The organism is Pelomonas sp. Root1237 (assembly GCF_001425055.1).
GTDB lineage: Bacteria > Pseudomonadota > Gammaproteobacteria > Burkholderiales > Burkholderiaceae_C > Pelomonas.
Genome location: NZ_LMDK01000004.1, coordinates 1 through 57671 on the forward strand (window position 1 = coordinate 1; position 57671 = coordinate 57671).

The 57671-nt window shown below is 66.9% G+C and carries 48 protein-coding genes (1 of these 48 running past the window's edge); 33 read left to right on the top strand and 15 right to left on the bottom strand.

Going from position 1 to position 57671, the window contains the following annotated elements:
• Window positions 1-82: 82 nt before the first annotated feature.
• The 24 genes from ASC91_RS30860 to ASC91_RS05610 form a co-directional block, all read left to right on the top strand.
• A partial coding sequence (locus ASC91_RS30860) for a TIM-barrel domain-containing protein (RefSeq protein WP_394326312.1) occupies window positions 83-948 on the top strand: 866 nt, incomplete at its 3' end.
• A gap of 30 nt (window positions 949-978) precedes the next feature.
• Entirely contained in the window at window positions 979-1716 is a 738-nt protein-coding gene (locus ASC91_RS30865; RefSeq protein WP_056193502.1) for a TIM-barrel domain-containing protein, read from the top strand.
• Between the two features lie 38 nt (window positions 1717-1754).
• A complete protein-coding gene (locus ASC91_RS29955; protein ID WP_056193504.1) occupies window positions 1755-2072 on the top strand; it encodes a hypothetical protein in 318 nt (105 codons plus the stop codon).
• A 67-nt stretch (window positions 2073-2139) separates the two neighbouring features.
• Window positions 2140-2265 carry a hypothetical protein gene (locus tag ASC91_RS30610; RefSeq protein WP_268795236.1) on the top strand — a complete coding sequence of 42 codons (126 nt, stop codon included), beginning with the start codon at window positions 2140-2142 and terminating at the stop codon, window positions 2263-2265.
• Window positions 2262-2639 carry a glycoside hydrolase family 9 protein gene (locus tag ASC91_RS29960; protein WP_200955225.1) on the top strand — a complete coding sequence of 126 codons (378 nt, stop codon included), beginning with the start codon at window positions 2262-2264 and terminating at the stop codon, window positions 2637-2639. The genes ASC91_RS30610 and ASC91_RS29960 overlap by 4 nt, the downstream gene beginning before the upstream one ends.
• A gap of 21 nt (window positions 2640-2660) precedes the next feature.
• Entirely contained in the window at window positions 2661-4196 is a 1536-nt protein-coding gene (locus tag ASC91_RS05525) for a hypothetical protein (protein ID WP_157281195.1), read from the top strand.
• Window positions 4193-5506, top strand: coding sequence for an MFS transporter (locus tag ASC91_RS05530; RefSeq protein WP_082532456.1), 1314 nt, complete (start codon window positions 4193-4195; stop codon window positions 5504-5506). Before ASC91_RS05525 ends, ASC91_RS05530 begins: the two co-directional genes overlap by 4 nt.
• Window positions 5506-6252, top strand: coding sequence for a polysaccharide deacetylase family protein (locus tag ASC91_RS05535; protein ID WP_056193509.1), 747 nt, complete (start codon window positions 5506-5508; stop codon window positions 6250-6252). Before ASC91_RS05530 ends, ASC91_RS05535 begins: the two co-directional genes overlap by 1 nt.
• A gap of 21 nt (window positions 6253-6273) precedes the next feature.
• The gene (locus tag ASC91_RS05540; RefSeq protein ID WP_056193512.1) at window positions 6274-7434 is read left to right on the top strand and encodes an alpha/beta hydrolase; all 1161 of its coding nucleotides are present in this window, start codon (window positions 6274-6276) and stop codon (window positions 7432-7434) included.
• Between the two features lie 122 nt (window positions 7435-7556).
• Window positions 7557-9887, top strand: coding sequence for a bifunctional salicylyl-CoA 5-hydroxylase/oxidoreductase (locus ASC91_RS05545; RefSeq protein WP_056193514.1), 2331 nt, complete (start codon window positions 7557-7559; stop codon window positions 9885-9887).
• A complete protein-coding gene (locus ASC91_RS05550) occupies window positions 9884-10618 on the top strand; it encodes an SDR family NAD(P)-dependent oxidoreductase (RefSeq protein WP_056193515.1) in 735 nt (244 codons plus the stop codon). The genes ASC91_RS05545 and ASC91_RS05550 overlap by 4 nt, the downstream gene beginning before the upstream one ends.
• A complete protein-coding gene (locus ASC91_RS05555) occupies window positions 10618-11103 on the top strand; it encodes a MarR family winged helix-turn-helix transcriptional regulator (protein WP_056193517.1) in 486 nt (161 codons plus the stop codon). Before ASC91_RS05550 ends, ASC91_RS05555 begins: the two co-directional genes overlap by 1 nt.
• Window positions 11100-11939, top strand: a complete 840-nt coding sequence (locus ASC91_RS05560; protein WP_056193519.1) for an enoyl-CoA hydratase family protein — start codon at window positions 11100-11102, stop codon at window positions 11937-11939. Before ASC91_RS05555 ends, ASC91_RS05560 begins: the two co-directional genes overlap by 4 nt.
• Window position 11940: 1 nt before the next feature.
• Window positions 11941-13080 (top strand): acyl-CoA dehydrogenase family protein, encoded by a 1140-nt coding sequence (locus tag ASC91_RS05565; RefSeq protein WP_056193521.1) that lies wholly within the window; start codon window positions 11941-11943, stop codon window positions 13078-13080.
• Between the two features lie 7 nt (window positions 13081-13087).
• Window positions 13088-14686, top strand: coding sequence for a benzoate-CoA ligase family protein (locus ASC91_RS05570; RefSeq protein ID WP_056193523.1), 1599 nt, complete (start codon window positions 13088-13090; stop codon window positions 14684-14686).
• A gap of 30 nt (window positions 14687-14716) precedes the next feature.
• Window positions 14717-15883 carry an ABC transporter substrate-binding protein gene (locus ASC91_RS05575; protein WP_157281197.1) on the top strand — a complete coding sequence of 389 codons (1167 nt, stop codon included), beginning with the start codon at window positions 14717-14719 and terminating at the stop codon, window positions 15881-15883.
• 229 nt (window positions 15884-16112) lie between these two features.
• Complete coding sequence (locus ASC91_RS29265; RefSeq protein ID WP_157281199.1) at window positions 16113-16475, top strand: hypothetical protein; 363 nt, start codon at window positions 16113-16115, stop codon at window positions 16473-16475.
• 17 nt (window positions 16476-16492) lie between these two features.
• Complete coding sequence (locus tag ASC91_RS05580; protein ID WP_056193528.1) at window positions 16493-17413, top strand: branched-chain amino acid ABC transporter permease; 921 nt, start codon at window positions 16493-16495, stop codon at window positions 17411-17413.
• A complete protein-coding gene (locus ASC91_RS05585) occupies window positions 17406-18356 on the top strand; it encodes a branched-chain amino acid ABC transporter permease (protein ID WP_056193531.1) in 951 nt (316 codons plus the stop codon). The genes ASC91_RS05580 and ASC91_RS05585 overlap by 8 nt, the downstream gene beginning before the upstream one ends.
• Window positions 18316-19101 (top strand): ABC transporter ATP-binding protein, encoded by a 786-nt coding sequence (locus ASC91_RS05590; protein WP_056193533.1) that lies wholly within the window; start codon window positions 18316-18318, stop codon window positions 19099-19101. Before ASC91_RS05585 ends, ASC91_RS05590 begins: the two co-directional genes overlap by 41 nt.
• Window positions 19098-19808, top strand: a complete 711-nt coding sequence (locus tag ASC91_RS05595) for an ABC transporter ATP-binding protein (protein WP_394326311.1) — start codon at window positions 19098-19100, stop codon at window positions 19806-19808. Before ASC91_RS05590 ends, ASC91_RS05595 begins: the two co-directional genes overlap by 4 nt.
• A 2-nt stretch (window positions 19809-19810) precedes the next feature.
• Entirely contained in the window at window positions 19811-20245 is a 435-nt protein-coding gene (locus tag ASC91_RS05600) for a thioesterase family protein (protein ID WP_056193536.1), read from the top strand.
• Window positions 20242-20667, top strand: coding sequence for a RidA family protein (locus tag ASC91_RS05605; RefSeq protein WP_056193539.1), 426 nt, complete (start codon window positions 20242-20244; stop codon window positions 20665-20667). Before ASC91_RS05600 ends, ASC91_RS05605 begins: the two co-directional genes overlap by 4 nt.
• 57 nt (window positions 20668-20724) lie before the next feature.
• A complete protein-coding gene (locus ASC91_RS05610) occupies window positions 20725-21912 on the top strand; it encodes a Fic family protein (protein WP_056193542.1) in 1188 nt (395 codons plus the stop codon).
• Between the two features lie 70 nt (window positions 21913-21982).
• On the opposite strand, the gene ASC91_RS05615 is transcribed toward ASC91_RS05610, so the two are convergent.
• Genes ASC91_RS05615 through ASC91_RS05640 form a run of 6 tightly spaced genes read right to left on the bottom strand, consistent with a single transcriptional unit; the run spans window position 21983 to window position 27874 of the window.
• Window positions 21983-22675 carry a hypothetical protein gene (locus ASC91_RS05615; protein ID WP_056193545.1) on the bottom strand — a complete coding sequence of 231 codons (693 nt, stop codon included), beginning with the start codon at window positions 22673-22675 and terminating at the stop codon, window positions 21983-21985.
• Between the two features lie 8 nt (window positions 22676-22683).
• Complete coding sequence (locus ASC91_RS05620; RefSeq protein WP_056193548.1) at window positions 22684-23490, bottom strand: DeoR/GlpR family DNA-binding transcription regulator; 807 nt, start codon at window positions 23488-23490, stop codon at window positions 22684-22686.
• A 44-nt stretch (window positions 23491-23534) separates the two neighbouring features.
• Window positions 23535-24500 (bottom strand): N-acetylglucosamine kinase, encoded by a 966-nt coding sequence (locus tag ASC91_RS05625; RefSeq protein WP_056193551.1) that lies wholly within the window; start codon window positions 24498-24500, stop codon window positions 23535-23537.
• A 5-nt stretch (window positions 24501-24505) separates the two neighbouring features.
• The gene (locus tag ASC91_RS05630; RefSeq protein ID WP_056193554.1) at window positions 24506-25675 is read right to left on the bottom strand and encodes an SIS domain-containing protein; all 1170 of its coding nucleotides are present in this window, start codon (window positions 25673-25675) and stop codon (window positions 24506-24508) included.
• A 4-nt stretch (window positions 25676-25679) separates the two neighbouring features.
• Window positions 25680-26963 carry a D-tagatose-bisphosphate aldolase, class II, non-catalytic subunit gene (locus tag ASC91_RS05635; RefSeq protein WP_056193557.1) on the bottom strand — a complete coding sequence of 428 codons (1284 nt, stop codon included), beginning with the start codon at window positions 26961-26963 and terminating at the stop codon, window positions 25680-25682.
• Window positions 26960-27874 carry an EamA family transporter gene (locus ASC91_RS05640; RefSeq protein WP_056193560.1) on the bottom strand — a complete coding sequence of 305 codons (915 nt, stop codon included), beginning with the start codon at window positions 27872-27874 and terminating at the stop codon, window positions 26960-26962. Before ASC91_RS05640 ends, ASC91_RS05635 begins: the two co-directional genes overlap by 4 nt.
• A gap of 385 nt (window positions 27875-28259) precedes the next feature.
• Here ASC91_RS05640 and ASC91_RS05645 point away from each other — a divergent pair, with 385 nt between their 5' ends.
• The 7 genes from ASC91_RS05645 (at window position 28260) to ASC91_RS05675 (ending at window position 40593) form a co-directional block, all read left to right on the top strand.
• On the top strand, window positions 28260-31091 hold the full coding sequence (locus ASC91_RS05645; RefSeq protein ID WP_056193563.1) for a TonB-dependent receptor: 2832 nt from the start codon (window positions 28260-28262) through the stop codon (window positions 31089-31091).
• Window positions 31091-32185: an amidohydrolase family protein gene (locus ASC91_RS05650; protein WP_056193566.1), complete on the top strand. Its 1095-nt coding sequence runs from the start codon at window positions 31091-31093 to the stop codon at window positions 32183-32185. The genes ASC91_RS05645 and ASC91_RS05650 overlap by 1 nt, the downstream gene beginning before the upstream one ends.
• Window positions 32182-34866, top strand: a complete 2685-nt coding sequence (locus ASC91_RS05655) for an alpha-galactosidase (protein ID WP_082532458.1) — start codon at window positions 32182-32184, stop codon at window positions 34864-34866. The genes ASC91_RS05650 and ASC91_RS05655 overlap by 4 nt, the downstream gene beginning before the upstream one ends.
• Window positions 34863-36767 carry an NPCBM/NEW2 domain-containing protein gene (locus ASC91_RS05660; protein ID WP_056193569.1) on the top strand — a complete coding sequence of 635 codons (1905 nt, stop codon included), beginning with the start codon at window positions 34863-34865 and terminating at the stop codon, window positions 36765-36767. Before ASC91_RS05655 ends, ASC91_RS05660 begins: the two co-directional genes overlap by 4 nt.
• 123 nt (window positions 36768-36890) lie before the next feature.
• Window positions 36891-38822 (top strand): DUF4832 domain-containing protein, encoded by a 1932-nt coding sequence (locus ASC91_RS05665; protein WP_082532459.1) that lies wholly within the window; start codon window positions 36891-36893, stop codon window positions 38820-38822.
• A 23-nt stretch (window positions 38823-38845) separates the two neighbouring features.
• Entirely contained in the window at window positions 38846-39718 is an 873-nt protein-coding gene (locus ASC91_RS05670; RefSeq protein ID WP_056193575.1) for a spherulation-specific family 4 protein, read from the top strand.
• Window positions 39719-39732: 14 nt separating this feature from the next.
• The gene (locus ASC91_RS05675; protein WP_056193578.1) at window positions 39733-40593 is read left to right on the top strand and encodes a spherulation-specific family 4 protein; all 861 of its coding nucleotides are present in this window, start codon (window positions 39733-39735) and stop codon (window positions 40591-40593) included.
• A gap of 42 nt (window positions 40594-40635) precedes the next feature.
• Here ASC91_RS05675 and fusA read toward each other — a convergent pair whose 3' ends face one another.
• Window positions 40636-42651, bottom strand: coding sequence for an elongation factor G (gene fusA / locus ASC91_RS05680; protein ID WP_056193581.1), 2016 nt, complete (start codon window positions 42649-42651; stop codon window positions 40636-40638).
• Window positions 42652-43495: 844 nt separating this feature from the next.
• The gene (locus ASC91_RS05685; RefSeq protein ID WP_056193584.1) at window positions 43496-44392 is read right to left on the bottom strand and encodes a helix-turn-helix transcriptional regulator; all 897 of its coding nucleotides are present in this window, start codon (window positions 44390-44392) and stop codon (window positions 43496-43498) included.
• Between the two features lie 143 nt (window positions 44393-44535).
• Here ASC91_RS05685 and ASC91_RS05690 point away from each other — a divergent pair, with 143 nt between their 5' ends.
• Window positions 44536-44961, top strand: a complete 426-nt coding sequence (locus ASC91_RS05690; RefSeq protein WP_056193587.1) for an ester cyclase — start codon at window positions 44536-44538, stop codon at window positions 44959-44961.
• A gap of 644 nt (window positions 44962-45605) precedes the next feature.
• Window positions 45606-46601, top strand: a complete 996-nt coding sequence (locus tag ASC91_RS05695; protein ID WP_056193590.1) for a hypothetical protein — start codon at window positions 45606-45608, stop codon at window positions 46599-46601.
• Window positions 46602-47089: 488 nt separating this feature from the next.
• On the opposite strand, the gene ASC91_RS05700 is transcribed toward ASC91_RS05695, so the two are convergent.
• The 7 genes from ASC91_RS05700 to ASC91_RS05730 all read right to left on the bottom strand — a co-directional run.
• Window positions 47090-48634 (bottom strand): tryptophan halogenase family protein, encoded by a 1545-nt coding sequence (locus ASC91_RS05700; protein ID WP_200955227.1) that lies wholly within the window; start codon window positions 48632-48634, stop codon window positions 47090-47092.
• Window positions 48631-49638 (bottom strand): cupin-like domain-containing protein, encoded by a 1008-nt coding sequence (locus tag ASC91_RS05705; RefSeq protein WP_056193593.1) that lies wholly within the window; start codon window positions 49636-49638, stop codon window positions 48631-48633. The genes ASC91_RS05700 and ASC91_RS05705 overlap by 4 nt, the downstream gene beginning before the upstream one ends.
• A 2-nt stretch (window positions 49639-49640) precedes the next feature.
• Window positions 49641-50360 carry a SapC family protein gene (locus ASC91_RS05710; protein WP_056193596.1) on the bottom strand — a complete coding sequence of 240 codons (720 nt, stop codon included), beginning with the start codon at window positions 50358-50360 and terminating at the stop codon, window positions 49641-49643.
• Window positions 50357-51889 (bottom strand): tryptophan halogenase family protein, encoded by a 1533-nt coding sequence (locus ASC91_RS05715; protein ID WP_056193600.1) that lies wholly within the window; start codon window positions 51887-51889, stop codon window positions 50357-50359. The genes ASC91_RS05710 and ASC91_RS05715 overlap by 4 nt, the downstream gene beginning before the upstream one ends.
• A gap of 186 nt (window positions 51890-52075) precedes the next feature.
• Window positions 52076-55102, bottom strand: a complete 3027-nt coding sequence (locus ASC91_RS05720; RefSeq protein ID WP_056193603.1) for a TonB-dependent receptor — start codon at window positions 55100-55102, stop codon at window positions 52076-52078.
• Between the two features lie 561 nt (window positions 55103-55663).
• Complete coding sequence (locus tag ASC91_RS05725) at window positions 55664-56710, bottom strand: LacI family DNA-binding transcriptional regulator (protein WP_056193606.1); 1047 nt, start codon at window positions 56708-56710, stop codon at window positions 55664-55666.
• Window positions 56711-56800: 90 nt separating this feature from the next.
• A protein-coding gene (locus ASC91_RS05730; protein WP_082532461.1) for a carbohydrate-binding protein crosses the window boundary here: on the bottom strand, window positions 56801-57671 show its 3' portion. The gene runs 545 nt beyond the window's last position; the window shows 871 of its 1416 coding nt (coding positions 546-1416); the start codon falls outside the window, past its right edge; its stop codon occupies window positions 56801-56803.

A 57671-nucleotide genomic window follows, 5' to 3' on the forward strand; every position in this document is an offset into this window, starting at 1 on the left:
CCTGACCAACCGCGGCTACGGCGTGCTCGTCAACGAGGCCGGCCCGGTGTCCTTCGAGGTCGGCTCGGAGAAGGTCGCCCGCGTGCAGTTCAGCCGCGAGGGCGAGAGCCTGGACTACTGCGTCATTGCCGGCCCCACGCCCAAGGACGTCGTCGGCCGACTGACAGCGCTGACAGGCCGCGCMCCGCTGCCCCCGGCCTGGAGCTTCGGCCTGTGGATGACGACCTCGTTCACCACGCAATAYGACGAGGCCACCGCCACCCACTTCATCGACGAGATGGCGCGCCGCGAGCTGCCGCTGKCGGTGTTYCACTTCGACTGCTTCTGGATGCGCGAGTTCCAGTGGTGCGACTTCGCCTGGGACCCGCGCGGCTTTCCCGAGCCCGAGGCCATGCTGGCGCGCCTGCACGCCAAGGGCCTGAAGATCAGCCTCTGGATCAACCCGTATGTGGCGCAGAAGTCGCCGCTGTTYGCTGAAGGCGTSAAGCACGGCTACTTCATCAAGAGAACCAACGGGCTGACCTTCCAGACCGACCAGTGGCARCCCGGCATGGCCATCGTGGACTTCACGAACCCGGCCGCCAAGGCCTGGTACCAGGGCCACCTGAAGCGCCTGATCGCGCAAGGTGCGGACTGCTTCAAGACCGACTTCGGCGAGCGCATCCCSAGCGAAGGCGTGACCTACTTCGACGGCTCCGACCCCGTCGAGATGCACAACCTGTACGCGCTGCAATACAACCAGGCCGTCTTCGAGCTGCTSGAAGAAGTGCAGGGCAGCGACGCCATCGTCTTCGCCCGCTCCACCTACGCCTCGGGCCAGCGCTTCCCGGTGCACTGGGGGGGTGACTGCTGGAGCACGTTTGAATCCATGGCCGAGAGCCTCAGGGGCGGCCTGTCGCTCACAAGTTGCGGCTTCGCCTTCTGGAGCCAYGACATCGGCGGCTTCGANCCTTCCAGACCGACCAGTGGCARCCCGGCATGGCCATCGTGGACTTCACGAACCCGGCCGCCAAGGCCTGGTACCAGGGCCACCTGAAGCGCCTGATCGCGCAAGGTGCGGACTGCTTCAAGACCGACTTCGGCGAGCGCATCCCCAGCGAAGGCGTGACCTACTTCGACGGCTCCGACCCCGTCGAGATGCACAACCTGTACGCGCTGCAATACAACCAGGCCGTCTTCGAGCTGCTCGAAGAAGTGCAGGGCAGCGACGCCATCGTCTTCGCCCGCTCCACCTATGCCTCCGGCCAGCGCTTCCCGGTGCACTGGGGGGGCGACTGCTGGAGCACGTTTGAGTCGATGGCCGAGAGCCTCAGGGGCGGCCTGTCGCTCACAAGTTGCGGCTTCGCCTTCTGGAGCCAYGACATCGGCGGCTTCGARGGCAACCCGCCGCCGGCCGTCTACAAGCGCTGGATCCAGTTCGGSCTGATGTCCTCGCACAGCCGCCTGCACGGCAGCAGCAGCTACCGGGTGCCATGGCTCGTGGACGAAGAGAGCTGCGACGTGCTGCGCGCATTCACGCGGCTCAAGCACCAGCTCATGCCGTATCTGTACGCCAAGGCGCAYGAGGCGACSCAGACCGGCGTGCCGCTGATGCGCGCCATGCTGATGGAGCACCCGCAGGACCCGGCCTGCGCGACGCTGGACCGGCAGTACCAGCTCGGCGAGAGCCTGCTGGTGGCGCCGGTGTTCACGAAGGGACGTGGACGCATCTGCTGAGCGGCGAGAAGCGCGAAGGCGGCCGCTGGCATCGCGAGGTGCATGGCTTCCTGTCGATGCCGCTCTATGCGGCACCGAACAGCGTCATCGCCTGGGGTGCCGAGACCGAGAAGCCGGCCTACGACTACACCCGCGGCACGGTGCTGCGCGTGTTCGAGCTGGATGACGGCGCCAGCGCGGCCTTCACGGTCGTGGGCGCGGACGGCAGCATTGCGGCGCGTGGCACGGTGAGCCGAAAGGGCGGGCAGTACACGGCCCAGGTCACCGAGGGCGCGCTGCGGGACTGGGCGCTGGAGGTGGACGGGCGGCGCAGTGCTGTGCAGGCTGAAGGCGCCTCGCTGAGCTGGACGGCCTGACCGGTTTCTGGCCCTCGAGCCGGTGGACGCTCAGGCGTCCACCGGTTCATTGCTTGATGGAGTGACGATGGCTGTGCGTCGTGTTCGAGACCTGCTGCTGATCGCCCGCACGCCTTCACGCGTCTACGCCAAAGGCGTGACACTGAACGTCAACGGCGCTGCCGACTGCATCAACTGGATCGTCTCACCATGAGTCCCCATCTCCGCTGCTTCGTCGCGACCGGCCTGCTGGCCAGCGGCCTTGCGCGGGCCTGGGGCGATGTCAAGGGCTTGGCATGGGTAACCCTAGCCCAGCACCGCATGCGCCTGAGTCAAAATGACAGCGTTGTCGTTCAAACCCGTGTGATGGAGCTTGCTGATGAACTGGTTGCCCGCTGGCGGGGCTCGGCCTACCGCGTGGGCATGCAGGCCAAGGACTATGTCTGGGGCAGCAATGCCGTGCAGCCGGCGCGGTCCTATCCGGACCATTTCTGCAGCTATGCCAGCAACGAGGTCGCCATCAACTGGAATGCGCCGCTGGTCTACGTGTCGGCGGCGCTGCAGGCGCTGACGCCGCGGGCCCGATAAGGCAGGCCGGGAGAGCAGAGGATGCACCACCGCAGATGGTTGGCGACGCTGCTGCTGGGCCTGCTGGGCTGGAGCCCCTTGGCCTGGTCTGCGTCATGGGTGCTGGCCGAGAGCCCGCATTTCCGCATGCTTGCCCAGACGTCCAAGCGCACGGCCGAGGGCAGGCTGCAGGATCTCGAACGCCTGCACGAGGCCATGTTGCTCACCCTTGGCGCCAGCCAGGGCCTGGCGCGCCCGCCCTTTCCCATCGTGCTCAGCGACGACCCCGACCTCATTGCCCGGGTCCAGCCCTATCTGCGCAACCGTCGCCTGGCGGGGCTGTTCGTTTCGGGCAGCGATGGCGCCCAGGCTTTCGCGGTCAACCATCTCTGGTCGAAGGACTTCACCGGCCAGGTGCTCTTCCACGAGTACGCGCACCGCGTGATGGCTCAGTACGCCCGCATGGCCTATCCCGTGTGGTATGTCGAGGGCTACGCCGAGTACTTCGGCGCGACGCGCATCGCCCCGGACTCGATCGAGATCGGCGCGTTCAATCCCTCGGCCGCGATCCTGGCCCAGCGCCCCTGGCTGCAGCCGGCCAGGCTGCTCAAGCCGAGCTTCCAGTCCACCGGGGACAAGGACATTGACGACAGCTTCTTCGGCGTCTTCTACGCGCAGTCCTGGCTGCTGACCCACTACGTGCTGTCCAAGACCGAGCGCGTCCAGCGCTTCAACGAGTACTTCCGCCGTGTCGCGGCCGGGGAGGACGCGCTGACGGCGCTGGAGCCCGCCACAGGCATAGCGCCCAGCCGCCTGAACAGTGAGCTGCGCAGGCATCTGGACAACCTGTATGTGGCGCAGATCCCGGGTGGCGCGCCAGCCGCGGTGCGCACTACAGAGCTGCCCACCGAGCAGGCCGAGGCCGAATTCGACGGCATGGTCATCGCCTCGCGTCCTGAAGCCGAACATGGCAAGGCCGTCCTGGCCCGCCTGCAGGCGAGCGTGAAGAAGGCCGGCGGCGACCGTGCGCCCGATGTCATGCGCTGGGCGCTGGCGCATGCCGAGATCCGCTATGGCGAGGCGGACAAGGCCTTGCAGATCCTTGCTCCGTGGGCCCAGCAGGAAGCACCGCCCTTTGAAGCCAACCGCCTGCTCGGCTGGGCCTGGCAGGCTGTGGCCGCACAGGCGAACGGCGCCGAACGCACCCAGGCACTGGAACAGGCGCGCGCCTGGCTGATGGCAGCCTACAAACAGCGCCGCAACGATGCACCCACGCTGTATCAGCTGGCCCGCGTGCTCGGCGTCAAGGGCGTGAGCCCCAGCATGACCAACGCGGCAGACGCCGCCAGCGTGCTGGAGCCCCAGGTTGGCGACTACGTCTACCTCGCCGTCTGGGCGCATCTCGAATCCGGCAACCGCGACAAGGCCCTGCGCGGCCTGCAGTCGCTGGCCAGCAACCCGCACGGCGGCGAGGGCACCGACAGGGCCCGGGCCGCGCTCCAAGCCCTGCAATCCAATCAAGAGGCGTCTGACGTCCTCGCCTTGCTGAACGGCACCAAGAAGCCCACCCCACCATGACTCAATCCATTCGCCACCCATTGACCTGGGTGCCCTCGCTCTACCTCGCCATGGGCCTGCCCAATGTGATGGTGGGGGTCGTCGCAGCCATCATCTACAAGAACCTCGGCATCTCCAACGAGGACATCGCGCTCTATACCTCGCAGATGTACCTGCCCTGGGTGCTCAAGCCGCTGTGGGCGCCCCTGCTGGAGGCTTACCGCAGCAAGCGCTTCTGGGTCATCAGCATGGAGTTCACGATGGCGGCGGCCCTGGGCCTGGTGGCGCTGTGTCTGCCGATGGAAGGCTTCTTCAAGCTCTCACTGGCCTTCTTCTGGATCGTCGGCTTCGCATCGGCCACGCAGGACACCTGCGCCGACGGCGTCTTCATGACGACCGTCTCCAAGACCGACCAGGCGCGCTACTCGGGCCTGCAGGGCATGTGCTGGAACATGGGCGCCGTTGTCGCCTCGGGCCTGTTCGTGTCGCTGACGGGCTATCTGCACAACCACATGGCCATGAGCTGGGTGCAATGCTGGGTCATCGTCGTGCTGATCGCCGCAGCGTCCATGGCCCTCTTCGGCCTGTGGCATGTGCGCGTGCTGCCGCCGGGCGCGCCGTCCACGCTGCACGGCCAAGGCCTGAGCGGCGGCCTGACCGCCACGGCCGAAGCCTGGGTCACCCTCTTTCAGAAGCCGCAGATCTGGATGATGCTGGCCGTCATCTTCTTCTACCGCTTCGGTGAAGGCTTCATCGAGAAGTTCGGCCCGCTCTTCCTGCTCGACAGCATCGCTGCCGGCGGCCTGGGGCTGGACAACGAGTCGCTGGGCCACATCAACGGCACGGTCGGCACGCTGTCCTTCATCGCCGGGGCCTTCCTGGGCGGCTTCTTCGTCGCCAAGCGCACGCTGCCGCGCAGCTTCTTCACGCTGGCCCTGGTGCTCAACATCCCGCACCTGACCTATTTCTACCTGGCCCAGTCGATGCCGACGGACACGACCACCATCGCGGCCATCGTCTGCATCGAGAAGTTCGGCTTCGGCATGGGCTCGGTCGGCCACATGCTCTACATGATGCAGCAGATCGCCCCGGGGCCCTTCCGCATGGCGCACTACGCGATGGCCACCGGCGTGATGGCGCTGACCAAGTGGGGCACCGGCAGCGTCAGCGGCCTGCTGTGGAACTACGTCAATCACCAGTACGTGAGCTTCTTCGGCTGGGTGCTGATCTTCTCCATCCCGCCCGTGGTGCTGGCCTGGCTGGCGCCCTTCCCGCATGACCACGAGGAGGCGGGCGAGTTCGGCGAACCCGCCGCCGTGGCCGGCCACTGATGAGCCTGCTGCTGGCCATGGCCCTGGCCGCCGCCACGTCCGGCCAGCCCGCCCAGCCCGCTCAGCCCGCCTGTGCGGCCGATGCGCTGGGCACGTCGCGCACATTGACGTTCAAGCGCGAGGGCGCGGCCTGGGGCAAGGCGCAACATGCGGCGCTGCCAGGGCTGGCGCCGAAGGAGGTCGTGCTGACCTTCGACGACGGCCCGCGGCCCGAGTCCACACCGCTGGTGCTAAAGGCCCTGGCCGACCAGTGCGTGAAGGCCAGCTTCTTCATGAACGGCGAGCCCATGCGCGCCCACGCCGCCCTGGCCCGCCAGGTGCGCGACGCCGGCCACAGCGTCGGCATGCATGGTTTCCAGCATCTGGCATTCGGTCAGCTGCCCGCACCGGCGCAGATCGCCGACCTGGATGCCATGGTGGCTGCCTACCGTGAGGTGCTGGGCAGCGAGCCGGCGGCCTATCGATTCCCCTTCCTGGCGGAATCGCCCGTGCTGATGGCCACGCTGCGCGAGCGCGACATCACCGTCATGTCCGTCGACGCCGGTGCCGAGGACTGGCTGCCCGACCAGACGCCGCAGATGCTGACTGACAAGCTGCTGGGCCAGCTGGCCAAGAGCGGTGGCGGCATCGTGCTGCTGCACGATGTGCAGGACCAGACGGCGCGGGCGTTGCCCTTTTTGCTGCAGTCGTTGAAGGCCACCGGCTATCGCGTCGTGCACTTGCGCTGGGACGACCTGCCGCGCTGATCGCCCTCCAAAAGGAATCCCATGTCTCGCCTGCTGGCCCGATTGCTTCTTCTTCTGGCCACCGGGGGGCTGGCGTGCGCCCACGCTGCCGACTTCGTCGCCCCACCCGGCCCGTACGCGGTCGGCAGCACCAACATGGCGGTCGCCACCAGCGCCGCTGGCGACCGGCCGCTGGTGGACTATCTCAACGGCAAGGTCGACGGCTCGCGCAGCCTGTACGTCGATGAACTGCTGAGCCGCCGCGAAGCCGCACAGCTGCTCAAGGTCACCGTACCGGCCAACGAACCCGGCGCGGGGGCGCTGGCCGGGCAGCAGCTGCCACTGCTGCTCTACGTCCTGTATCCCACCCGCGCCGACAACGCCCGGCCGAACTACGCCTTCCCCTACAAGGACACCGGCGACAACGTCTTCCCGCACATGCAGGCGCCGGGCGAGCGGCCGATTTTTGCGGACTCGGCGGCCAGATACCCGCTCATCGTCTACTCGGGCGGCTACAACACCCACGGTCTCTGGCACCTGGCCCATCTCAAGCAGCTGGCCTCGCACGGCTACATCGTCGTCGACATCTTCCATGGCGATGGCCGCGTCAGCGGCTATGCCGAACCCGTGGCCCTGCGCCGGGTGGCCTTCAAGGCGGCGCTTGACCATGTGCTCAGCCACCCGGACTTTGCCGGCGCGGTGGACACGGCCCGCATCGGCGCCTCGGGCGCCAGCGCGGGCGGCCAGACGGTGCTGGCGATGCTCGGCGGCGCCGACCCGGCCGTGCCGGGGCAGTCCTTCCGTGACGCCCGCCTCAAGGCCGGCTTCGGCCTTGTGCCCTTCCTCGGCGCCAGCTTCGGCATCTGGCCCTTCCAGACCCATGCCTGGTCCTTCGGCCGCGACTTCAGCGGCCTTGCCCAGGTCAAGACGCCGTTCTTCGCCGTCTATGCCGAGAAGGACGGTTCGGTCTCGCCCGACAGCGTCAAGGCCGGCGTGCGCCGCCTGGGCGGCCCGGCCTGGGCCGTCGAAATGCCGGGTGAGGGCCACCTCCTCAGCGGGCCTGCCGAACAGGAAGCCACCGCCTGGGAGCTGCTGTTCTTTGACGCCTATCTGCGGGACAACGCGGCGGCCCGGGCGCGCCTCGCCGATGTCAAGCCTCTAGCCGGCGGGCGCGGTACCGTCAACTACAGCAAACCGCGCTGACGCCGCCGCGCCGCCCCTCCCCACCGCTTCAAGCTGCGGGTTTGTCCGTGGGGTCGCAGCCAAGATAAATGCTTGACGTTTGAACTATCGATTCCTAAAGTGCTACGCAGAAGGGGCATCCCATGCGTATCACCTGTGTCGGCGGCGGGCCCGCCGGCCTGTATTTCGCGCTGTTGATGAAGAAGGCCGACCCGGCCCACCAGGTCAGGGTGCTGGAGCGCAACCGCGCGGGCGACACCTTCGGCTGGGGCGTCGTGCTGTCCGACCAGACCGTCGAAGCGCTTCGCGAGGCCGACGCCGAGACCGCTGAGCAGATCAGCGAGGCCTTCAACCACTGGGACGACATCGCCGTCCACTTCCGCGGCCGCAGCATCGTCTCCAGCGGCCACGGCTTCTGCGGCATCGGCCGCAAGAAGCTGCTGAATATCCTGCAGGCGCGCTGTGAGGCGCTGGGCGTGGAGCTGGTCTACGAGACCGACGTGCTGGATGACGTCGACATCGACGCCGATCTCATCATTGCCGCCGACGGCCTGAACAGCCGCATCCGCCAGAAGTACGCTGCCACCTACCAGCCCGACGTCGACCTGCGTGCCTGCCGCTTCGTGTGGCTGGGCACCACCAAGCTCTTCGACGCCTTCACCTTCGACTTCCAGCAGACCGAATGGGGCTGGTTCCAGGCGCACGCCTACCGTTTCGACGCCACGCACTCGACCTTCATCGTCGAGGCGCCCGAAGACGTCTGGCGCGCCGCGGGCTTGGAGGACATGAGCAAGGAAGACGGCATTGCCTTCTGCGAGAAGCTCTTCGCCAAGGTGCTGGATGGCCACCCGTTGATCTCCAATGCCAGCCACCTGCGCGGCTCGGCGTCGTGGATCCGCTTCCCGCGTGTCGTCTGCAAGACCTGGGTGCATCACAACGGGCGCGCACCGGTTGTGCTGATGGGCGATGCGGCCCACACGGCGCACTTCTCCATCGGCTCGGGCACCAAGCTCGCGCTGGAGGATGCGATCGACCTGGCGCGCGACATCCAGGCGCATGGCGATCTGCAAAAGGCACTCGACGCTTACGAAGCCACGCGCAGCATCGAGGTCTTGCGCATCCAGAACGCGGCGCGCAACTCGACCGAGTGGTTCGAGAACGTCGAGCGCCATGCGCGGCTGGCGCCCGAGCAATTCGCCTATTCGCTGCTGACCCGCTCGCAGCGCATCTCGCACGAGAACCTGCGCCTGCGCGATGCGCGCTATGTCGGCGAGTTCGAGCGCTGGCTGGCGGCGCAGAGCGGTGTCGATGCTCAGGTGCCGCCGATGTTCACGCCCTTCAAGCTGCGCGGCGTCACGCTGAAGAACCGCGTCGTCGTGTCGCCGATGGCGCAGTACAGCTGTGAGGACGGCATCCCCGGCGACTATCACCTGGCCCACCTCGGCGCCCGGGCGCTGGGCGGGGCAGGACTGGTTTTCGCCGAAATGACCTGCGTGTCGCCCGACGCGCGCATCACGCCGGGCTGCCCGGGCCTGTGGAACGACGGCCAGGGCGCCGCGTGGCAGCGCATCGTCGAGCATGTGCACACCCACAGCAGCGCCAGGATCGCCATGCAGCTCGGCCACGCCGGCCCCAAGGGCTCGACATGCGTGCCCTGGGAGGGTGAAGACCAGCCGCTGCCCGACGGCAACTGGCCGCTGATCTCGGCCTCGCCGCAGCAATACCTGGATGGCATCAGCCAGGTCGCGCGGGCGATGACGCGCGCCGACATGGACCGCGTGCGCGAGGACTTCGTCAACGCCGCTCGCCGCGCCGCCGATGCCGGCTTCGACTGGCTGGAGCTGCACTGCGCCCACGGCTATCTGCTGTCCGCCTTCATCTCGCCGCTGACCAACCACCGCGACGACGACTACGGCGGCTCGCTGGAGAACCGGCTGCGCTATCCGCTCGAAGTCTTCACGGCGCTGCGCGAGGTCTGGCCGCTGGACCGGCCCATGTCCGTGCGCATTTCGGCTCACGACTGGGTGCCGGGCGGCACGACGCCCGAGGACGCAGTCGCCCTCGCTGCCGCATTCAAGGAAGCGGGCGCCGATCTCATCGACGTGTCGTCCGGCCAGGTCAGCAAGGCGCAAAAGCCCGTTTACGGCCGCATGTTCCAGACGCCGTTCGCCGAGAGCATCCGCAACCGCGTCGGCATCGCGACCATGGCTGTCGGCGCCATCTCCGAGGCTGACCACGTCAACAGCATCATCGCGTCGGGGCGCGCCGACCTCTGCGCCATTGCGCGGCCCCACTTGGCCAACCCGGCCTGGACGCTGACCGAGGCCGCGCGCATCGGCTACCGCGGTCCCGTCGGGCTGGAATGGCCCAAACAGTACCTGTCCGGCAAGAGCCAGCTGGAGCGCGAGTTCGAGCGCCAGCGCGCCGGCAATGTGGCCGCGGTCGAGCAGGCGAACAAGGCGTTGGGCGTATGAAAAAACATGCAGTTGTGACGGGTGGCGGCAGTGGCATCGGCGCGGCGGTGGCGAAGCGGCTGCTCGCGGACGGTTTTCGCGTCACGCTGATGGGGCGCAGTGAAGATCGCCTGCGCAGTTCACAGGCGGCGTTGGGTGATGTAGCCATCCAGATCTGCGACGTCGGCAACGAGGACAGCGTCACCGACGCCTTCGCCGCCGTGGGCGAGGTGGACATCCTCGTCAACAACGCCGGCCAGGTCGAGACGGCGCCGCTCGCCCGCACCTCGCTGGAGCTGTGGCAGCGCCTGCTCAACGTCAACCTCACCGGCAGCTTCCTGTGCAGCCGCGCGGTGCTGCCCGGCATGCTGTTGCGCAAGGAAGGTCGCATCATCAACGTGGCCAGCACGGCGGCGCTCAAGGGCTATGCCTATGTGGCGGCCTACTGCGCGGCCAAGCATGGCGTGCTGGGACTGACGCGGGCGATGGCGCTGGAAGTGGCGGCCAAGGGCGTGACGGTCAACGCGGTGTGCCCGGGCTACACCGAGACTGACATCGTCGCGAATGCCGTCGACACCATCGTCGCCAAGACCGGCCGCACGGCCGAGCAAGCGCGCACAGAGCTGGCCAAGGTGAACCCGCAGGGCCGCCTGATCCAGCCCGAGGAAGTGGCGGACACCGTGGCATGGATCGTCGGCAACAGCGCCATCAACGGCCAGGCCATTGCCGTCTGCGGCGGGGAGACGATGTGATGTCGGCCACGGAGTCCGATCTCGAAACCCGGCTCTCGGAAGACGACCACCAGGCCCTCAGGCTGTGGCTGCGCCTGCTGTCCTGCACGACCCGCGTGGAGGACCAGATCCGCCAGCGCCTGCGCAGCGACTTCGGCACCACGCTGCCGCGCTTCGACCTGCTCGCACAGCTGGAGCGCCACCCCGATGGCCTGACGATGCGCGAGCTGTCCAAGCGGCTGATGGTGACGGGCGGCAACGTGACCGGCATCACCGACCAGCTCGAAGCTGAAGGCCTGGTGCTGCGCGAGACGCGCGCCGACGACCGCCGCAGCTTCATCGTCAAGCTCACGCCGCAGGGCCGCCGCCAGTTCAAGCGCATGGCCGCCACGCACGAGGGCTGGATCGTCGAGCTGTTCGCCGGCTGGACGCCAGCGCAGAAAACCCAGATCCATGACTTGCTCGCGCAACTGAAAACGCATCTGGCGCAGAAGGACAACGCATGACTCCGTACCTGACTTCAGGCAACCAGCAAAGCCTGGCCGGCTACACGCCCGAACACTTTGTCTGGCAGCAGCAAGGCGCCGTCGGTGTCATCACGCTGAATCGGCCCGAGCGCAAGAACCCGCTGACCTTCGAATCCTATGCCGAGCTGCGCGACCTGTTCCGCCGGCTCAGCTATGTCGACGACGTGAAAGCCATCGTCATCCAGGGCGCCGGTGGCAACTTCTGCTCCGGCGGCGACGTGCACGAGATCATCGGCCCGTTGACCGGCATGAGCATGCCCGACCTGCTGGCCTTCACGCGCATGACGGGCGATCTGGTGAAGGCCATGCGCGCCTGCCCGCAACCCATCGTCACGGCCATTGACGGCGTCTGCGCCGGTGCCGGCGCCATCATGGCGATGGCGTCCGACCTGCGCGTGGGCACCGCGCGCAGCAAGACGGCCTTCCTGTTCACCCGTGTGGGCCTGGCCGGCTGCGACATGGGTGCCTGCGCCATGCTGCCGCGCATCGTCGGCCAGGGGCGGGCGTCGGATTTGCTCTACAGCGGCCGCAGCCTGGGTGGCGAAGAGGCCCTGTCCTGGGGTTTCCTGAACCGCTTGGTCGCGCCCGAGCAACTGTTGAATGAAGCGACGACCTGGGCTGGCGAGATTGCCGCCGGCCCGAGCTTCGGCCACGCCATGACCAAGCGCATGCTGCATCAAGAGTGGGCCATGGGCGTGGACGAGGCCATCGAATCCGAGGCCCAGGCCCAGGCCATCTGCATGATGACCAAGGACTTCCACCGCGCATTTGAAGCGTTTGTTGCGAAGCAGAAGCCCGTGTTCCAGGGAGACTGAGATGGACCATCTCGACTGGCCCTTCTTCGACGCCAAGCACCGCGAGCTGGCGAGCGCGCTCGATGCGTGGTGCGGCGAGCATCTTCAGCACGTCGACCATGACGGCGACATCGACGCGCAATGCCGCACCCTGGCCGCCCAGCTCGGCAAGGCGGGCTGGCTGAACCATGCCGTGGCAGGTGAAGGCCGGGCCATCGACACCCGCGCCATCTGCCTGATCCGCGAGACGCTGGCCAAGCACGACGGCCTGGCTGATTTCGCCTTTGCGATGCAGGGCCTGGGTTCGGGTGCGATCTCGTTGCAGGGCACGCCGGCTCAACGTGAAAGGTATTTGCCGCGGGTTGCTCGTGGGGAGGCGTTGTCGGCATTCGCACTGTCCGAGCCCGAAGCCGGGTCCGACGTCGCGGCCATGCAGTGCAGCGCAACCGAAGACGGCGACAGCTATCTGCTGAATGGCGAGAAGACCTGGATCTCCAACGGCGGCATCGCGGATTTCTACGTGCTGTTCGCGCGCACCGGCGAAGCACCTGGTTCGCGCGGCCTCTCGGCCTTCATCGTCGATGCAAACCTGCCGGGCTTTGAGATTGCCGAGCGCATCGACGTCATCGCACCGCACCCTCTGGCGCGTCTGCGCTTCACGAACTGCCGCGTGGCGAAGAGCCAGATGCTCGGCGCGCCGGGCGAGGGCTTCAAGCTGGCCATGCGCACGTTGGACGTCTTCCGTACCTCGGTCGCCGCCGCCGCGCTGGGCTTTGCGCGCCGCGCGCTGCAGGAAGGTTTGAAGCAGGCCAAGGAACGCCCAATGTTTGGTGCCCGCCTGGCCGACCTGCCGCTGACCCAAGCCAAGCTCGCCGACATGGCCTGCACCGTGGATTCGTCCGCGCTCATGGTCTACCGCGCCGCCTGGCTGCGCGACCAGGGCAAGACCATCACCAAGGAAGCTGCCATGGCCAAGCTGATGGCGACCGAAGGCGCCCAGCAGGTCATCGACGCGGCCGTGCAGCTCTTCGGCGGCCGCGGCGTGCGCCGGGGCGAGATCGTCGAATCCCTCTACCGGGAAATCCGTGCGCTGCGCATCTACGAGGGTGCGAGCGAAGTGCAGCAGCTGATCATCGGTCGCGAACTGCTCAAGCAAGCCTGAGGACGTCATGCACCCATCGGCCCATCTGGATACCTTCGCAAGAGACCACCTCCCGCCGCAGGACCAGTGGCCGGAGCTGGTGTTCGACCTGCCCGAGCTGCAGTTCGGCCCCAAGCTGAACGCGGCGACCGAGCTGCTGGACCGCTGGGTCGAGCAGGGCCAGGGCGACTGCTCTTGCGTGCAGGGCGCCGGTGTGCGCTGGACCTATGCCGAACTGCAGGCCGAAGCCAACCGCATCGCCAACGTGCTGGTCAACGAACTCGGCGTCGTGCCCGGCAACCGGGTGCTGCTGCGCGGCGCCAACACGCCGCAGCTCGCAGCCTGCTGGTTCGCCGTCATCAAGGCCGGTGCGATTGCCGTTGCGACGATGCCGCTGTTGCGCGCGGTTGAGCTGGGCAAGGTCATCGCCAAGGCCGAGGTCACGCATGCACTGTGCGACGCCGCGCTGGCCGACGAGCTGGCGGCAGCGCAGTTGCAGAACCCGCTGCTGCGCGGCATCTGCCATTTCCGCAGCGCAGAGCCCGATGGCCTCGAAGCGCGCGCCGCGCGCCAGCCGGCCTGGTTCACGAATGTCGACACCGCCAGCGACGACTGCGCGTTGATCGCATTCACATCTGGCACGACGGGCCAGCCCAAGGGCACGATGCACTTCCATCGCGACGTCATCGCGATCTGTCGGTGCTGGCCGGTGCATTGCCTGCGCGCCCAGGCCAACGACGTCTTCATCGGCAGCCCGCCGCTGGCCTTCACCTTCGGCCTGGGCGGCCTGCTGCTGTTCCCGATGAGCGTGGGGGCATCTGCGGTGCTGCTGGAGAAGCCCGCGCCCGAGCTGCTGCTCGCGGCGATTGCGCAGCACCGCGCGACGGTCTGTTTCACTGCGCCGACTTCCTACCGCGCGATGGCGCCGGTGGTGGCGCAGCACGACCTCTCGTCCCTGCGCAAATGCGTCAGCGCGGGCGAGGCCTTGCCCGCCGCGACGCGCGCGCTGTGGAAGCAGGCAACGGGCATCGAGCTGCTCGACGGCATCGGCGCGACGGAGCTGCTGCACATCTTCATCTCCCATACCGAAGAGACGGCCAAGCCCGGCGCCACCGGCAAGCCCGTGCCTGGCTACCAGGCCTGCATCCTCGACGATGGTGGCCAGCCCCTGCCGGCGGGCAAGGTCGGCCATCTCGCCGTCAAGGGCCCGACGGGCTGCCGCTATCTCGCCGACGAGCGCCAGCACCAGTATGTGCAGGACGGCTGGAACCTGACCGGTGATTCTTACCTGATCGACGCCGATGGCTACTACGTCTACCAGGCCCGCACCGACGACATGATCATCTCGGGTGGCTACAACATCGCCGGCCCCGAGGTCGAGGCCGCGCTGCTGAGCCACCCCGCCGTGGCCGAATGCGCCGTCATCGGCGTGCCGGACGAAGAGCGTGGCCAGTTGGTGAAGGCCTTTGTCGTGCTGCGCGCGGGCCATGCCGGTGACGTGAAAGCGCTGCAGGAGCATGTGAAGGCCACCATCGCGCCCTACAAATACCCGCGCGCCATCGAGTTCCGCGAGAACCTGCCGCGCACCGAGACGGGCAAACTGCAGCGCTTCAAGCTCAAAGCCTGACCGCCCCTTTTTCTCATGGAGACCCTGCGCATGAAGAAGACTTTTGCCGCCATCACCCTCGGCCTTGCCTTGCTCCCCACGGCCCAGGCCGCCGACAAGCTCAAGGTCGGCTTCCTGAGCACATTGTCCGGCCCCGGTGCTGGCCTGGGCGTGGATATCCGCGATGGCTTCGCGCTCGGCCTCAAGCACAGCGGCGGCAAGTTCGGCGGCCTGCCTGTCGAGATGGTCACGGCCGACGACCAGCAGAACCCCGAGGTCGCCAAGCAGAGCGCCGAGCGCCTGATCAAGCGCGACAAGGTCGACTTCATGACCGGCATCGTCTTCTCCAACGTGATGCTGGCCGTCGGGCCGTCGGTGTTCGACGCCAAGATCCCCTACATCAGCGCCAACGCCGGTCCGTCGCAGTACGCCGGCGAGCAATGCAACCCTTACTTCTTCAACGTTGCCTGGCAGAACGACAACCTGCACGAGGCCGTGGGCAAGACTGTGACGGAGAAGGGCTTCAAGAAGCTCGTGCTGTTGGCGCCCAACTACCCGGCGGGCAAGGACGCGATGACGGGCTTCAAGCGCTACTACAAGGGCGCCGTCGTCGAGGAGATCTACACCAAGCTCGGCCAGTTGGACTACGCAGCAGAACTGGCGCAGGCGCGCGCCGCCAAGCCGGATGCGATGTACATCTTCCTGCCCGGCGGCATGGGCATCAACTTCATCAAGCAGTTCGTCGGTGCGGGCCTGTCCAAGGACGTGACGTTGTTCGGGCCTGGGTTCTCGGCCGACGAGGACGTCATCAAGGCGGTGGGTGAGCCGATGCTGGGCATGTTCAACAGCTCGCATTGGGCGCATGACATGGACAACGTGGCGAACAAGAAGTTCGTTGCCGATTTCCTGAAGGACTACGGAAGGCTGCCGTCGCTGTATGCGAGCCAGGGGTATGACGCGGCGTTGTTGATGAATGCGGCGGTGAGGGATGTGAAGGGGAAGGTCGAGGACAAGCCGGCGCTATTGAAGGCGCTCAAGGCGGCGAAGTTTGAGTCGGTGCGGGGGACGTTCAAGTTCAATCGGAATCAGTACCCGATTCAGGATTACTACTTGCGGGTGATCACGAAGGATGGGCAGGGAAGGGTGACGAACCGGACGATGGGGAAGATCTTCACGCAGCATGAGGATGCGTATGCGTCGGCTTGCAAGATGAACTGAATGTCGGTTGGTTGCTTGTGCGAGGAACCTTCATGACCCGGTGCAGTGAGCCGGGAGTCCGCCCCGGCAGGGCGGGTAACTTTTCTCTGACGCGCCAGAGAAAAGTCACCAAAAGAGGAGCGCTCAATGCAATCCGCACTCGAGTGGCGGCATGCGCTCGCAAGCTCGGAGTGGGCCGTGCCTCCAAGCGACCCGCTGCGCTCTCGCTGCTGTCCCTATGACGAGCACCATGCATCGCCCCTTCACGCCGGTTAACGCCGGCTGCACGCCGGGCTCATCAGGAAATACCAACCAGCCGCGTCGCCCGAGCGACGCTGTATTGGGCTGTTTTGATGAGCACGGCGTGCAGCCGCGCGTCGAACGGGCTGCTGGTGCGATGGATGTTGCTCGTGACAAGTCAGACGCGAGAGCGCAGCGGTTCGCTTCTTGCCGAGATGCTGCTGGCTGTTTTCGCGCGCCGCTCTTCGCGGCGTCGCGCTGGTGTGCGGTTCAGCGCCTCTTCTTTGGTGACTTTCTTCTGGCGCCGCAGAAGAAAGTTACCCGGCCGCCGGGACGGACTCCCGGCACCGTACTGGCCAACAACCAGAAGTAGCGAGCGCCACGCCCACCATGGACTGGATCCTCATTACCGAGCAAGCCCTCAACGGCCTTCAATTCGGCCTGATGCTCTTCCTGCTCGCCGCAGGATTGACCCTCGTGTTCGGCATCATGGACATGATCAATCTGGCCCATGGCTCGCTCTACATGGTCGGCGCCTACCTCGCCGCCGCCACGGCCGCCGCGACCGGTTCATTCGCACTCGCAGTGATCGCCGCCATCGCCGGCACCGCCATCCTGGGCATGGCCCTCGAAGTCACGCTGCTCCGGCGCCTGTACGCAAGAGACCACCTCAGCCAGGTCCTCGCCACCTTCGCCCTCATCCTGATGCTCAACGAAGGCGTCCGCATCCTCTGGGGCGACCAGCCGCTGATGCTGAACACGCCCGCTGCGTTGTCAGGTCCTGTCGAACTGCTACCCGGCCTGTTCTACCCGGCCTACCGCCTGCTCATCATCGGTGTCGGCCTCGCCGTCGCGCTGCTGATGTGGGCGCTCGTCACCCGCACCCGCGCGGGCATGTGGGTGCGAGCCGGCGCATCCAACCGCCAGATGGCCACCGCCATGGGCATCGACATCCGCAAGCTGTTCACCGCCGTGTTCGGCCTCGGCGCGGCGCTGTGTGCGCTGGCCGGTGCGCTGCTCGGCCCGCTGCTCGCCGTGCAGGTTGGCATGGGCGAGAGCATCCTCATCCTGGCCTTTGTCGTCATCGTCGTCGGCGGTATCGGCTCGGTACGCGGCGCGCTCGTCGGCTCGCTGCTGGTCGGCCTCGTCGACACCGCCAGCCGCACGCTGCTGCCGGCCGCGCTGCGCCAGCTCGCCTCGCCCGAGGTCGCGTCCAACCTCGGCCCGGCGCTGGCATCCATCCTCATCTATGTGCTGATGGCTGCCATCCTGTTCTGGAAGCCTCGCGGCCTCTTCCCATCCCATGGCTGAAGCTCGCGCACTCCACCACCGTGGCCTTGGCCGTTGGATCTGGCTGCTGTTGGCCCTGCTCGCAGCACTGCCGCCGCTGCTGCAGGCCATGGGACTGGAGTTCTACACGGTCGTCGCGACGCGCATCCTCATCTTCGCCATCGCCGCGTCCAGCCTCAACCTCATCCTCGGCTTTGGTGGCCTGGTGAGCTTCGGCCACGCGGCCTACATCGGCCTGGGCGCCTACACGGTCGGCGTGCTGATGGATGCGGGCATTACCTCAGCCTGGGTCGCATGGCCGGCCGCGATGGTGGTCAGCGCAATCGCTGCGGCCCTCATCGGCGCCATCAGCCTGCGCACCCGCGGCGTCTACTTCATCATGATCACGCTGGCGTTTGCGCAGATGTTCTATTACCTGGCCGTGTCGCTGAAGGCCTATGGCGGCGACGACGGCCTGTCGCTGGCGCAGCGCTCGGTGCTCGGCTTCGGCCTGGACCTGAAGGACGATGCGAGCTTCTACTGGGTGGCGCTCGCACTCTTCGCCATCGTCATGGCCGGCCTGCAGCGGCTCGTGAACTCGCCCTTCGGCTGGCTGCTGCAGGGCGCGCGCGAGAACGAGGTGCGCGTCGCCGCCGCGGGTGGCCGCGTATTCGCGCTGCGCTGGCAGGCCTTTGTGCTCGCGGGAGCCGTCGCGGGCCTGGCGGGCGCCATGCTGGCCAACCTCAACGGCCTGGTGTCGCCGCATCTGATGCACTGGTCGCAGTCCGGCCAGCTGATGGTCATGGTCATCATCGGTGGTGCGGGCGCGCTGTGGGGCGGGCCACTGGGCGCGCTGGCGCTGCTGCTGCTGGAAGAGCTGCTGTCGGGCTACACGCTGCATTGGCAGCTCGGCCTGGGCGCGTTGCTGCTGCTCGTCGTGCTGTATGCGCCGCGTGGCCTTGCAGGGGTTTGGCGCCGTGCTTGAAGTCAAACAACTCGTGAAGCGCTTCGGCGCGCTGGCGGCGACCGATGGCGCGAGCTTCGAGGTGCGGGCGGGCGAACTGCATGCACTGATCGGCCCCAACGGTGCCGGCAAGACGACGCTGATCCACCAGATCTCCGGCGCCCTCGCGCCCGACGCGGGCCAGATCGTCTTCGATGGTCGGGACGTCACGCGGCAAGGCATGGCCCGTCGCGTACAAGCCGGCCTGGTGCGCAGCTTCCAGATCACCAGTCTGTTTAAGCCCTGCTCGGTGCGCGACAACCTCGTGCTCGCCGTGCTGGCGCGGCGCGAGGGCGCGCCGTCGTGGTGGCGCACCGCGCGCGCCGACGCGGCCGCGCATGCAGAAGCCGACGCGCTGCTGGCACGGGTGGGGCTGACGGCTCAGGCCGGCCGCACCGCCGGCGAGCTTGCGCATGGCGAGCAACGCCAGCTTGAAGTCGGCCTTGCGCTGGCTGCCAAGCCGCGCCTGCTGCTGCTGGACGAGCCGCTGGCTGGCATGGGTCCGGACGAGTCCACCCGTATGGTCGAGCTGCTGCAGGCACTCAAGCGCGAAGGCCTGACGCTGCTGCTGGTCGAACACGACATGGACGCCGTCTTCCGCCTCGCTGACCGCATCTCGACGCTGGTGGCCGGGCGCGTCATCGCCAGCGGCACGCCGGCCGAGATTCGCGAGCATGCCGAGGTGAAGCGCGCCTACCTTGGCGACGAGCTGGAGGCGGCCGTATGACGGCCTTGCTCGAGATCAAGGACCTGCAAGCCGGCTACGGTGCCAGCCAGGTGCTGTTTGGCCTGGACCTGACCATGCAAGCCGGCGAGGTGGCCACGCTGCTGGGCCGCAATGGCATGGGCAAGAGCACGCTGCTGCGCTGCCTGTGCGGCTGGATGGCGCCCAGCGCCGGCCGCATCCGCTTCTGCGGCCAGGACGTCACCGGCTGGCCGGCCGACCGCATCGCGCGGCTGGGGCTGGCGCTGGTGCCGGAGGGGCGGCAGGTGTTTCCCAACCTCAGCGTGCACGAGCATCTGCGCGCCTTCGCGGCCAACCGCAGCGACGCGTCCGAGCCGTGGACGGTCGAGCGCGTCTACGGCCTCTTCCCGCGCCTGGCCGAGCGCGCCGGCCACATGGGCCAGCAGCTGTCGGGTGGCGAGCAGCAGATGCTGGCCATCGGCCGCGCCCTGGTCACCAACCCGCGCCTGCTGGTGCTGGACGAGGCGACCGAAGGCCTGGCCCCACTCGTGCGCGAGGAGATCTGGCGCTGCCTGGACCTTCTGCGCGCAGCGGGCCAGACCATCCTGGTTGTCGACAAGTACGTGCAGCGGTTGATCCGCCTGGCCGACCACCACACCGTCGTTGAGCGTGGCCGCGTCGCCTGGGCCGGCCCATCGGCGGCGCTCGCAGCCGACCCGGCGCTGTGGCAGAAGCACGTGGGAGTCTGACGATGAGCTTTGCTTTCCAACGTGAACAACTCGTGCGTTTCGGCCACTGCGACCCGGCCGGCATCGTCTTCTACCCGCGCTATTTCGAGATGCTCAACGAGCTGATCGAGGACTGGTTTGCTCGCGACCTCGGCCTGCCCTTCGATGTGCTGATCGGCCAGCGCCAGGTCGGCATGCCAACGGCCCAACTCGATACGCGCTTCCTGCGCGTCAGCCGCCATGGCGACCGCCTCGTGCAAACCATCCGCATCGAACGCCTGGGCGGCGGCTCGATGACGCTGCGCATCGCCTTCGACGGCGCCGACGGCACGCGCGTCGAGTTCACGCAGGTGCTGGTCTGTACTTCGCTCGCCACCCACAAGCCCCAAGCCTTTCCGGCCGATCTGCGTGCCGCGCTGGAGCGCTCGCTCGCCGCACAACAGGAGACAAACACATGAGCAACCACAAGCAAATCCTGCAGCCCGCCGGCTGGACCCAGCCGCGCGGCTATGCGAATGGCGTCGCGGCCAGCGGCCGCCAGGTCTTTGTCGCCGGCCAGATCGGCTGGAACGAGCGCTGCGAGTTCGACAGCGACGACTTCATCGCCCAGGTGCGCCAGACCCTGCTCAACATCCGCGCCGTGCTGGCCGAGGCGCAAGCACAGCCCGAGCACATCGTGCGCATGACCTGGTACCTCATCGACAAGCGCGAATACATCGCCCGCGGCCGCGAGGTGGGCCAGGCCTACCGCGACGTGCTGGGCCGCGACTACGGCATCGCGATGAGCGCCGTGCAGGTGTCGGCGCTGATGGAGGACCGGGCGAAGGTGGAAATCGAGGTGACGGCGATGGTGCCGGAGGCTGCGGGCCAGGGCGCTTGAGCCGCAATTCTGGTAATTCGGCTCACAATTTGAGCCGATAGTGCTAAATTGCGGCTCATGACCGCGAGAGCACGCCCCTGGAACTGGCTTCGCGCCGACTGGCCGGACTTCGTTTACGACAATGCGGTCGTCAGCGCCGACCTGGCCCAGGCCTACCGTTTGCATGGCGTCATGGAAGGCAAGGCTGCAGCCATCGGCTTCACCGGTACCAGCGACGTCGCGCTCGACTCGATGGCCGACGAGGTGCTGACCACGGCGGCCATTGAAGGGGAGCGGCTGTCTCTGGACGCCGTCAGGTCGTCGGTCATGCGCCGCATGGGCTTGAAGGCGCCGGGGCCCATCGACCGTGCCGTGGACGGCCTGGTCGCCGTCGTTCACGACGCGACCACCGCATCCGGCACGCCGCTCGATGAAGACCGGCTCTGCCGGTGGCAATCGGCGCTGTTCCCGGGCGGCACTTCAGGTGTTCAACGCATCGCCGTGGGCCGCTATCGGGATCACGAAGACCCGATGCAGATCATCAGCGGCCTGCCCGGCCGCGAGGTCGTCCACTACGAGGCGCCGCCATCGGCCGATGTGCCGCGGCACATGACGCGCTTCATCAACTGGTTCAACGACACCGCGCCCGGCGGCGCTTCCTCGGCGGCACGCCTGGACGGCCTTGCGCGTGCCGCTATCGCCCACCTTTGGTTTGAAAGCATCCACCCGTTCGAGGACGGCAACGGCCGCATCGGCCGCGCCCTCGTCGACATGGCCGTGGCCCAGCACCTCAGCACGCCGGTCAGGCTGTTCAGCCTGTCGCGGCAACTGCTGGAGCGCCGCTCCGATTACTACGACCAACTGAATCTCTGCCAGCGTGGCGGCATGGACGTGACGAGCTGGGTCCAATGGTTCGCGCAGCAGTGTGCTGCCGCCTACTCGGCGGCCAGCGCCACGATGGACGCCGCCCTCGTGAAGCGCCGGTTTGCGGAGCACCACGGCATCGCCGGGCTGCCTGAACGCCAGCGCAAGGTGCTGCAGTGGCTGCTCGACGACGGTGACGGCGGTTTCGTGGGCGGGCTCAACGCCGAGAAGTACATGAAGATGACCGGTGCATCCAAGGCGACGGCGACACGGGATCTGGCGGAGATGGTCAAGCGCGGGCAACTGTGGACCACGGGCGCTGGCAAGGCCTTGCGGTATCACGTTAACGTGCCGGGCTGGACGCACGGTGGCGCGATCGGTGAGAGTTTGGGCACGCGGTAGTGGGGGAGCTCCGGCACCTCGTGCCGCGCCGGCAGGTGAGCATGAGGTCGCACCTCATTGGCAGGCGCAATTAACTGCCTGGCTTCCTGCTTCTTTGCAGAGCAACACCAGTGAGCTGCGATACATCGAATGGCGCCGATTCCATCGCGCCAAGACACTCCAAGATAATTCGCGCGCAGTCTCTTTTTACGCGCACAAAGATCTGCTGGAGATCTTCATAGCCGATGTGCAACCTTTGTTCGCTCGGAAAGAGGTCTTGCGTGACAGTCAGCTTTCCGAAATCGTCAGCGTGCAGAAACGCCTTCTTGTGAAGAATCGCGTTGCGCAAGATTCGAAGATCGCCCATCACGTCTGACTGAACCATATTCAGCTTTACCTGCATCGAATCCGCTAGTCGCTGGCGTATCTCCAGCTCCCAATATGCATAGATGAAGATGACTATGGAGCGCGCGTGTTGTTGCTCGTTTGAGCCACCAGGAGCGTTCGCCGCCATGTAGTCATTAGCTCTCGTGATGCGGTCCAAGATTACGTCGGGTTGCGAGGGGTCTTCGTACGAAGTCCAAACGACAACCTTTTGGGCAGCTTCGTTAAAACCAGTCTTCGTCGGCCGAAGGATGCGGTGAACCTGACGCTCAACCTTTGTGTGGTGACCTGCGTAGCCAGCGAGAGCATCCATGTACGCGCCGCATTGCGCGTTGACGAAATCAATGAACTCCTGGGCAATAGCCGCCGCCTCTTCATTTGGCTGAATCGCTTTGGTCACACGCAGTCCTAAGCCAACACCACCTCAATCCCCCGCCCCCTCAACTGATCCACGATCGCCTGATCCGCCCCGGTGTCCGTGATCAGCATGTCCAGCTGTTCCACCGGGGCGATGACCGACAGGTTGCGCTTCATCAGCTTGGACGCGTCCGCCACGGCCACGACCTGGCGGCTGATCTTCATCATCTGGGCGTTCAACTGCGCTTCCAACAGATGGGGCGTCATCAGGCCGATGTCGGGGTCGAGGCTGTCGACGCCGAGGAAGAGGCGGTCGGCATACAGGCCCTGCAACGCGGCCACGGCCTGGGGGCCGGACAGCGAGAAGGAGTTGGGCCGCAACTGGCCGCCCGGCATGATGAGGTTGACGTGCGGCACCGTGGCCAGCAGCGCCGCGATGTTCAGCGCGTTGGTGATGACGTTCAGCGACGTCAGTCGCAGACCGCGAATCTGCTTGGCAATCTCTTCGGTCGTGGAGCCCGAGTCGAGCAGGATGGTTTCGCCGTCGCGGATCATCTTGGCCGCCTCGGTGGCGATGCGCACCTTCTGCTCGTGGCGCAGCTTCTGCTTCACGCCGATGGGCACTTCCTCGGTGTCGCGTTGGGCCAGTGCACCGCCGTGGGTGCGCAGCACAGCGCCGGTGGAGGCCAGCGAGTTCAGGTCGCTGCGGATGGTGACGACGGAGGTGCCGAAGCGCTCGGCCAGTTCGTCCACCGTGACGCGGCCCTGCGTCTGCACCAACTCGCGGATCAGCCGGCGCCGCTCGTCGATGAGCAGCGGGCTTTCGGTTTTCGCGGGCAGTGAGAGGGAGGCTGGCATGCAGGGCTGAAGGGCGGGGCCGACTTTCGAATGATATCGACGGCTTAAGCGTCCAACCGCGCCAGCGCTTCGGCCGACAACGGCCGCCCGGCCAGGCGCGCTGCGTACAGCGCCGCGCCCAGTTCAGGTCCAAAGCGCGGTGTCTTCAGCACCGACCCCGGCAGGCGCCGCGCCAGCGCCGCCTGCAGCGGCCCCAGCACTAGCTCCCCGGCCGCAAACACGCCGCCGGAATAGGACACGGGCACGGCCTGGATGCCACAGACCCCGGCAATGCCGAGGTTGCGCGCCACGCCGGCGGCGAGGGCCGCCAGTTCGTCGCCGGCGCGCACCAGCAACTGGCGGGCCTGCACGTCGCCCGCGTTGGCGGCGGCCGTGGCCAGGCGGGCGACCTGGGCCAGCTCGCTGCGCGCGGCGCTGCCGTTGATCTCGCCGCAGAGGTCGAGGTCATGCTTGAGCTCAAAGTGCTCGCGCACCAGGCCGAGCAGCGGGCCGGGCTCGGCGCGGCAGTCGGCCATGCGCGAAAACAGGGCCAGGGTCTCGCGCGCCAGCCAGTGGGCCGAGCCTTCGTCGCCAAAGACTTCGCCCCAGCCGCCGCAGCGCGCGCCGCGGCCCATCCATTCGCCATAGGCGATGGAGCCGGTGCCGGCAACGAGGCTGATGCCGTCGGCGCCGGCCAGCGACCCGGCCCAGCTGCAGATCATGTCGTTGCCGACGCGGCTGTGTGGCACCACGCCGGTGAGCAGTGCGTCGAAGGTGCCGAGCAGCTCACTGTCCTCGCCATGCGCGGGCAGGCCGGCGAAGGTGTAGCTGACGTCGCTGGCCGCCACGCCGGCCTGGCGCAGCGCGGCCTGCACGCCGTCGCACAGCAGCGCGCGCAGTGCGTCGAAGCCGATCTCGATGTAGTAGCTCGTCGTCGACTCGTGGCGCGCGAGCAGGCGGCCGATCTCGTCCACGAGGACGAAGGCGGTCTTCGTGCCGCCACCGTCGATGCCGAGGAACATGGAAGTCATCCTTACTACTGCTGTGTCACGGGATGGATGGTGACACCGCTGACGACGCGGGTCACGGTGCCCGAGGCGCTGGGGTTGTCGGGCGTGATGCCGAGCTGCAGCGAGGCGAGCAGGGCCAGGCATTGCGCGAACACCAGTGCCACGGGTGCCAGCGCCAGGTCGGGGGCGGACGCAGGCAGGGCGAGGTGGACGTCGTCGGCATGCGTAGTTTCGGCACCGTTCAGCGCAGACGTACGCAGGGCCAGCACGCGAGCCGGGCCCTGCTGGCGCAGCTCGCGCAGCAGGTCGAGGTCGTACTGGCGCGTGTAGGGGTCGTTGGACAGGATGATGACGACCAGCGTCTTGTCGTTGAGGATGGTCTTGGGCCCGTGGCGAAAGCCCAGTGTCGAGTCAGCCATGGCGACGAGCTTGCCGTCGGTCAGCTCCAGCATCTTCAGCGCGGCCTCGCGGGCCAGGCCCAGCAGCGTGTTGCTGCCGAGGAAGACGATGCGCTCGAAGGACTGTTCGGCCAGTGCATAGAGGCGGTCGATCTCGCCCTCGGCCAAGGTCTGCGCGGCGCGGGCCAGGTCGGCCACCGGTGCGAGCGGCAAGTCGAAAGCCCAGGCCGCGGCCAACAGCATGCCGCTGAAGCTGGACGTCATCGCAAAGGCGCGGTCGTTGGTCTCGTCGGGCAGCAGCAGCACTCGCGCATGGGACTGGCCAGCCATGCGTTGGTTCAGCGTGCCGTCCGCCGCGCAGGTGATGACGAGGTGGTGGCAGGTCTTGATGAAGCGGTCGGCCAGCTCCACGGCGGCCAGGCTTTCGGGGCTGTTGCCGGAGCGGGCGAAGGACACCAGCAGCGTCGGCACCTCGGGCTGCAGGCATTGTTCGGGGCTGGAGACGATGTCGGTCGTTGCCACGGCTTCGACGCGGATGCCGGGGCGCTGGCCGAGGTGACGCAACAGGGCGGGCGCGATGCATTGGCCGATGAAGGACGAGCTGCCGGCGCCGGTCAGCACGATGCGCAGCTGGGGCAGGGCGAGCAGGGGCGCCAGGAAGGCGTCGAGGGCGGGGCGCTCGGCTTGCAGTTGGGCGTAAACGGTCTGCCAGACGGCGGGCTGATGAGCGATCTCACGGGCCGTGTGCGTGGCGCCGCGGTGGTCGAGGTCGGTGGGGTCGAGGTGAAGCAATGTCATGGGATCAGGCGGCGCAGGCGTGCAGATAGGGGCGCAGGGCTTGGACAGTGCCGTCGCGCAGCAGGGAATCGGTGCCGGTGGTGATGCGGCCGTCGCGCACCGCCTCGTACTGGCGCGGCAGGTACTGGCTCAGCAGCGTCAGCGGCGGCGGCGCGGCGTCCAGGCGGGCCAGCATGGTCCGGCAGGCCTCGCGCACGGCGGGGTGGGCCCAGTAGTAGCGGATGCGGTCGCTTAAGGAATATGCCAGGTCGACATTCAGCCGCGTCGGGTCTTGGTAGTAACCGCGCCAATGCTCGGGCTCGGCGCGCATGACGCCCAGCACGGTGTCGACCAGGCCTTCGCCCTTGCCGACCCATTCGCGCTCGACCGCGGCCAGCGCCCACAGCGTCTCGCGCAGCGCGAAGGTCACGCCGGGGCCGACCTTCAGGATGGCGAAGTGGTCGCGGGCCAGTTGGGCCAGGTGCTCGGGGGTCTGGTAGTCGGTCGAATGGGCTTCGAAAACCATGCCGGGCTGGCTTTCGATGAAGGCGCTCAAGGACCGCGCTTTCTCGGGCCGGTAGTCGATGACCTTGTGGTGGTCGAACTCCACGCCGGGCTGCACGACCATGGCGACGACACGCTCCCAGGCCAGGTCCAGCCCCGCGCGGGCGAAGGCGTCGCGGTGCAGTTCCAGCGTGGAGGCGGCGGCCTCGGGCGACGTCACCGCCAGCTCGCCCAGGTCTTCATGCGCGCCGCCGGGCACGGGCACTTCGGTGCCGATGACGTACACCGGCGGGTCGCCACGGTCGGGCGCGTCGCGCCACGCCTGCTCGGCTGCGCGGCACAGGCGCACGGCACGGGCGGCGATCTCGGGTTCGGGCAGCGGCACCGGGTCGCCGGCGCAGGACATCGAGCAATCCAGGTGAATCTTGCGAAAGCCCGCACTCACATATTGCGCCACCATGATCTCGGCCTTGGCCATCGCCACTTCGGCGGGCAGCTTGCGCCAGGCGTTGGGACCGAGGTGGTCGCCGCCGAGCAGCAACAGCTCGGGCGCTAGGCCTTCGGCTTCGGCCAGGCCCTGCACATAGCGGCGGAAGTCCAGCGGCGTCATGCCGGTGTAGCCGCCGTCCTGGTTGACCTGGTTGGACGTCGCCTCGATGAGGGCAGGCCGGCCGTGCGCAGCACATTCGCGCAGCGTGGCGGCGATGACGACGGGGTGCGCGGAACAGACCGAGGGAATGCCAATGGCGACATCACCGTTGGCTGCCTGCTTGTGGCGGCGCACGAGGTCGAGCATGAGCTTCATGCGGCGTCTCCTTGAACGGGTTGGGAAGAGGAAGAAGAGGAGGGCGTTTCGGGTTGCAGCGCCAGCAGCAGCGCAGCCAGCAGGGCCAGGGCGACGCCGGCGAGCTTGCTGCCGCTCGGCGCGGCCCCGCTGAGGGCCATGGACAGCACCGCCGTCAGCAACGGTGCGCCGGCATTGACCATGGGCGACACGACCATGGCCTTGCCGTAGCGGAAGGCGTAGACCAGGGCCAGCGCGCCGATGGCGTTCAGCACCTGGATGACGGCGGCAAGGCCCGGGCCCTGCCAGCCCCAGCTGATGGGCTGGGAGAAGTCGGTCATCCACAGCGACACCGGCACGCAGGCCAGGGCGCCGACGGCCATGTAGAAGAAGATGCTTTCGGCGCTGGTGCCGGCGTTGGCCAGCTTGATGAAGTAGGCCTGCAGGCCCCAGGCGACGAGCACGGCCAGGGCCAAAACAAACCACAGGCCCATCGGCTGACCCGTCTGGCCAAGTTGCAGGTCGAACAAAGGCAGGGAGCACAGCGCCAGCACGATGCCGGCCACGCCCAGCTTGCCGGTGCGCTCGCCCAGCAGGCCGAAGGACAGCGCGATGGTGATCGCCGGCGACAGCGACACGATCGGGAAGATCAGATAGGCCGGGCCCGACTGCACCGCGCGGAACAGCAGCATCTGGCCACCGGCACCCAGCAGCCCGACGGCCAGGCCGAGCACGACGGAACGGCGGTCACGGTCGATGCGCCAGCCGGTGCGGGCCAGCACGATGACCGCCGGCGGGATCATGGTCAGTGCCCACACGGCATAGATCAAGGTGTCCGGAAAACCATGCTCGGCCGGCAGGCCGGTGAAGGCGCCCCAGACGCCCCAGAGCAGGGTCGAGATCAGTGCGTACGTGAGCCAGTTGCTCTGCATCGGAAGTCTTTCGTGGATCTGGGAGTGCCGTTTGGAACTTTCGAGTGAAAGCATAAACGAACGAAAACGAAAACACAACGACGAAAACGCCTTCGTATGCCGAATTCCGGAGGCGAGGGGCAAATCCCTATATAGCTCGCGCCGCTCCCTCTATGTCAGCGAGGTGGAAGCCTTTCGTGGCATGATTCATCGAAAGCATTCGGCATCGGTGAAAACTCTATACGAAATCAAACGAAAGAATTCGTAGACTTGCGTCAAGCCGGTTCGAGGGGCATCCAAGGAGCCGGCACACCGCACCGGGGGAGAGCTGCCCCGGCATCCAAAGCAGATGACATCGCGCTGCCCCGACGGCAGCCCCGACACACAAGATCAAAGGAACTGTTCGATGAGTCCTCGCCTGCAACCCCGTTGTTTCGCGCTGCACCCGCTGACGCTGGCTGGCCTGATGGCCTTGACCGCCTTCGGTGCCGTCGCCCCGGCCTGGGCCCAGGAGGCCGCCAAAGCCGAGACCGACAACACGCTGGACCGCGTCGAAGTGACCGGCACCCGTGCCAGCCTGCAGAAGTCCCTTGCGCTCAAGCGCAACGCCGCCGGCGTGCAGGACAGCATCAGCGCGACCGAGCTGGGCCGGTTCCCCGACAACAACGTGGCCGACTCGCTGAGCCACATCACCGGCGTGTCCATCTCGCGCACGGCGGGTGGCGAAGGTCAGAAGGTCAGCATCCGCGGCCTCGGCCCCGAGTACACGATCACGACTTTCAACAGCCGCCTGCTCGGCACCGACAGCGCCGGCCGCTACTTCGCCTACGACGTGCTGCCGGCCGACGTCATCAGCGGCGCCGACGTCGTCAAGTCCGCGCAGGCTTCCCTCGTCGAAGGTGCCATTGGCGGCCTGGTGAACCTGCGCTCGGCCAGCCCCTTCGACCAGAAGGGTCAGCGCGGCCTGCTGCGCGTGGAGGCCGACCGCAACCAGATGAGCAGCCTGAACGGCACCAAGCTGTCGGGCACCTACAGCAACACCTTCGGCGACCAGGTGGGCGTGTTGCTCGGTGTGGTGTATGCGAAGCGCGATGTGCGCACCGACACGGCCGGCAATGATGGCGGCTGGTCGCGCAACCCGGCGCCGAACAAGCCGGAGCTTTTCTGGCCCTGGGGCAACACCTGGGGTGGCGCCATCGACCCTAACGGCAACGGGCAGCTGGACCCCGACGAGGAAGGCCTGATCGGTCCGGGCCAGTTCCGCTTCGGCACCATCATGGAGAAGAAGGAGCGCATGGCGCTCTCCGGCAAGGTCGAGTGGCGGCCCAGCAGCGACGTGAAGGTCGTCGTCGACGGCTTCAAGACGCGGCTGGACTCGCCGCAGGTCGGCTACCAGCTGTCCTTCTATCCGCTGTACGCGCCGGGCCGCTGGTCCAACATGAAGATCACCAACGGCGTGGTGACCGACTTCACGCTGGCCAACCCCGACCCGGAGATGGCGCTCAACCCCGAGCTGCTGAACAAGACCGAGTACCGCGTGGTGGACACCGCGATGTACGGTGCCAACGCGGAATGGAAGATCTCGCCCACGCTGAAAGCGACGGGTGACATCTACAAGTCCACCTCCAAGCGCCACTCCGGCGGCAACGACAGCTATGTCGTGCTGCGCATGAACCAGCCCAATGTCACGCGCATCCAGCTGACGGGGGCGGCTGTGCCCGATGTGAAGACCACTTTCACCGACGGCCGCGACCTGCAGACCGGCCTGGCGCAAGGCCTGTTCAAGGCCAGTGACTTCAACACCCACTACTTCAGCCTGGCCGGCGACAACATCGATGACAAGATCGATGGCGCCACCGGCAATCTCGAGTGGAAGCTGGACCGCTTCTACATCGACCAGCTGAAGTTCGGCCTCAGCCAGACCAACCGCAAGAAGTCGCGCGACCTCATCAACAACGCCTTCAACGCGGGCGACGGCCACTACTCGGGCGCCAACGCCATCAACGTCGGCGCGCTGGGCGGCAATGTCATCAACCAGACGTTGAGCCCGTCCGGCTTCATGGACGGCGTCAGCGGCAACTTCCCGCGCAGTTTCCTGGGCTTCGATATCAACAACTACCTGCAGGCGCTGCAGGCCTACGACGGCAAGCCCCGCCCGGGCGGCGGCACCTACGACTTCAGCAAGGCAGCACCGGCCTGGAACCCGCTGGAGAGCTACCGAGTGACGGAGAAGACGACGACGGCCTTCATGCAGGCCGATCTGTCGGGCGACGGCTGGAACGCCGACGTCGGCGTGCGCTTCGTGAAGACCAAGACGACCTCCCAGGCCTGGGACGCCAAGATTGTCGACATCATCGAGAACGGTGCGTTCAACTACACGGCCGTCTACGCGCCACCTTCCGTTCTGCAGCAGGAGTCGAGCTACAACTTCGCGCTGCCGTCGGTCAACTTCACCTGGCTGATCACCAACGATCTGCAACTGCGCCTGGGCGCAGCCAAGACCATGGCCCGCCCGTCGGTGGACAAGCTGGCGCCGACGAGCACGACGCAGAGCATCTCCTGGGGCGACTTCACGCAGGTGTTCGGCGGCAACGCCAACCTCAAGCCCTACAGCGCCCGCCAGGCCGATGTGTCGCTGGAGTGGTACTACGCCAAGGACTCGGCCCTGAACTTCGCCGTCTACCAGAAGAACATCAAGAACCAGATCACCAGCGAGTACCTGACGGGGCAGAACATCGGCGCGCCGGGCGGCCGGCTGTTCAATGTCAGCCGCCCCATCAATGGCGACAAGGCCACCGCGCGCGGTTTCGAGATCGGCCTGCAACACCTGTTCGACAACGGCTTCGGCGTGCGAGCGCAGTACACGCGCAACAAGTCGCGCAGCTGGGTGGGCGGCGAGGAGCGTGCGCTGGAAGGCATCGCGCCGGCCACGTCGTCGCTCGGCCTGCTGTACGAGAAGGGCCCGTGGAGCATGAGCGCCACGGCCGACCACACCGACGCCTTCGTCACCGCCACCAACGTGCTGGGCGCCGGCTTCAACGAGCGCGCCAAGGCCGTGACCTGGGCGACGGCCCAGATCGCCTACGAGGTCAACAAGTGGCTGCGCCTGAGCATCGAAGGCAACAACCTGACCGACGCGACGCAGGAGTACACGCTGGGCAACGACAGCGTCAAGCTGCCGCAGGGCTACTACCGTTATGGCCGTTCGTTCACCGTCGGCGCTTCGATCAAGTTCTGATGAAAGATCTCCTCCGTGTTGCCGCCCTGCTTGCCGGGGCGGCCTTTTTATCCGCACAGGCTGCAGATGGGGCCAGCTACACGATGGCCGACTACAGCCGTGTCGTGAAGATCGACACCCACCTGCATCTGCACAACCCCGCGCCGACCTTCATGGCGGCGGCCAAGCGCCAGAACTTCAAGGTGCTGACGATCAACGTCGACTACCCCGACTTCCCGCCGCTGGACGACCAACAGCGCGTGGCGATCGAGTTGCAGAAGCAATTTCCCAAGGACGTGGCCTGGGCGGCCAGCTTCTCGGTGGACGGCTCGGATCAGCCCGCCTGGCTGCCCGCCACGCGCCAGCGCATCGCGGCGGCCATGAAGGCCGGCGCCGTCGGTGTGAAGGTGTGGAAGAACATCGGCATGGGCCTGAAGGGCGCCGACGACAAGCTCGTCATGATCGACGACGCCCGCTTCGCGCCGCTGTTCGACGACTTCGCCAAACAAGGCATCCCGCTGCTCGGCCACCAGGGTGAGCCCCACAACTGCTGGCTGCCGCTGCACCAGATGACGGTCAACAATGACCGCGAATACTTCAAGGCCCACCCGCAATACCACATGGCCCTGCATCCCGAGATGCCCAGCTGGGAAGCGCAGATGGCCGCGCGCGACCGCATGGTGGCGGCGCACCCGGGCCTGAACTTCATCGGCGTTCACCTCGCCTCGCTGGAGCGCAGCGTGGATGAGCTGGCCGCCTTCCTGGACCGCTTCCCCAACGCCAAGGTCGACGTTGCCGCGCGCATCGGTCAGCTGCAATACCAGAGCCAGAAGGACCGCGAGCGCGTGCGCCGCTTCTTCATCAAATACCAGGACCGCGTCATGTACGGCAGCGACATGTCGCAGGCGCCCGACCAGGACGGCACCGCGCTGGCCAAGGAAGCCGAAGGCGTGTGGCGCATGCACTGGCGCTACTTCAACACGGCGGATAGCTTCAAGGTGGCTGACCTCGACAAGCCGGTGAAGGGGCTGGCGCTGCCGCGTGAGGTCGTCGACAAGCTTTACCACCTGAACGCCGAGCGGACATTCCCCGGCGCCTGGGGCGGCAAGCGATGACGGCACGCCGGGCCTTCCTGCAATGGCTGGGCGCCGCGCCGCTGGCCACACAGTTGCCGCTCGCTCAGGCTGAGGGCAAGGGTCATGTGCGCGTGCAGGACGGCGCGCTGTCGCTGCAGTTCGATGAGCAGATGCGCTGTCGCGTCGTCAGCTTGCTGGGCAAGCAGCCCGCCGCGCTGACCGGCTTCGACGCGAGTGAGCATCTCGTCGTGAAGGGCAGGGCGCTGAGCCGCTTCGCGCTGCAGAAGGCTGATCCGGCCAAGGCCACCACGCCGTTCGGCGCCGGCCAGACGCTACGCCTCGTCGGCCGCTCGGTGGAGGGCATCGAGAAGCGTGTCACCGTGACGCTGCTAGACGAGCATCCCGGCGTCGCGCTGCTGGACGTCGACTACACGAACACAGGTGACAAGCCCGTCACCGTCGACGCCTGGGTCAACGCTGCCCACCGCCTGGCCGCCGCGCCGCGCCATGCGGGTGGGTACTGGACCTACTCCGGCGCCAGCCACGCCGACCGCCGCGACTGGGTGCAGCCTGTCAAGCGCGGCTTCGAGCAGCGCAACTTCATGGGCATGAATGCGTCGGACTACGGCGGCGGCACGCCCGTCGTCGATGTCTGGCGACGCGATGTCGGCCTGGCCGTTGGCCACCTGGCCCTTCAACCGCAGCTCGTCGCGCTGCCCGTGAAGGCCAGCGGCGACCAGGTCGACATTTCTCTGCGCGGCGACGCACCGCAGACGTTGGCGCCCGGCGCCACGCTCACCACGCCGCCCAGCTTCATCGCCGTGCACCGCGGCGACTTCTTCGTGCCGCTGGACCGCTACCGCCGCCTGATGTCCGCGCAGGGCCTGGCAGCACCCCAGCCGCCGCAGAGCGCCTACGAGGCGCAGTGGTGTGCCTGGGGCTATGAGCGCGACTTCTCGCTCGACTATGTGCGCGCCACCCTGCCCAAGGTGCAGGAGCTGGGCTTCAAGTGGGCGGTGCTGGACGATGGCTGGCAGGTGAAGACCGGCGACTGGACACCCGACCTGGCCAAGTTCCCCAAGGGCGAGGCCGACATGAAGGCGCTCGTCGCCGACATCCACGCCCGCGGCATGAAGGCGCGCCTGTGGATTGCGCCGCTGGCCGTGGCGCCTGGCAGCGACGAGTTGCACGACCACACCGACCTGCTGCTGCTGGACAAGGACGGCGCGGTGCAGAACGTGACGTGGTGGAACAGCTTCTACCTCTGCCCGGCCTACGAGAAGACGCAGGCCCGCCTGGCCGCCACGGTGAAGAAGATCATCGGCGACTGGGGTTTCGATGGCCTCAAGGTCGACGGTCAACACCTCAACGGCGTGGCGCCTTGCTTCAACCCCGCGCACAGGCATGGGCGGCCGGAAGACGCGGTCGAGAAGCTCGCCGACTTCTACAAGGTCATGCACGACTCGGCCCACGCGGCCAACCCGGAAGCGGTGGTGGAGGTCTGCCCCTGCGGCACCGGCTATGCCTTCCACAACATGCCCTTCATGGACCAGGCGCCGGCGTCCGACCCGCTGTCGAGTTGGCAAGTGCGCCACAAGGGCAAGACGCTGAAGGCGCTGATGGGCCCCTGGGCCGCCTACGCGGGCGACCACGTGGAGCTGAGTACGGGCGGGCATGACTTCGCATCCAGCGTCGGCATCGGTGCCGTCGTCGCCAGCAAATTCACTTGGCCGGTGGACCCCAAGCCCAAGGACTCCTTCCTGCTGACGCCCGAGCGCGAGCAGCATTGGCGCCAGTGGGTCGATCTCTACAACCGCCAGCGCCTGGCCGAGGGCCGCTACCGTGGCGAGCTGTACGACCTGGGCTTCGACCAGCCCGAGACGCATGTTGTGGAGCAGGGCGGGGCGCTGCATTACGCGTTCTATGCGGAGCGCTGGGACGGCCCGGTCACGCTGCGTGGCTTGGCACATGGCCGCTGGAAGTTGCGCGATTCGCTGACGGGCAAGGAGCTTGGCGTGGTGAGCGCAGACAAGCCCACGCTACCCGTTCGCTTCACGCACAGCCTGCTGATCGAAGCGCGACCTGAAACGCCAGACTCGCTGCCTATCGCCTTCGCCGCCAAGGTATCTCAAGTGGGTGCCGACGGCTTCCCGCTCGCCTCGCAATGGGCCGACGCGCCCGCTACCTTCTTCCGCCACGACTGGCAGGGCAAGGCGCTCGCCGGCCCGCAGTCCACCCGTGTGCAGTTGCTGCGCGGTGCGAATGAGCTCTACCTGCGCTTCATCTGCAAGTTCGACACGCTGAACACCTTTGAGCGTGCGGCATCCGCCACGGACATCTGGCCGCTGTGGGAGCGCGACGTCGTCGAAGTCTTCCTGCAGGCGCCGGACCGCGCAGGGCTGAAGAGCTATCGCGAGGTCGAGGTGTCACCCAACGGCCTGCTGCTGGAGATCGCCGTCGAGGCCTCGGGCAAGAAGCGCATCGTCGGCGAGAGCCGCGCCAAGGCGCACATCGACGCCAAGCACAAGGTGTGGACGGCCGAGCTGGCCGTGCCAATGCAGAGTGCAGACGGCGCCGACGACGGCTGGCGGCTCAATCTGTTCCGCGTCGAAGGCCAGGGTAGGGGTCGTGTCTACTCCAGCTGGAGCCCGACGCGCACGCCCGAGCCCGACTTCCACCTTCCCGCCGCCTTCGGCCGCCTGATGACCCGCACCGTATGAAGCATCGCCTCGCCCCGATCACCCTCGCCCTGACCCTGCTCCTTGCCACCGCCCATGCGCAGCAGCAACCCCTGGCCCCCACCGGCCGCTGGGCCCATCAGGGCGTCGGCAGCGCGCCGACGCCACCGATGGGCTGGTCGAGCTGGAATGCCTTCCACATGGACCTCACGGAGCAGAGGGTGCTCGACTCGGCCCAGGTCATCGTCGACACCGGGCTGGCCGCGGCGGGTTACAGCAACATCAACATCGACGACGGCTGGTGGCGGCAGCGCCGCGCGAGCGACGGCCGCATGCAGGTGCGCACGAATCTGTTCCCGAGCGCGGGCACCGGCGGCGCGGCCGGCACGTCGCTGCGCCCGTTCACCGACAAGATCCACGCGATGGGGCTGAAGGCCGGCCTGTACTCCGACATCGGCCGCAACGCCTGCTCGCAGGCCTACAACACCGACAGCCCCAACCTGCCCGAAGGCAGCCAGGTTGAGCGGGAGGTGGGGCTGATGAACAACGTCGAGCGCGACATCGCGCTCTACTTCGGCGACTGGAACTTCGACTTCATCAAGGTGGACGGCTGCGGCCTGTCGTCGTACGGCAAGGACCGCCCCCCGGTCATGTCGGGCCGCTTCCGCGAGTTCGGACCGACGGTCGTCGAGGGCAATGCCAACCAGTCCGACATGGACGGCGCCCGCGCCCTGTACGGCCGCGTCACGCAGGCGTTGCGCAGCGTGCGGCCGCATGGCGACTATGTGCTGTCGGTCTGCCTCTGGGGCGCCGCCAATGTCCGCAGCTGGGGCGCCGAGGCGGGCACGATGTGGCGCACGAGCCGCGACATCGCGCCCAGCTTCTCGCAGATGCTGCACAACTTCGACACCGTCGCTACGCGCGAGTTCTACGCCGGCCCGGGCCGCTGGAATGACCCCGACATGCTGGAGATCGGCAACGGCGACTTCGACGGCAATCACCTGCTCGAAGCCCGTACCCACATGGGCTTGTGGGCCATCGCTGCCGCGCCGCTGATGATCGGCACCGACCTGTCGAAAGCCTCGCCCGCCCTCATCGACGTGCTGAAGGCACCCGAGGTCGTCGCCATCAACCAGGACCCAGCCGGCCATCAGGGCGTGCTCGCCTATGCCGACAGTGACCGGCAGATCCTCGTCAAGAGCTTGGCCGATGGACGCAAGGCCGTGCTGCTGTTCAACCGCACGGGTGCTGCCGCCAAATTCACGCTGACCGCCGAACACCTGAAGATGGACGCGACAGCACCCGTCGCGCTGCGCGACGCCTGGGCTCGCGCCGATGCGGGCACGTTCACGGACAAGCGCGAGTTCGAGCTGAAGCCGCGCGAGGCGCTGCTGTTCACCGCCACCGGCAAGCACCTGCTGCCGCGCGGCTACTTCGTCTCCGAGCGCCCCGGCAACGTCTACGTGGCGCGCGACGGCATCCGCGCGCTGGAGCAGGATCCCATCGGCTACCGTGCGCTGGCGTCCTGGTCCACCACCGACAACGGCGGCACCCGCCCGGCCTACGCCGGCTGGGGCGCGCCGCGTGCCGACTCGACGCCCTATGACCAGGCACTCAGCGTGCAGCGCCAGGCCTTCCGCCATGGCGTCGGCGTGCTGGCCGATTCGCGGCTGCAGGTGCAGGTGCCCGCCGGCTCGCAACGCTTCGTTGCCCGCGTCGGCGTGGACGACTCGACGCGCGGCAAGACCGCTGCGGTCAGCTTCGAAGTCTGGGGTGATGGCCGCCGCCTCGCGGCCACCACGCCCACCAAGTTCAACCAACCGGCGCGCGAACTCAGCGCCGACCTGCGAGGCGTGAAGCTGATCGAGCTGATCGCGCGCCAACACGGGGCCGACACCACGGGCCCTGTCGTCGTGACCTGGGGCGACGCTCGCATCGAGTAGCCGCCCAGCACGCCTTCTCTCCATCGCTATTTGGCACCGGTCGCGCCGGTGCCCTGGCCGCGCTCGCGCTGACGTGGCCCTGCCCCTCCCGTTCAGCGCTCAGTCGTTCATGAGGAGAACCCGATGCACTCCATGCGTCCCTGCCCCTTGCCCCGCGCTCGTGCGGGGCTGAAGCTCGCCTTCCCGCTCGCCCTGATCGCCGCCTGGCCTGTTGCCGCGACCGCGACGCCCCTGGTGTCCAACCCCCTGGGTGCCTGCCTGGAAGCCAAGGTCGACACCTGGGACATCCGTCTGGCGACCTGCAACGCCAGCGCCGCGCAGGACTTCAGCCTCACGCCGGTCAGCACGGGCAGCAGCATCTACACCCTCAAGAACGCGCAGGCCAATCTGTGCGTCTCCGCCACCGGCACCAGCTCCGGCTCGTTCGTGGAGCTGAACACCTGCCAGCCCACACAGACGGGCCAGCGCTTCTCGGTGGTGGCACTGGCGGGCGGCTCGACGGCCCAGCTCAAGCTGGCGGCCAACAACCTGTGCCTGACCGCGCCGACTCAACTGGCCCAGGTAGGCTTCTCGGTCGCGACCTGCAACACCGGCAATGCCAACCAGGCCTGGCGGCTCGCTGCGCCCACCCCGGCGCCTACGCCCGCACCGACTCCCGCACCCACCCCTGCGCCCACGCCGGCACCGACTCCCGCGCCTACCCCTGCACCGACACCTGCTCCCACGCCGGCACCCGCACCCGTCGAAACCAGCTTCACCGTCAGCACCGCCGAGATCGCCAATCCCGAGCGGGGCATGTACACCTGGGCCGCCGACAACCTGCTGCTGTGGACGCAGGCCGATGCCGACGCGCAGTTCCAGGCCGGCTACCGCGTTGTGTACGCCGCCGTGCGCCTGGACGCCTATGCCAACACCACGCTGCCGGCCAGCCTGCTCACGCAGCTCACCAATGGATTCGCGATCGCGCGCCGTGCCGGCCTGAAGCTGGTGCCGCGCTTCCTCTACAACTACCCGGCCAACGAGACCGAATACCAGAACGTGAAGGACGCGCCGCTGACGCGTGTGCTCGGCCACATCGACCAGCTCAAGCCGGTGCTGACGGCCAATGCCGATGTCATCGCCTATCTGCAGGCCGGCTTCGTCGGCGCCTGGGGCGAGTGGCACACCTCGTCCAACAACCTCACCGCCGCCAGCCCGCGCACGCAGATCCGCGATGCGCTGCTGAATGCGCTGCCGACCGACCGCTTCCTGCAGCTGCGCTATCCGCCGTATCTGATGCAGTGGGCCTCGCAGGTGCCGAGCTGGCGCGACGGGTCGGCGGCCTCGCGCATCGGCGTGCACAACGACTGCTTCCTGGCCTCGGCCACCGACGTCGGCACCTACAGCGAGGACGCCGCAACGCGCCAGAACGAGCGTAACTACACCGCCTCGCTGTCACGCGTGGCCCCCTTCGGTGCGGAAACCTGCAACCCTGCCGACGAGGAAGGCGCGGTGCCGCGCAGCAGTTGCACCGACATCCTGGCCGAGGGCAAGCAGTTCGGCCTGACCTATCTGAACAACGACTACTACCGCGACCTCTTCCACACCAAGTGGGAGCAGCAGGGCTGCATGGCGGAGGTCAAGCGCAGCATGGGCTACCGCTTCGAACTCTCTACCCTGCGCCACAGCGCGGCCGTGACGGCCGGACAGTCGGGGGACCTGCTGCTGACGGTTCGCAACAGCGGCTGGGCGCGCGCCTTCAACCCGCGGGCGCTGCATCTGCTGCTCAAGCACAAGACGACGAGCGCCGTCGTCCGCATCGCGCTGACGGCCGTCGACCCGAGAGGCTGGCTGCCCAACAGCACCAGCACCGTGTCGGCGGGCTTCACCGTGCCGGCGGGAACGCCGACGGGCGCCTACGACGTGCTGCTTGCCCTGCCAGACGGCTCCGCATCGCTCAGTGCCGACGTGCGCTATAGCGTGCGCCCTGCCAATGCGGACAACACCGCCAAGGCCCAGGCCTGGGATGCGGCGCTGGGCGCCTTCCGTGCCGGCACGACGCTGACCGTCCGTTGAACAACCTTCTCCAGGAGAAACGAATGTCCAGTTTCCATATCAAGCTCGCCGCCGCGAGCCTGCTGACCCTAGGCGCCACGCTGGCCTGCGCCGCTCCGACCGGCTTCGGCATGGTGGCCTACTGGGGTGAAACCGCCAGCACCTATGGCGGCCAGATCCCCAGCGGGGCCTATGTCGTCATCAACCCCAATAGCGGCGCCACCGGCCTGAGCGGCAGCCAGGTCACCAACTGGAAGGCCGTCATCGCCAACATCCGCGCCCAGGGCGGCAAGGTGCTGGGCTATGTGGCCACCGGCTACGACTACAACACCGCCGACGAACTGGCCCGCTACAACGCGATCAACGCCAACCTGACCGCCTACAAGACGACGCTGGGCGGCGTGGATGGCTTCTTCTTCGACGAGGCCGCCTTCGACGACGCGGCGCTGACCGACACGCAGAAGTGCAATGGCACGCCGCCGAAGTTCAGCGCCGTGCGCGCCAAGATGGCGGCCACCGGCACCAGCGGCACAGTGGTGTGGAACGCCGGCTGGCCGGGCGCCAGCAGTTGCTTCGTCAACGCGGCCAGCTATGGCGAGCACCTCGTCATCTACGAGGCCAAGTACAGCGACTACGTGGCCGCGGCGAGCTGGCTCAACGGCGGCGTGCAGAGCCTCGCCGCATCGCTGGGCGTGAAGACCTGGCTGCTGGTGCACTCGGCCACCCAGGCCGAGATGCGCTTGACGCTCAAGGGCAGCGCGGCCAACTACGTCTACGCCACCAGCATGACCTACAACCCCAGCCTGCCCTGGGGCGGCCCGATCTGGAACTACACGCCGACCTACTGGGGCAACGAGGCGCTGAGCGGCTCGGAGCGTTGGTGCCTGAACAGCCTGAAGACCGGCGGCAGCTGCTGAGGAAAGGAAGGAATATGAAGCGTTTGAAAACCCTCATCGCTGCATTAGCCCTTGCAAGCGCGGCGCCCTTCGCGTCGGCCATCGAGATCATCGTGCCGGCGTACTTCTATCCGTCCTGGATGCCGTCGCTGAACGAGTGGCACCAGCTCACCTGGGCCGCCCAGCAGGGTGCGCAGGTCACGGCCATCATGAACCCGGGCAACGGGCCGGGCCTGGCCTCCAACAGCGACTACGTGGCCTCGGTCAACGAGTTCCGCGCCGCGGGTGGCAAGGTGATCGGCTATGTCTACACCTGCTATGGCGTCAACCACTGCACCTCGGAAGTGCCGCCGACACGCTCGACGGGCGAGGTGCTGGCGGACGCGCAGAAGTATGCGAACTGGTATGGCGTGGACGGCGTCTTCCTCGACGAAATGGCGACGCTGCCGGGCGCGCTGCCGTTCTATCAGACCGTCAGCAACAGCCTGCGCGCGGCGCATCCGGGCTGGGAGATCGTCGGCAACCCGGGCGTGACGCCAACTGCAGGCTACACGGCGCTGGCGAACACGCTGATGAGCTTTGAAGGCTCGTACAGCGACTTCATCAACGGTTCCTTCCTGAGCGGGCTGACGAACGCCGCGTCGACCGGTGCCATCGTCCACAGCGTGGCAACGGAGGCCCAGATGCTGCAAGTGATGGGCCTGGCCAGGCAGCATGGGCTGGGGGCGATCTACGTCACCGATGGGACGATGGCGAGCGGCAATCCGTATCTGCATCTGCCGAGCTATTGGACGGCGGAGGTGGCGGCCGCGGCGGTGCCGGAGCCGGCGCAGGCCGGGATGCTGATGGCCGGGCTGGCCTTGATGGCCGGCATCGTGCGTCGGCGCCGTCGCTGAAGAGAAAAAGGGCGAGGCGCCTTTCGACGCCTCGCCCTCTGCTTAGGCGGCCAAGGCCGCGATGCTCTTCGGCGCCTCGGCGTAGTGGCCCAACTGCATCGTGAACTGCGCGCGACCTGAGCTGATCGCGCGCAGATGCCCGATGTAGCCGAACATCTGCTCCAGCGGCACCTCGGCGCTGAGCACGACGGCGTTGCCACGTGCATCCTGGCCATGCACATGGCCACGCCGGCGCAGCAGGTCGCCGATGACGTCGCCGAGATAGTCGGCCGGCGTGATGACCTCGACGGCCATCACCGGCTCCAGCACCACGGGCGAAGCCTTCATCACCGCCTCGCGCAGCGCCGCCGCCGCCGCCAGCTCGAAGGCCAGCGCCGACGAGTCGCGCACGTGGTGGCTGCCGTCTACCAGCGTCGCCTCGAAGTCCACCAGCGGATAGCCCGCGAACGGGCCAGACTGTGCGGCGCGGCGGATGCCAGCCTCCACCGCCGGGATGAACTCGCGCGGGATCGCGCCGCCCACCACCGTGTTCTCGAAGCGGATGCCCGTGCCCCGCGGCAGCGGCGCCACGCGCAGCGTCAGCTCGGCGAACTGGCCGGGGCCGCCGCTTTGCTTGCGGTGCAGATGGCGCACCTCGGCCGTGCCCGCGATGGTCTCGCGATAGGCGACCTGGGGTCGGCCGACCTGCACCTCGACGCCAAAGCGCGCACGCAGCTTCTCGATGGACACCTCGAGCTGAAGCTCACCCATGCCGGACAACAGCGTCTGGCCCGAATCCGGGTCCTGGCGCAGTCGCAGTGACGGGTCTTCGCGGACAAGCATGCCCAGGCCCTTCGAGAGGGCCGCAGCATCGGCCTGCTTGCGTGGCTCGATGGCGACGTCGATGACCGCCTCGGGCACAACGATGCTTTCCAGCACCGCGGCGTCCTTGCGCTCAGCCAGCGTGTGGCCGGTCAGCACCTCCTTCAGACCGACGACGCCCGCGATATCGCCCGCGACGAGTTCGTCGCGCTCGACGCGCTGGTCCGCATGGATCTCGTACAGGCGCGACACGCGCTCGGCCTTGCCGGTGCTGGCGTTGAACACCGTATCGCCGCGCTTGAGCTTGCCGCTGTAGACGCGCACGAACACCATCGCGCCGTGGTCATCGGCGGTCAGCTTGAAAGCGAGAGCAGACAGTGGACCTTCGGCCGCCGCAGCGGCTGGCCCTTCGCCAGGGCTGGGCAGGTAGGCGACGACGGCGTCCAGCAGCGGCTCGACACCACGGTTGCGGAAGGCCGAGCCGGCCAGCACGGGTACGAAAGCGCCCGCGATCGTGCCGCGGCGCAGGGCCGCACGCACATCGTCCAAAGGCAACTCGTCGCCGCGCAGCCAGGCATCCAGCAACGCGTCGCCCTGTTCGGCAGCGGCTTCCAGCAGGCGCGCACGCGCGGCCTCGGCGGCGCTTTGCAGCTCCGGCGGGATGGCTTGGACACGCGGCGGTGCCGAGGCGTCGTCGCGGTCCCAGACCAGGGCCTGCATCGTCAGCAGATCGACCACGCCACGGAAGTCGCCTTCCGCGCCGATGGGCAGCTGCAGCGGCAGTGCGCGCACGCCCAGGCGTTCCTGCAGGGATGCGACGACGCGCAGGAAGTCCGCGCCGACGCGGTCCAGCTTGTTGATGAAGGCCAGGCGCGGCACGCGGTACTCGTCCGCGAGGCGCCAGTTGGTCTCGGTCTGCGGTTCGACGCCGGCCACGCCGTCGAAGACGACGACGGCGCCGTCCAGCACGCGCAGGGAGCGGCGCACCTCGATGTTGAAGTCGATGTGCCCGGGCGTGTCGATCAGGTTGATCTGCGTGCCCTGCCAGTGCACGGTGGTAGCCGCGCTGTGGATGGTGATGCCGCGTGCGCGTTCCTGGGGGTCGAAGTCCATCGTCGTGTTGCCGTCGTTGACGTCGCCGATGCGATGGTTTTCGCCCGTGTAGAACAGGATGCGTTCGGTGGTCGTGGTCTTGCCAGCGTCGACGTGGGCGATGACGCCGATGTTGCGCAGGTTGCGGAAGTTATTCGAGTTCATGGTGATTCCAGATGCGGTGACTGTTGCCAGCCCCCGGTGGAACCACCTGGCAGGGCTAGCGCAAAGGCAGGACGCCGAAGCGCACGAGCGACGAGCAGGACTCAGCCGCGCTCCGGCGCTCGGGAATCGTGGCGATCAACTTGTCGAAGGTGCGGGTGCGCATGGTTGAACTCAGATCAGAAAAACAAAACCCCGGAGGGACGAACCTGCCGGGGTTTGGATTGACCGGAAGGCTTGGCGCCTTCCGAACACGGTCGAAGGGGCGCTCAGGTGTCGAGGCGGGCTTGGATCGTGTGGTTGAACTTCATGATGGGTGGATTGTGTTGCAGCCCGCGAGGCCTTGGTGCTTGTGGGGAGATGTGGCGGTGCGGCGGTGGACTTCTCAGCTGCAGCGGCACGGCTGCCGCAGGCTGTGTTCACGTCCATGTGCTCCGAGGCTGAACAGGCGTGGCGCTGGATGGGACGCTCGTCCATACGCGGTGGCCTAAGGAGGCGGGGCGGCTTTCGCAGCATGCGGTGTTGGACGTCGGCGCCCTGCACGGATAGAAGCTCGCTCGAGTACAAGCTCGAGGCCCCACTGTTCCTGACCTCAGATCAATCTTGCCGGCCACCCCATCGGATGCCGAAATCAGATCCCGCTGTGATGCGAAAGATTGACAGTGAAGTCCGCATATAAGCAGGCATTAGGATTACGCAGCTCGGGCTCGAACGCCAAGAGCCCAGCAGACCGTGCTCGAGATCGAATGCAACGTCCGATCTGCGTCGATGGGTGCCGGCGCGACGTGTCGATCTGTACTTATGGCATGCATGCGCGAACATGAGAGACCGGGATGGCCGAGTGCGGCTACAACGAGACATCGAACTGACGGCGGAATTCGCCTGGCGTGCAGCCTTCGATGCTGCGAAAGAACTTGATGAAGTTGGTCGCCTCGTCGAAGCCAAGCCGCTGCGCGATGGCGGAAATCGGCATCTTCGTGTGCACGAGCAGGCGCTTGGCTTCCAGCGCAAGGCGCGAGGCGATCAAGGCCTTCGCGCCGACGCCAGCCACCGCACTGCAGATGCGAGTGAGCGTCTTCTCGGAACATCCCATGGCATTTGCGTAGCGCGAAACGTGACGCCATTGATGCACGTTCTCGTCCAGAAGCCGTTTGAATAGACGGAAGCGCTCCGGCGCGTCGGACGCCGTTCCGGCGGATCGCTGTTGCTCGGCATGAAAGATGTGCAGCCGCGTCACCAGCGTTGTCAGTTCACTCTGGAGCAGCCAGTTCAGCAGCGGTTGCCGGGCGTCGAGCGCGCACTCCTCCTTCAGGCGCGCGAGCGTGTCGGCCAAAAACCGACCCGTCGACCGGTCGAGGCTCAGATTGCCAGGAAGCCCATCGACCAGTTCAGGCATCTGAAGGCGCTCCTCGCCTTGCGAAGCCTGCAAAAGCTCGGGTCGGAACAGCAGGAGGTTCGCATCCCAACGGCTTCCCGGCCCGAAGCGGTGAACCTGCCCGGGCCGAATGGTCAGCAGCGAACCGCCGCCACACTCGATGTGGCTGAAGTCCACCACGGCGCGGCATATTCCACGTCTGACGTGCACGAACATGTGAAAGTCGTAGCGGTGGTAGCGCTGCAGGTGGGCTCGGGACACCCTCCGTCTCAGGTCCGACATCGAGAAGACCTCGAGATCCAGCGCCCTCTCGGCCGAGGGCTGATATCGGACCTGCTCGACATCGATGGGTCTAGTTCCGCGCGGCATCGATCCATTGTCCGATATTCACCATTTCGGCAACCGACTTTGATCGTGTCGAACACGCCGGCAACTCGAACAATACGAGACCGCGGGCACGGGGCGGCCACCATGCTCCGGCTCCCATCCTGATAGACAGTCCGAGGCGACCGATGCAAACCACAAACCGACAGTTCATGGCTCGCTTCGTGGAGTTCATCAACACCGCGGACCCGCGGCTCGCCACAGAATTGGTTTCCCCTGACGCCGTGTTTCAGGTTCCGGGGCGCGCCGAACCCGTGCACGGGCCACAAGGCTACCTGGAGATCATCGGGATGATGCGCGGCGGATTCCCCGATATCCAGTGGACTCTTGAGGAAACCGTCGTCGAAGGTAACGTGATCGCGGCGCGATTCACGATGCGCGGGACGCAGCGCGGAGCCTTCTTCGGCGTGCCTCCCACCGGCAAGACGATTGCCGTGCAAGCGCTGAACATCTACCGGCTTTCGACCGGGAAGATCGTCTCCGAAGTGGGGCAGCCGGACCTGCTCGGACTGATGCAGCAGATCGGCGGGTTGCCGGTTCCTGAGAGCCTGTGAGTGCCGTTTGCATCGACCTCCGGTACAGGCAGTAGTGCGCCGCCGTCGCTCTACAAGTTCGATCGCACGAACTGGCCGCTGCTCATCTCTTCCGAGGCTGGCCGGCATCCTGGTGGCATCTGCGGCGTCTCGGTCTATGGCTCAGGCGCGACTACGAAGGTCGCCTTCCGTGTGTCCGGCACGTGAGGAGGCGTGGGCTGGGTGCAGATGGTGATGCGCTCGGCCACAGCCGGCGCCACGTGTCAGGAAGTTGGCAGATCGATTACAACTTCACCGACCATCTACGGCCGCGTGTTCATATCTCGGCCGAGGGCGTGACTACAACTACTGAGTCTTGCCGCGACAACATTGCGAAAAGACATATTTCATCCAAGAGGAAACGAATGCCGTTGGCACTGAACACCGTGTCCCATGCCCGTCGCGTTGCGATCGCCTTCCTGAGTGCGGGGGTCGCAGCTTGCGGCGGCGGAGGCGGCTCGCCGACAACCGCACCTGCACCCGCACCTGCACCTGCACCTGCTCCTGCTCCTGCTCCTGCACCTGCACCTGCACCTGCACCTGCACCTGCTCCTTCGATCACTACAGCCCTCGGCAAGCCCGGCCGGCTCCTCGTGGGCCTCGGCGCGGCCAGTCCTATCGCGGACATGAAGGCCCAGCAGATCGCTCCGGACATCATCGATACCTATCTCGTGGCGGTTACGGGTTTCAACTCTGGCGGCGGCGGTAACGCATGGCCTCAATGGCAATACAACTATCCGGACGGTGGCGTCATAACGGTCTTCTCCAACGACGTCGCGGCCATGGGCGCCGTGCCGATGTTCACCCTGTTCCAGATGCCTTCCCTGCGGGGTGGCGATGTCACCGTCATCAACGACGCGCCGTTCATGGCCGCCTACTGGGCGCAAGTCAAGTTGATGTACCAGAAGATCGCCGAGACCGGCCGCCCCACCCTGGTCAACCTCGAGCCTGACTTCTGGGGCTTCGCAGAGGGCAGTGCACCCGGCGGCGACCCGGCGAAGTTGCCGGCGCGCGTGAGCACGGTGCCGGAATGCGCCAGCCTACCGAATACGGCCGTTGGCGTTGTCGGTTGCCTGTTGAAGCTCGGGCGGACGTATGCGCCCAAGGCGAGGATGGGCTTCCCCCCGTCGATGTGGTACGGGAACCCAGACGCCACCGGCAGCTTCATGGCAAAACTCGGTGCAGACAAGGCCGACTTCATCGTGGCGCAAACGAGCGATCGCGACGCAGGTTGCTTTGAAGTCCCGACACCCGTGGACGAGTGCGCGGGTCGCGGCACCGGCCCGTTCTACTTGGATGAGAACAACGTCACCACGCCGAATTTCAACCAAAGCCTCGACCAGTGGAAGACGCTACGAAGCCACCTGGGCAACCTGCCGATCCTGTTCTGGCAGACCCCCATGGGCGTGCCCTCGACGACCCCCGGCGGAACGCCGAAGCACTATCGGGACAACCACGTCCAGTACATGCTGACGCATCCAACGCAGTACACGGGCAACGGTGTATTCGCGCTCGTCTTCAGTCCCGGGGGCGCCACGTCGGCGGACATCACGAACGACGGCGGCCAGTTCGCGCGCCTGTTCAAGGCCTACCTGGCGAACCCGGCTCCATTTCCCCCCTGAGCTCAACGGGAGAACAAGGAACTGCGATTCTGAGCCGGTCGTTACGCCACCCGCTTCGTGATGATGAGTACGGGGGCCGGCACGAGCCGTGGTTCGCTCAAGCTTGCCGAGCCGCGGCCAACAGCAGAAGCAATGTTCCGCCGCTGTGGTGGCCGTGCAGCATGGAGCGGCAAATGGAGGCCTTCTCAATCTCAAGATTGGGACGGCGGCGGAGTGGCTCCATTTTGAAACGGCGCCGATATGGCCCGTCGCCCGTTCCTATGCGTGGCGCCCCAACACTGGATGGCTGCGGCGGGTCGGCCACCACTTGGACGGCGTCTAGCATTGTCTTCACCTTGGACAATTCCTCGCCTTGCCTCGACTTCGGGTGGCGCCACGATGGTATGCGAGCGGCGTCGCATCGGCCCGGTAGACCTCCTGTTGGCGGTCGTCACCGAAGGTCAGCAACTGGCCGAAAGCCGTCAGCCCCGCCAAGCTAGCTGCACCCCTCAAGCCCGCAGCGGCGTGGCCGCCAACTGCGCCGTCGTCGCGTTGCGATAGGGCGCGCAGAGCTGCTCGACGTAGGCCTGGTGCTGCGGCAGCCCGGCCACGGTGCGCGAGACCTTGAGGTGGATGTCGCCGAGGAAGGTGGCCAGCTCCTGCTTGCCCATCAGGTCGGCCACCGGGTGGTAGCGCTCGGGCGTGATGCCCTGGCCCATCATGACCTGGACCCAGGAGTTCTCGGCGAACAGCTCGTCGCTGGGGCGGAAGACGCGGCCGGTCTCGCGGAAGAGGTCGATGCGGTGGCGCAGCGTGGCGGGCAGGTCCATCTCGCGCACATGCTTCCAGAGCTTGGAGTCGGTGCGCTCGTTGACGGTGTAGTGCAGCACGATGAAGTCACGGATGTGCTCCAGCTCGCGCTTGGACTGCAGGTTGAACTCGTCGACGTCAGACTGCTGGATGCCGCCTTGCGGGAAGGTTTGCATCAGGCGGATAGCGGCGCGCTGGATGAGGTGGATGCTGGTGGACTCCAGCGGCTCGACGAAGCCGCTGGCCAGGCCCACGGCGATGCAGTTGCGATGCCAGACCTTGTCGCGCTGGCCGGGCAGGAACTTGATGACGCGCGGCTGGATCAGCAGCTCGCCCTCGACGTTCTTCTTCAGCACTTCGGGCGCGTCGGCGTCGCTGAGCTCCTTGCTGCTGTAGACCAGGCCGTTGCCGACGCGGTTCTGCAGCGGGATGCGCCATTGCCAGCCGAAGGGGTGGCAGATGGAGCGGGTGTAGGGCCAGGCCTCGCGCACCGAGGCGGTCTGCACGGCCACGGCGCGGTCGCAGGGCAGCCAGTAGGACCAGTCCTCGTAGCCCACACCCAGGGCTTCGCCGATCAGCATGGAGCGAAAGCCCGTGCAGTCGATGAAGAGGTCACCGTCGATGCGCGTGCCGTCCTGCATCTGCAGGGCAGTGATGTCGCCATCTTTGCCCTGCGGGCCGTCCATCAGCACGGCGCCGATCTTGCCCTCGATGCGCTGCACGCCGTAGCCCTCGCTCATCGCGCGCAGGTACTTGGCGTAGCGGCCGGCGTCCATGTGGTACGCGTAGTTCAGCCCATTGCGCGGCAGGTGGGCGAAGCGGTTGGCGTAGGCGGCGACCGTCTCGGGGTTGTAGTCGGTGTAGGTCTTGGACAGGCCTTCCGCCCGGCCCTTGAGCCAGAAGTGCTGGAAGCCGGCGCTCCAATGGTCGTTGCCTGTCGAGCCGAAGGAGTGGAAGTAGTCTTGGCCGATGTCCTTCCAGCCCTCGAAGGCGATGCCGAGCTTGAAGGTCGCATTCGTCGCGGCCATGAACTCGGCCTCGTTGATGCCGAGCAGGTTGTGATAGGTGTGCAGCGCGGGAATGGTGGCCTCGCCGACGCCGACGGTGCCGATCTCCTCGGACTCGACCAGCTTGATGTCGAGCCGCTTGCCAAGCAGCTTGCCCATCAGGGCGGCCATCATCCAGCCGGCGGTGCCGCCGCCGGCGATGACGACGCGGTTGAATTCCTTCATGGTGGTGTTCATCGTTTCAACTGGGTCAGGAGTTGCGCGCGGGCCTGGCGCGAAAGGGTGTCGTCGATGGGGCCGAGCAGGCCGCGAGCGGCCTCGGGGATGTGGGCCCAGGTGTTGGCGTCGGCGTCGAAGACGAAATGCTGGAAGTGGCGCTGCCAGATGCGACGCTCCTTCTCGGGCAGGTCGCGCAGCGTCATCAGCGCCAGGTGCAGGGTGGACAGCGGCGAGTCGACGTAGTCGGGCGTCTGGCGCCACCACGCGTTGATGAGCAGGTTGACCGGCGCCAGCCCTTCGATGTGGTGGAACCACATGCTGGGGATGAAGATGGCGTCGCCGGGTTCGAGCTCGGCCACCTCGCCGGCGTCGAGCGCACGGGCGAAGCGCGGGAAGCGCTCGAGGTCGGGCTTCTCGAAGTCGACCAGGCTGACGGGCTGGCCGGCGGGCGTCGGATCCAGCGGGCCCATGTAGAGGTTGCCAATCTGCTCGGGCGGGAAGACCGTGAAGCGGCGCCGGCCGGCGGCGACGATGGCGAGGTTGTCCGGCAGGTCGTAGTGGGCGGCGATGCGGGTGCGGTTGCCCAGCCACAGGCTGACCAGGGCGTCGCGGTTGCCCAAGCCCAGCACGTTGGCATCGAGGAAGCTAGGCAGCACGGCCTCCACGGTCGTCGAGCCGACATAGAGGGCGGGTGGCTCGGGCGTTGCAGCCAGGCCGAGCAGGCCGGTCAGCACCTGGTCCAGCGTCGCGGCGTAGCGGCTGAAGTTGAAGCTGGTCAGCGTCTCGTCGGCATAGAAGACGCGGCCACGGGCCTCGGGCGCCAGCTGGAAAAGGCCGATGCGCACGCCGTTGTAGAAGCCCATCAGATAGCGGGCCAGGGCCTCGTCGGACTGACGTGCGGCCTGAACGACGGGCCAGTGCGCGAAGCCACCACGCACGACATAGGGCCGGTCGCCGGTCAGCAGTTCGGCGGGCAGGTTGTTCGGGTCGAAAGGCCCCGTCCAGGCCGGTACTGCTTGCATGATCAGAGCTTGCTTTGTCGCTCGACAAGGTCTTGCAACTGCTGCAGCGACGCGATCTGCATGTAGATGGGCAGCAGATGGCCCTCGCGGGCCAGGGCTTCCAGCGCGTCGCCCGGCAGGGCGGCCAGGCGCTCCTCGTGGATGGTGAAGAGGCCCGACAGCCGGCCCGGCTCGCCGCTCGTCGATTCGATGTCGATGACGAAGGGCTCCAGCAACTGGTGGCGGGTCAGCGCCTCGATGAAGACGGGCAGGTGCTGGGCCTGGGCGTGCAGGTGCTCCATCAGCTGCACGACATGGTCGAGGTAGTCGCTGAAGCCGCCGTGCGGCATGAAGATGGCGGCGCCGACCTCGCCATCCTCGGGCCGCACGATGCGCGGGCTGTCCATGTCGATGTGCAACTGCAGGCTGTCGTCTGGAGCGCGGCCGATCATGAAGGGATCGCGCTGCAGGGCCATGGGTACGACGGGGGCATCCCAGCCCGTGTCGGTCAGGAAGAGGTTCTGGCCTTCCTCCAGGCCGAACAGGGCGACGGGCTGGAAACCGGTCCCGGCTGCGGCGCCTTCAACCAGCTGGAAGACGATGGGGAAATGAGCCTGCAACTGGCGGAACTCGGCGGGCAGGGCCAAGGCCGACTGGCGCGCATCGCCCAGGGCGGCGGAGCGCTCGGCGTGGACGCGCAGATGGCGGTGGGTGACGTTGTCGAGCAGGGTGGGGCGGGTCATGTCTCGGTCTTGTGAATATGGTCGAGCAGGCTGCGGTGGCCGGGCAGGCCGGGCACGAAGCGGCGGGCCTGGCGGGCGGCTTCGTCGAAGCAGGCCTGGGCTGCCTGGAGTTTGGCGGCGGGCAGGCTTTCAGCGTCAGGGCGGAAACCCATGCCGTAGAGCACGTACTGGTAACTGGCCGAGGGGAAGACCTCGTCGATGCGGCCAAAGTCATGCCGCGCTGGTGCACGCATCTGCCACTGCGGCAGCAGCTCGCGCAGGCGCTCGGGCCAGGTGGCCGGGTCGCGATGGGCGCGCCAGTAGTCGCTGTCGTCGCGTTGGCTGAGCGCGTAATGCAGCTTCAGAAAGTCGATGACGCGGGCCCAGCGGTAGCTGAAGTCGTCGTTGAAGCGGCGCGCGACGGCTTCCATGGAAGCGCGCGTCATCGGCAGCTCGTCGCACAGCCGCTGGGCGGACAGCTCGACGAGTGCGAGGGCCGAGGCCTCCAGCGGCTCGATGAAGCCCGAGGCCAGGCCGATGGCGACGCAGTTGCGCACCCAGAACTGTTCGCGGTAGCCCGGGTCGAAGCGGATGGAGCGTGGCGTGGGCCGCTCGGCCGGCGCACCGGTGGCGTCGAGATAGGCGGTCAGCGCCGCATGGGCCTCGTCGTCGCTGGCATGGTCCCGCGAGTAGACGCAGCCGACGCCGCGGCGCGAGGGCAGGCCGATGTCCCAGATCCAGCCCTTGGCCCAGGCGGTGGCGACAGTGACCGAGGCCAGCGGCGCGTCGGGTGTGGCGTAGGGCACCTGCACTGGCAGCGCCGCGTCATTGAAGAGCGCCTCGCGCTCGCTCTTCAATGGCACGCCGAAATGCTGTCCTATCAAGCGCGACGTGAGGCCGGAGCAGTCGATGAAGAGGTCAGCTTTGATTTCGCCGTGCTCGCGGGTCCGCAGCGCGGCAATGTCGCCGTTCTCAAACGAGAGGACGGCCTCAACATGGTCGATGACGTGGTGCACACCGAGCTTGGCAACGGCGTGCTCGCGCAGCATCTGGCCGAACAGGCCGGCATCGAAGTGATAGGCATAGTTGGCGACGGCCGCGAAGTCGGGCGTCTGCACCTGCTTGGGCGCGCGGCCGGCTTCGCAGACCTGCACCGAGGGGCTGACGACATCGGCAAAGGGGCGTTGGCCCTGAGTGGCCAGCCAGGGCTGCACCAAGTCGACGTCGCCATAGCCGACGGGCAGCATGAAGGGGTGGTAGTAGCGGTCACCGTCCGAGCCGGCGCCGCCGCGGGCCCAGCCGTCAAAGCGCGAGCCTTGCTTGAACGAGACCTGGCAGCGGCGGATGAATTCAGGCTCTGACAGGCCGATACGGCGCAGCGTGTCGCGCATGGACGGCCAGGTGCCCTCGCCGACGCCGATGGTCGGCACGTCAGTGGATTCGATCAGCGTGATCCTCAAATCGGGGTGCTCGGCCGCCAGCAGACCAGCGACCAGCCAGCCGGCCGAGCCGCCACCCAGCACCACCACCTCACGCAGCCTGTCGTTCAAGATCTGGTCCCCAGAAGTAAAAAGGGCCGCTCGCGCGGCCTCGCCAAGCGGCGAACAAGGACGGTGCCCCAGAGCGCGAGCACCGCCGAACCAGACTTTGCCTCACAAGAAAGGAAGGGAGAGTCCCGACTTTCCTTGACCCCTGGCAGGGCGGGCCGGGGGAAGCCCCGGCCCTGAGGCGGTTTCTTAGAACTTGTAGCGTGCGCCGATCATGAAGCGACGGCCCAACTGCGTGACGGCACCCATCTGGTTCTCGTTGCGCATGTGCGTGCGGGTGTACTCGTCGGTCAGGTTGATGGCTTCGAACTGGAAGCGCAGATGGGAGTTGAAGTTGTAGCCCAGGCTCAGGTCGAACTGACCGTAGGGCTCGACAAACAGCGGCTGGGCGCCTTCCGCTCCGGGGAAGTTGGCAGCCAGGAACTTGCCACGCCAGTTGTAGGCCAGGCGGGTCGTGAAGGTCTCGTTCTCGAAGAAACCCACCAGGTTGCCGGAGTCGCCCATGCCGACCAGCACGTCGGTCTGCGCACCCCGCTTGTTGACGTCGTAGCTGAGGTCGGATTTCACCTTGGTGAAGTTGGCCGACACGCCGAAGCCGCTGTTGCCGAAGATGTGCTGGGCGTTCAGCTCGATCCCGTTGATTTTGCTCCTGCGCTGGTTGTTGACGAAGGTGCCGAGCCTGAAGATCAGCAGCGGGTCGTTGGGCTGGGCGGTGATGGTGCCGAGCGACGTGCCAGGCGCACCGGGGCTGACGCCGGGAGCGGTTGGGAAGTTCGCAAAGATGTACTTGCGGATGCACTCCGAATCCGCGCCGCAGCCACCGGCCGTCTGGGCCTGGTTGTACATCGCGCTTCCGACCGGTGTGTGCAGATTGAACAGGTTCTCCCTGGTTTCGTCCGCTTGGTTGTAGTCCTTGAGGGACTTGCGGAAGTAGCTCGCCGCGACGTAGCTGCTCTTGGCGTAGTAGTGCTCGGCGGAGAAGTCGATATTGCTCGACTTCAGCGGCCTCAGGTTGGGATTGCCCACAGAACCTACACCACCATCGACGCGCGCCAGGGGATCCAGTCGCTGACCGCCTTGGATGGCGTTCCAGGCCGGGCGGCCGATGGTCTGGCCGTAGCTGACGCGCAGCTTGGTATCGGACGTCACGTCGGCGCTGAGGTCGATGGACGGCAGGAAGTAGTCGTACTTGCCGCTGCGCTCCGCGGAGCGCGTACCACTGAAGCTGATGGGGATTTCGTTGTTGGCAACCCAGGCTACCGACACCGGGATCTTCTCTGTGGACGGCGAGCTGACCTTGGTGCGCTCGTAGCGAGCACCGAGGGCGGCCTCCATCGGCACACCCCAATCCCAGGCCAGGTTGTACTGGCCGAAGACGGCTTGCGACTTTTCCGTCGTGCGGAAATCATCGCTCCAGTCGAACGAGGCCTTCAGCAGGGCGTCCGAGCCCAGCGACTTGATGGCCGCGGCGCGCAGGTCTTCGAAGTTGAAATAGAAGAACTGATTGAACAGGCGCGAGTCGTTGGAGCCCGGGATGCGGCTGAAGTACTTGCTGATGGAGTCGGCATGCCAGATGTCGTCCGGCATGGCGGCGGGGCCGCCCGCGGCGCCGCCGCCCCAGGTGTCGCGCTGCACGTTGGCGAAGGCCGAGCGGTTCTTGACGTTGGTCAGCGACAGGCCGAAGTCCAGGCTGCTGTCGTCGTTGATCTTCCAGTTGCCCTTGGTCTGCAACTGGTCAATCTGGTTCTTTTGGTAGCTGTTGCCGAACACCGAGCCTTGTAGTTCCTGCTTGGTCGGGTCCAGCGTCGCGCCGGCGATGCCCAGCACCGGGAACTTGTTGCTGAAGTCGACGAAGGTGTCGCCGCGGTTCAGCGACGCGGTGGCCAGCGTCACCGCGGTGCCGAGCGGATCATTGGCGCCCGAGGTGGCGGTGGAGTGATGGGCGTCGATGTCGAAGCTCAGCGCGTCGGTGGCCTTCCACTTCAGGTTCAGGCCGATCTGCTGGTTCTTGTTCTTGGTCTGGATGCGCGAGGCACCCATGGCCAGGTCGGAGTTGGCCATGTGCTCGCCGTAGATGACGGGCGAGGAGGGCGAACCGGTCTGGAATTCGCCGAATTGACCCCCGTAGTTGAACCAGGCGGAGATGTCGTTGCGGCGCTGGCGGAACTTCTGCTCCGACATGACGAAGTCCAGCGTGCCGACCAGATCCTTGGTGGGCTTGAACTGCATGACGAGCTGGCCGTTCAGGCGCTCGCGGTGCACGCCGGTGAACGAGTAGTTCAGGTTCTGCGGCACGCTGTAGATGGAGCCGATGGCCGGACGGTTCTTGATTTCCGTCGACGTCTTGGGCAGGCCGCCCCAGACGGCGTTGGAGCCGCTCCAGTCGTTGTCCTGGATACCGTCGAAAGTCTTCCAGCCGCTGCTGACGTTGGCCTGCGAGTAGCCGGAATCGCGCACCTGGTAGGTGCCCATCAGCGCGATGCCGAAGGTGCCGTCGTTGGTTTGCGTGCTGTAGATGCCGCTCAGTTCAGGCGTGGCGTTCTTGCCCTGCTCCTCGCCAGGCAGGCGGCGGGCGGATTGGTCGCTCACCAGCTTCACGCCGACCTGGGCGACGGTTTCCTTGATGTCGAAGGGACGGGGCGTGCGGACATTGATGGTCGCACCCATGCCGCCGGTCGGGCTGCTGGCGCGGCTGGTCTTGTAGACCTCCAGGGCCGCGACGCCATCCGAAGCGAGATTGGAGAAGTCGAACGAGCGGGAGCTGGGCGCGCTGCCATCGACGCTGGCACCAGGCATCTGGCGGCCATTGAGCAATACAAGGTTGAAGTCCGGGCCCATGCCGCGCACGGTGATGCGGGTGCCTTCGCCGTTGGCGCGGTCGATGGACACGCCGCTGATGCGGCTCAGCGATTCAGCCAGGTTGGTATCGGGGAACTTGCCGATGTCTTCGGCAACGATGCCGTCAACCAGTCCGGACGACGAGCGCTTCAGGTTGACCGAGGTCTCCAGCGACTTGCGGATGCCGGTGACGATGACCGTTTCCAGCTGCGTGGTGCTGGCCAGCGCCTGCGGCACCGAGGTGGACGGTGTGGGGCCGGCATTGGGATTGGCAGGGCCCTGGCCGGGGCCGCCTTGGGCCAGCGCGGCGCCGGCGAACAGCAGGCCGCTTGCGGCAGCGAGGTTTGTGAGGCGAAGGGCAGGGCGTAGCTGTCTCATTCACTTGTCTCCAGTAGTTGTGGTCTTGTCGAGTGATGCTCGATGACGAGCTGAAAGCGCTTTCAAGAATACGCGAATGGCAGCGCTTTCAACCTAGGCAACACCCTCGGTCTGCTGCTTCGCGACAACGCAGGACGGGAGGTTGGCGGGGCTATCCCGCGCTGGCCCGATGTGACCGCTCCCATGGGAGGCGGTGTGAAAATTGGGCGGGCGCTAAGGGTAGTTCTGGGTTGAAACGCAGCGAGCTGGTGAAAGCAATGAAAGCGCTTTCAAATAATGATGCGTCTCGCCTCGAGGATCGGCCACATGGTTTACCCGAGCTGAACAACAGTCAGCCCCTCGCCCGGTCGCGCCACGCTGAAAGCGGGCGCGCCCAAGCGGGGACCGCGCTGCGACTGAGCCGCAGCGCTTCGGCAGGCACATTACGTCCACTGGACGTGATGTGTCCGGCCTCAGCCCCCGAGGGGACGGCGATGCTTGCCGGATTGACCGGCAAGCACCTCGCCTCACGCGGGCCGGCTCGGGAGCGGCCTAGCGCTCGGCCCGCAAATGCCGATGCAGCTACCTTTGCATCCGGCGCGTGCTCTCACGCACGACGAGCTCGGGAGCGGGCAGTTGGGCCCTGGGTTTACCGCCACGCAGCATTTCGAGCATGGCGGTCGCGGCTTCCACGCCGATCTCGTAAACCGACTGGCGCACGGTGGTCAGCGGCGGCATGGCGTAGCGCGCCATGATGAGGTCGTCGAAACCAACGAGCGACACGTCGTCGGGCACGCGCAGGTTGCGCCGGTGCAGGCCCAGGCAGGCGCCGATGGCCATCTGGTCGTTGGACGCGAACAGGGCCGTGAAATGAGCATCGCGCTCCAGCAGCCGCGTCACCGACAGCATGCCGCCGGCTTCGGTGTAGTCGCTTTGCACGATGAGATCCTGGTCGACGGCGATGCCGGCCGCGGCCAGCGCATCAAAGTAGCCGTTCTGGCGCTCTACGGCATCGTCGTGCATGAGGTCGCCAGCGATGAAGGCGATCTTGCGATGCCCCTGGTCGATCAGATGCTGGGTGGCCAGGCGCGCACCCTGGCGGTTGTCGAAGCTGAAGCTGAAGAGCTGGGGCCCGGACAGCTGGCGGCCAACGACGATGACGGGCAGGCTGTCCGACACCTTGGTCAGCTCGGCGTCCGAAATGCGGCCGGCCAGCACGATGACACCGTCGACACGGCGCGACAGCAGGGTCTCGATGGCCTTGCGCTCATCGTCCTCATGCCAGTTGCCGGACACGAACAGCGGCACATAGCCGGCGCGTTCCAGCTCACGCTCGATGCCGAGCAGGGCTTCACCGTAGAACGGGCTGGAGATGATCTGCGTGACGACGCCGACGGAGAGAGTCCGCCCGCCGGCGAGGCCCCGTGCCACCGGGTTGGGCCGAAAGCCCAGCTCCTGGATGGCGGCCTGCACGGCGTCCTTCTTGGCCTGGCTGACCGCGGCCGTGCCGTTCAGGATGCGCGACACCGTGCTCGGCGACACGCCGGCCATTTCCGCCACCTGCTCCAGCGTGACGACGCCGTCGGGGCGGCTTGAAGGCGCTTTCTTGGCGGGAGTCTTGGCGTTCATCGGCGGTGGCGAAGGGAAGCCATGAGTGTAGGTGCCATGAAAAAGGGCCGCTGCTGCGGCCCTTTGGCGTGCCTTGGTGCGAAACGCGGATCAGAGTTTGGTGAACCTGATCCAGTTCAGATTCCATCCGCCCTGCTGCGCGAACACGCCGACGTTGTAGGTGCCGGCATTGATGTTCACCGTGTGCGAGATGGTCGTCCAGTTTTGCCAGCCGCCGGTGTTGGGCACGCCCAGCTGGCCGAGCTGGATGCTGCCCGCGTTCAGGTCCAGCGACAGCGTGCCGCCGGCAGCGCTCGCCACGCGGTACTCGACGCGGTAGCTGCCGCTGGTGGGGAAGGTCACGCTGTTGTAGGCCATCCAGTCATTGGTATCGATCCAGCCCACGTTCTGGCCGCCCTCCGAGCAGGCTTCCAGCTGGACGCCGGCCTGCGCGCTGAAGGCCTCGGCTTCGATCTGGCGCGACCAGGCCGGGGCGGCCTTGGAGACGATGACGGAGGTGGCCCGGTCGTTGAAGCCTTGGTCCACCAGGCAGCCGGTGTCGCCGGCCCGGGTCACGCTGGCACCGGTGAAGTTGTCCCCGTCGAACAGCTGCACCTGGTAGCCGGCGTTCACGCGCAGCGACGACAGGTCGTTGTCCCTCACGCCGCGAGCCTGCAGCTGCGCCAGCGTGTAGTTGCCTTCAGGCAGGGCCGCCGAATAGCCGCCGTAATTGCAGTCCTGGTAGACCGTGGCCACGCCGCCGGCGGCAGGCGCGTAGACACGCACATAGTCCACAACCATCTTGGCGGGGAGCGCGGCGGTGTTGACGTTGAAGCCCGGCCAGTTGCCGCCGATGGCGAAGTTCAGCAGCAGGAAGAAGTCCTTCTGGAATTCGTCGGTGCCATTGACGCTGCCCGCGATGTTGGCTTCGTGGTACTTGGTGCCGTCGACATACCAGCGGATGGCGTTGGTGTCCCACTCC

Excerpts from the sequence above, each read along its gene's own strand:
- ASC91_RS30610 (WP_268795236.1), top strand. The coding sequence starts at position 2,140 with ATGGCTGTGCGTCGTGTTCGAGACCTGCTGCTGATCGCCCGCACGCCT.
- ASC91_RS29960 (WP_200955225.1), top strand. The coding sequence starts at position 2,262 with ATGAGTCCCCATCTCCGCTGCTTCGTCGCGACCGGCCTGCTGGCCAGC.
- ASC91_RS05525 (WP_157281195.1), top strand. The coding sequence starts at position 2,661 with ATGCACCACCGCAGATGGTTGGCGACGCTGCTGCTGGGCCTGCTGGGC.
- ASC91_RS05530 (WP_082532456.1), top strand. The coding sequence starts at position 4,193 with ATGACTCAATCCATTCGCCACCCATTGACCTGGGTGCCCTCGCTCTAC.
- ASC91_RS05535 (WP_056193509.1), top strand. The coding sequence starts at position 5,506 with ATGAGCCTGCTGCTGGCCATGGCCCTGGCCGCCGCCACGTCCGGCCAG.
- ASC91_RS05540 (WP_056193512.1), top strand. The coding sequence starts at position 6,274 with ATGTCTCGCCTGCTGGCCCGATTGCTTCTTCTTCTGGCCACCGGGGGG.
- ASC91_RS05545 (WP_056193514.1), top strand. The coding sequence starts at position 7,557 with ATGCGTATCACCTGTGTCGGCGGCGGGCCCGCCGGCCTGTATTTCGCG.
- ASC91_RS05550 (WP_056193515.1), top strand. The coding sequence starts at position 9,884 with ATGAAAAAACATGCAGTTGTGACGGGTGGCGGCAGTGGCATCGGCGCG.
- ASC91_RS05555 (WP_056193517.1), top strand. The coding sequence starts at position 10,618 with ATGTCGGCCACGGAGTCCGATCTCGAAACCCGGCTCTCGGAAGACGAC.
- ASC91_RS05560 (WP_056193519.1), top strand. The coding sequence starts at position 11,100 with ATGACTCCGTACCTGACTTCAGGCAACCAGCAAAGCCTGGCCGGCTAC.
- ASC91_RS05565 (WP_056193521.1), top strand. The coding sequence starts at position 11,941 with ATGGACCATCTCGACTGGCCCTTCTTCGACGCCAAGCACCGCGAGCTG.
- ASC91_RS05570 (WP_056193523.1), top strand. The coding sequence starts at position 13,088 with ATGCACCCATCGGCCCATCTGGATACCTTCGCAAGAGACCACCTCCCG.
- ASC91_RS05575 (WP_157281197.1), top strand. The coding sequence starts at position 14,717 with ATGAAGAAGACTTTTGCCGCCATCACCCTCGGCCTTGCCTTGCTCCCC.
- ASC91_RS29265 (WP_157281199.1), top strand. The coding sequence starts at position 16,113 with ATGCATCGCCCCTTCACGCCGGTTAACGCCGGCTGCACGCCGGGCTCA.
- ASC91_RS05580 (WP_056193528.1), top strand. The coding sequence starts at position 16,493 with ATGGACTGGATCCTCATTACCGAGCAAGCCCTCAACGGCCTTCAATTC.
- ASC91_RS05585 (WP_056193531.1), top strand. The coding sequence starts at position 17,406 with ATGGCTGAAGCTCGCGCACTCCACCACCGTGGCCTTGGCCGTTGGATC.
- ASC91_RS05590 (WP_056193533.1), top strand. The coding sequence starts at position 18,316 with ATGCGCCGCGTGGCCTTGCAGGGGTTTGGCGCCGTGCTTGAAGTCAAA.
- ASC91_RS05595 (WP_394326311.1), top strand. The coding sequence starts at position 19,098 with ATGACGGCCTTGCTCGAGATCAAGGACCTGCAAGCCGGCTACGGTGCC.
- ASC91_RS05600 (WP_056193536.1), top strand. The coding sequence starts at position 19,811 with ATGAGCTTTGCTTTCCAACGTGAACAACTCGTGCGTTTCGGCCACTGC.
- ASC91_RS05605 (WP_056193539.1), top strand. The coding sequence starts at position 20,242 with ATGAGCAACCACAAGCAAATCCTGCAGCCCGCCGGCTGGACCCAGCCG.
- ASC91_RS05610 (WP_056193542.1), top strand. The coding sequence starts at position 20,725 with ATGACCGCGAGAGCACGCCCCTGGAACTGGCTTCGCGCCGACTGGCCG.
- ASC91_RS05620 (WP_056193548.1), bottom strand. The coding sequence starts at position 23,490 with ATGCCAGCCTCCCTCTCACTGCCCGCGAAAACCGAAAGCCCGCTGCTC.
- ASC91_RS05625 (WP_056193551.1), bottom strand. The coding sequence starts at position 24,500 with ATGACTTCCATGTTCCTCGGCATCGACGGTGGCGGCACGAAGACCGCC.
- ASC91_RS05630 (WP_056193554.1), bottom strand. The coding sequence starts at position 25,675 with ATGACATTGCTTCACCTCGACCCCACCGACCTCGACCACCGCGGCGCC.
- ASC91_RS05635 (WP_056193557.1), bottom strand. The coding sequence starts at position 26,963 with ATGAAGCTCATGCTCGACCTCGTGCGCCGCCACAAGCAGGCAGCCAAC.
- ASC91_RS05640 (WP_056193560.1), bottom strand. The coding sequence starts at position 27,874 with ATGCAGAGCAACTGGCTCACGTACGCACTGATCTCGACCCTGCTCTGG.
- ASC91_RS05645 (WP_056193563.1), top strand. The coding sequence starts at position 28,260 with ATGAGTCCTCGCCTGCAACCCCGTTGTTTCGCGCTGCACCCGCTGACG.
- ASC91_RS05650 (WP_056193566.1), top strand. The coding sequence starts at position 31,091 with ATGAAAGATCTCCTCCGTGTTGCCGCCCTGCTTGCCGGGGCGGCCTTT.
- ASC91_RS05655 (WP_082532458.1), top strand. The coding sequence starts at position 32,182 with ATGACGGCACGCCGGGCCTTCCTGCAATGGCTGGGCGCCGCGCCGCTG.
- ASC91_RS05660 (WP_056193569.1), top strand. The coding sequence starts at position 34,863 with ATGAAGCATCGCCTCGCCCCGATCACCCTCGCCCTGACCCTGCTCCTT.
- ASC91_RS05665 (WP_082532459.1), top strand. The coding sequence starts at position 36,891 with ATGCACTCCATGCGTCCCTGCCCCTTGCCCCGCGCTCGTGCGGGGCTG.
- ASC91_RS05670 (WP_056193575.1), top strand. The coding sequence starts at position 38,846 with ATGTCCAGTTTCCATATCAAGCTCGCCGCCGCGAGCCTGCTGACCCTA.
- ASC91_RS05675 (WP_056193578.1), top strand. The coding sequence starts at position 39,733 with ATGAAGCGTTTGAAAACCCTCATCGCTGCATTAGCCCTTGCAAGCGCG.
- fusA (WP_056193581.1), bottom strand. The coding sequence starts at position 42,651 with ATGAACTCGAATAACTTCCGCAACCTGCGCAACATCGGCGTCATCGCC.
- ASC91_RS05685 (WP_056193584.1), bottom strand. The coding sequence starts at position 44,392 with ATGCCGCGCGGAACTAGACCCATCGATGTCGAGCAGGTCCGATATCAG.
- ASC91_RS05690 (WP_056193587.1), top strand. The coding sequence starts at position 44,536 with ATGCAAACCACAAACCGACAGTTCATGGCTCGCTTCGTGGAGTTCATC.
- ASC91_RS05695 (WP_056193590.1), top strand. The coding sequence starts at position 45,606 with ATGAAGGCCCAGCAGATCGCTCCGGACATCATCGATACCTATCTCGTG.
- ASC91_RS05700 (WP_200955227.1), bottom strand. The coding sequence starts at position 48,634 with ATGAACACCACCATGAAGGAATTCAACCGCGTCGTCATCGCCGGCGGC.
- ASC91_RS05705 (WP_056193593.1), bottom strand. The coding sequence starts at position 49,638 with ATGCAAGCAGTACCGGCCTGGACGGGGCCTTTCGACCCGAACAACCTG.
- ASC91_RS05710 (WP_056193596.1), bottom strand. The coding sequence starts at position 50,360 with ATGACCCGCCCCACCCTGCTCGACAACGTCACCCACCGCCATCTGCGC.
- ASC91_RS05720 (WP_056193603.1), bottom strand. The coding sequence starts at position 55,102 with ATGAGACAGCTACGCCCTGCCCTTCGCCTCACAAACCTCGCTGCCGCA.
- ASC91_RS05725 (WP_056193606.1), bottom strand. The coding sequence starts at position 56,710 with ATGAACGCCAAGACTCCCGCCAAGAAAGCGCCTTCAAGCCGCCCCGAC.